Annotated in this window: 50 protein-coding genes and 2 pseudogenes (1 of these 52 cut by a window edge); 34 read left to right on the top strand and 18 right to left on the bottom strand. The window is 70.3% G+C overall.

Annotation, left to right across the window (positions count from 1 at the left end):
• A protein-coding gene (locus tag PKF00_RS31675; protein WP_271221361.1) for a MarR family winged helix-turn-helix transcriptional regulator crosses the window boundary here: on the top strand, positions 1-451 show its 3' portion. 56 nt of this gene lie to the left of the window's left edge; the window shows 451 of its 507 coding nt (coding positions 57-507); its start codon lies beyond the left edge, outside the window; it ends in the stop codon at positions 449-451.
• Between the two features lie 160 nt (positions 452-611).
• On the opposite strand, the gene PKF00_RS31670 is transcribed toward PKF00_RS31675, so the two are convergent.
• Complete coding sequence (locus PKF00_RS31670; RefSeq protein WP_271221360.1) at positions 612-1073, bottom strand: hotdog family protein; 462 nt, start codon at positions 1071-1073, stop codon at positions 612-614.
• A gap of 882 nt (positions 1074-1955) precedes the next feature.
• Between PKF00_RS31670 and PKF00_RS31665 the strand changes: the two genes are divergently transcribed.
• The 5 genes from PKF00_RS31665 (at position 1956) to PKF00_RS31645 (ending at position 6839) form a co-directional block, all read left to right on the top strand.
• Entirely contained in the window at positions 1956-2585 is a 630-nt protein-coding gene (locus PKF00_RS31665) for a TetR family transcriptional regulator (protein WP_271221466.1), read from the top strand.
• A gap of 112 nt (positions 2586-2697) precedes the next feature.
• A complete protein-coding gene (locus PKF00_RS31660; RefSeq protein WP_271221359.1) occupies positions 2698-3855 on the top strand; it encodes a steroid 3-ketoacyl-CoA thiolase in 1158 nt (385 codons plus the stop codon).
• 180 nt (positions 3856-4035) lie between these two features.
• Complete coding sequence (locus PKF00_RS31655) at positions 4036-5055, top strand: MBL fold metallo-hydrolase (protein ID WP_271221465.1); 1020 nt, start codon at positions 4036-4038, stop codon at positions 5053-5055.
• A 37-nt stretch (positions 5056-5092) separates the two neighbouring features.
• Positions 5093-5767, top strand: coding sequence for a FadR/GntR family transcriptional regulator (locus tag PKF00_RS31650; protein WP_271221358.1), 675 nt, complete (start codon positions 5093-5095; stop codon positions 5765-5767).
• Positions 5768-5843: 76 nt separating this feature from the next.
• A complete protein-coding gene (locus PKF00_RS31645) occupies positions 5844-6839 on the top strand; it encodes an Lrp/AsnC family transcriptional regulator (RefSeq protein WP_271221357.1) in 996 nt (331 codons plus the stop codon).
• Positions 6840-6996: 157 nt separating this feature from the next.
• On the opposite strand, the gene PKF00_RS31640 is transcribed toward PKF00_RS31645, so the two are convergent.
• On the bottom strand, positions 6997-7977 hold the full coding sequence (locus tag PKF00_RS31640; RefSeq protein ID WP_271221356.1) for a haloalkane dehalogenase: 981 nt from the start codon (positions 7975-7977) through the stop codon (positions 6997-6999).
• Between the two features lie 92 nt (positions 7978-8069).
• Between PKF00_RS31640 and PKF00_RS31635 the strand changes: the two genes are divergently transcribed.
• Together PKF00_RS31635 and PKF00_RS31630 are read left to right on the top strand one after the other, a co-directional pair.
• Positions 8070-8774: a TetR family transcriptional regulator gene (locus tag PKF00_RS31635; protein ID WP_271221355.1), complete on the top strand. Its 705-nt coding sequence runs from the start codon at positions 8070-8072 to the stop codon at positions 8772-8774.
• Between the two features lie 245 nt (positions 8775-9019).
• Complete coding sequence (locus tag PKF00_RS31630) at positions 9020-10225, top strand: cytochrome P450 (protein ID WP_271221354.1); 1206 nt, start codon at positions 9020-9022, stop codon at positions 10223-10225.
• A gap of 85 nt (positions 10226-10310) precedes the next feature.
• On the opposite strand, the gene recD2 is transcribed toward PKF00_RS31630, so the two are convergent.
• Both recD2 and PKF00_RS31620 read right to left on the bottom strand, forming a co-directional pair.
• On the bottom strand, positions 10311-12473 hold the full coding sequence (recD2, locus tag PKF00_RS31625; protein ID WP_271221353.1) for an SF1B family DNA helicase RecD2: 2163 nt from the start codon (positions 12471-12473) through the stop codon (positions 10311-10313).
• 95 nt (positions 12474-12568) lie between these two features.
• A complete protein-coding gene (locus PKF00_RS31620) occupies positions 12569-13135 on the bottom strand; it encodes a TetR/AcrR family transcriptional regulator (RefSeq protein WP_271221352.1) in 567 nt (188 codons plus the stop codon).
• 76 nt (positions 13136-13211) lie between these two features.
• Between PKF00_RS31620 and PKF00_RS31615 the strand changes: the two genes are divergently transcribed.
• From PKF00_RS31615 to PKF00_RS31600, 4 genes are all read left to right on the top strand, one after another.
• Entirely contained in the window at positions 13212-16325 is a 3114-nt protein-coding gene (locus tag PKF00_RS31615; protein ID WP_271221351.1) for a bifunctional cytochrome P450/NADPH--P450 reductase, read from the top strand.
• A 91-nt stretch (positions 16326-16416) separates the two neighbouring features.
• Positions 16417-16782: a hypothetical protein gene (locus tag PKF00_RS31610; RefSeq protein ID WP_271221350.1), complete on the top strand. Its 366-nt coding sequence runs from the start codon at positions 16417-16419 to the stop codon at positions 16780-16782.
• Positions 16783-16942: 160 nt separating this feature from the next.
• Positions 16943-17305, top strand: coding sequence for a TraR/DksA family transcriptional regulator (locus PKF00_RS31605; RefSeq protein WP_271221349.1), 363 nt, complete (start codon positions 16943-16945; stop codon positions 17303-17305).
• A 220-nt stretch (positions 17306-17525) separates the two neighbouring features.
• Positions 17526-17858, top strand: coding sequence for a TraR/DksA family transcriptional regulator (locus PKF00_RS31600; protein ID WP_271221348.1), 333 nt, complete (start codon positions 17526-17528; stop codon positions 17856-17858).
• A 145-nt stretch (positions 17859-18003) separates the two neighbouring features.
• Here PKF00_RS31600 and PKF00_RS31595 read toward each other — a convergent pair whose 3' ends face one another.
• Together PKF00_RS31595 and PKF00_RS31590 are read right to left on the bottom strand one after the other, a co-directional pair.
• Complete coding sequence (locus PKF00_RS31595) at positions 18004-18357, bottom strand: hypothetical protein (RefSeq protein WP_271221347.1); 354 nt, start codon at positions 18355-18357, stop codon at positions 18004-18006.
• A 196-nt stretch (positions 18358-18553) separates the two neighbouring features.
• A complete protein-coding gene (locus PKF00_RS31590) occupies positions 18554-19582 on the bottom strand; it encodes a GDP-mannose 4,6-dehydratase (RefSeq protein WP_271221346.1) in 1029 nt (342 codons plus the stop codon).
• 288 nt (positions 19583-19870) lie between these two features.
• Here PKF00_RS31590 and PKF00_RS31585 point away from each other — a divergent pair, with 288 nt between their 5' ends.
• From PKF00_RS31585 to PKF00_RS31560, 7 genes and pseudogenes are all read left to right on the top strand, one after another.
• A complete protein-coding gene (locus PKF00_RS31585; protein WP_271221345.1) occupies positions 19871-21115 on the top strand; it encodes a glycosyltransferase family 4 protein in 1245 nt (414 codons plus the stop codon).
• 53 nt (positions 21116-21168) lie between these two features.
• The gene (locus tag PKF00_RS31580; RefSeq protein WP_271221344.1) at positions 21169-21882 is read left to right on the top strand and encodes a class I SAM-dependent methyltransferase; all 714 of its coding nucleotides are present in this window, start codon (positions 21169-21171) and stop codon (positions 21880-21882) included.
• Between the two features lie 141 nt (positions 21883-22023).
• Positions 22024-23064, top strand: a complete 1041-nt coding sequence (locus tag PKF00_RS31575; RefSeq protein WP_271221343.1) for a prenyltransferase — start codon at positions 22024-22026, stop codon at positions 23062-23064.
• Between the two features lie 87 nt (positions 23065-23151).
• Positions 23152-24720 (top strand): DUF1702 family protein, encoded by a 1569-nt coding sequence (locus tag PKF00_RS31570; RefSeq protein WP_271221342.1) that lies wholly within the window; start codon positions 23152-23154, stop codon positions 24718-24720.
• A 39-nt stretch (positions 24721-24759) separates the two neighbouring features.
• Positions 24760-24963: pseudogene (locus PKF00_RS45240) on the top strand (bacteriophage T4 gp5 trimerization domain-containing protein); the annotation flags it as partial.
• Between the two features lie 89 nt (positions 24964-25052).
• Entirely contained in the window at positions 25053-27329 is a 2277-nt protein-coding gene (locus tag PKF00_RS31565; RefSeq protein ID WP_271221341.1) for a CRTAC1 family protein, read from the top strand.
• Positions 27326-28366, top strand: a complete 1041-nt coding sequence (locus PKF00_RS31560; RefSeq protein ID WP_271221340.1) for an enediyne biosynthesis protein UnbU — start codon at positions 27326-27328, stop codon at positions 28364-28366. The genes PKF00_RS31565 and PKF00_RS31560 overlap by 4 nt, the downstream gene beginning before the upstream one ends.
• Here the strand turns inward: PKF00_RS31560 and PKF00_RS31555 are convergent.
• Positions 28273-28920, bottom strand: a complete 648-nt coding sequence (locus PKF00_RS31555) for a class I SAM-dependent methyltransferase (RefSeq protein WP_271221339.1) — start codon at positions 28918-28920, stop codon at positions 28273-28275. The two genes, PKF00_RS31560 and PKF00_RS31555, sit on opposite strands and share 94 nt — an antisense overlap.
• Positions 28921-29021: 101 nt before the next feature.
• Here PKF00_RS31555 and PKF00_RS31550 point away from each other — a divergent pair, with 101 nt between their 5' ends.
• Genes PKF00_RS31550 through PKF00_RS31540 form a run of 3 tightly spaced genes read left to right on the top strand, consistent with a single transcriptional unit; the run spans position 29022 to position 30764 of the window.
• A complete protein-coding gene (locus PKF00_RS31550; protein ID WP_271221464.1) occupies positions 29022-29462 on the top strand; it encodes a pyridoxamine 5'-phosphate oxidase family protein in 441 nt (146 codons plus the stop codon).
• Positions 29463-29471: 9 nt separating this feature from the next.
• Positions 29472-29666 (top strand): ferredoxin, encoded by a 195-nt coding sequence (locus PKF00_RS31545; protein WP_271221338.1) that lies wholly within the window; start codon positions 29472-29474, stop codon positions 29664-29666.
• Positions 29667-29678: 12 nt separating this feature from the next.
• Positions 29679-30764 (top strand): alcohol dehydrogenase catalytic domain-containing protein, encoded by a 1086-nt coding sequence (locus tag PKF00_RS31540; RefSeq protein ID WP_271221337.1) that lies wholly within the window; start codon positions 29679-29681, stop codon positions 30762-30764.
• Between the two features lie 307 nt (positions 30765-31071).
• Here the strand turns inward: PKF00_RS31540 and PKF00_RS31535 are convergent, their stop codons facing one another.
• Positions 31072-32058, bottom strand: a complete 987-nt coding sequence (locus PKF00_RS31535) for an AraC-like ligand-binding domain-containing protein (protein ID WP_271221336.1) — start codon at positions 32056-32058, stop codon at positions 31072-31074.
• Between the two features lie 219 nt (positions 32059-32277).
• On the opposite strand from PKF00_RS31535, the gene PKF00_RS31530 reads away from it, so the two are divergent.
• The gene (locus PKF00_RS31530) at positions 32278-32922 is read left to right on the top strand and encodes a dioxygenase family protein (protein ID WP_271221335.1); all 645 of its coding nucleotides are present in this window, start codon (positions 32278-32280) and stop codon (positions 32920-32922) included.
• 167 nt (positions 32923-33089) lie between these two features.
• Here the strand turns inward: PKF00_RS31530 and PKF00_RS31525 are convergent, their stop codons facing one another.
• Positions 33090-33986 (bottom strand): SDR family oxidoreductase, encoded by an 897-nt coding sequence (locus tag PKF00_RS31525; RefSeq protein ID WP_271221334.1) that lies wholly within the window; start codon positions 33984-33986, stop codon positions 33090-33092.
• Positions 33987-34272: 286 nt separating this feature from the next.
• On the opposite strand from PKF00_RS31525, the gene PKF00_RS31520 reads away from it, so the two are divergent.
• Positions 34273-35331 (top strand): NAD(P)H-dependent amine dehydrogenase family protein, encoded by a 1059-nt coding sequence (locus PKF00_RS31520; protein WP_271221333.1) that lies wholly within the window; start codon positions 34273-34275, stop codon positions 35329-35331.
• Positions 35332-35400: 69 nt separating this feature from the next.
• Here the strand turns inward: PKF00_RS31520 and PKF00_RS31515 are convergent, their stop codons facing one another.
• From PKF00_RS31515 to PKF00_RS31490, 6 genes are all read right to left on the bottom strand, one after another.
• Positions 35401-35907 (bottom strand): flavin reductase family protein, encoded by a 507-nt coding sequence (locus PKF00_RS31515; RefSeq protein WP_271221332.1) that lies wholly within the window; start codon positions 35905-35907, stop codon positions 35401-35403.
• Positions 35908-36093: 186 nt separating this feature from the next.
• Complete coding sequence (locus PKF00_RS31510) at positions 36094-36627, bottom strand: NADPH-dependent FMN reductase (RefSeq protein ID WP_271221331.1); 534 nt, start codon at positions 36625-36627, stop codon at positions 36094-36096.
• The gene (locus tag PKF00_RS31505; RefSeq protein WP_271221330.1) at positions 36624-37961 is read right to left on the bottom strand and encodes an LLM class flavin-dependent oxidoreductase; all 1338 of its coding nucleotides are present in this window, start codon (positions 37959-37961) and stop codon (positions 36624-36626) included. Before PKF00_RS31505 ends, PKF00_RS31510 begins: the two co-directional genes overlap by 4 nt.
• Positions 37961-38887 (bottom strand): ABC transporter permease, encoded by a 927-nt coding sequence (locus PKF00_RS31500; protein ID WP_271221329.1) that lies wholly within the window; start codon positions 38885-38887, stop codon positions 37961-37963. Before PKF00_RS31500 ends, PKF00_RS31505 begins: the two co-directional genes overlap by 1 nt.
• Positions 38880-39674, bottom strand: coding sequence for an ABC transporter ATP-binding protein (locus PKF00_RS31495; protein WP_271221328.1), 795 nt, complete (start codon positions 39672-39674; stop codon positions 38880-38882). Before PKF00_RS31495 ends, PKF00_RS31500 begins: the two co-directional genes overlap by 8 nt.
• The gene (locus PKF00_RS31490; protein ID WP_271221327.1) at positions 39671-40681 is read right to left on the bottom strand and encodes an ABC transporter substrate-binding protein; all 1011 of its coding nucleotides are present in this window, start codon (positions 40679-40681) and stop codon (positions 39671-39673) included. The genes PKF00_RS31495 and PKF00_RS31490 overlap by 4 nt, the downstream gene beginning before the upstream one ends.
• Positions 40682-40980: 299 nt before the next feature.
• Between PKF00_RS31490 and PKF00_RS31485 the strand changes: the two genes are divergently transcribed.
• The 6 genes from PKF00_RS31485 (at position 40981) to PKF00_RS31460 (ending at position 48293) form a co-directional block, all read left to right on the top strand.
• Positions 40981-41874: a glutathione S-transferase family protein gene (locus tag PKF00_RS31485; protein WP_271221326.1), complete on the top strand. Its 894-nt coding sequence runs from the start codon at positions 40981-40983 to the stop codon at positions 41872-41874.
• A 60-nt stretch (positions 41875-41934) separates the two neighbouring features.
• Positions 41935-42600, top strand: a complete 666-nt coding sequence (locus tag PKF00_RS31480) for a B3/B4 domain-containing protein (RefSeq protein ID WP_271221325.1) — start codon at positions 41935-41937, stop codon at positions 42598-42600.
• Positions 42601-42770: 170 nt separating this feature from the next.
• Positions 42771-46445: a multifunctional oxoglutarate decarboxylase/oxoglutarate dehydrogenase thiamine pyrophosphate-binding subunit/dihydrolipoyllysine-residue succinyltransferase subunit gene (locus PKF00_RS31475; protein ID WP_271221324.1), complete on the top strand. Its 3675-nt coding sequence runs from the start codon at positions 42771-42773 to the stop codon at positions 46443-46445.
• Between the two features lie 74 nt (positions 46446-46519).
• A complete protein-coding gene (locus PKF00_RS31470) occupies positions 46520-46696 on the top strand; it encodes a DUF6104 family protein (protein WP_271221323.1) in 177 nt (58 codons plus the stop codon).
• A gap of 68 nt (positions 46697-46764) precedes the next feature.
• Entirely contained in the window at positions 46765-47565 is an 801-nt protein-coding gene (locus PKF00_RS31465) for a DUF4097 family beta strand repeat-containing protein (protein WP_271221322.1), read from the top strand.
• On the top strand, positions 47562-48293 hold the full coding sequence (locus PKF00_RS31460; RefSeq protein WP_271221321.1) for a PadR family transcriptional regulator: 732 nt from the start codon (positions 47562-47564) through the stop codon (positions 48291-48293). The genes PKF00_RS31465 and PKF00_RS31460 overlap by 4 nt, the downstream gene beginning before the upstream one ends.
• Before the next feature lie 110 nt (positions 48294-48403).
• Here the strand turns inward: PKF00_RS31460 and PKF00_RS31455 are convergent, their stop codons facing one another.
• From PKF00_RS31455 to PKF00_RS31445, 3 genes are all read right to left on the bottom strand, one after another.
• On the bottom strand, positions 48404-49366 hold the full coding sequence (locus PKF00_RS31455) for a zinc-binding dehydrogenase (protein WP_271221320.1): 963 nt from the start codon (positions 49364-49366) through the stop codon (positions 48404-48406).
• A gap of 97 nt (positions 49367-49463) precedes the next feature.
• Positions 49464-50378 (bottom strand): hypothetical protein, encoded by a 915-nt coding sequence (locus tag PKF00_RS31450; RefSeq protein ID WP_271221319.1) that lies wholly within the window; start codon positions 50376-50378, stop codon positions 49464-49466.
• 703 nt (positions 50379-51081) lie between these two features.
• A complete protein-coding gene (locus PKF00_RS31445) occupies positions 51082-51606 on the bottom strand; it encodes an SSI family serine proteinase inhibitor (RefSeq protein WP_271221318.1) in 525 nt (174 codons plus the stop codon).
• A gap of 318 nt (positions 51607-51924) precedes the next feature.
• Here PKF00_RS31445 and PKF00_RS31440 point away from each other — a divergent pair, with 318 nt between their 5' ends.
• From PKF00_RS31440 to PKF00_RS31425, 4 genes and pseudogenes are all read left to right on the top strand, one after another.
• Positions 51925-53505, top strand: a complete 1581-nt coding sequence (locus PKF00_RS31440) for a trypsin-like serine peptidase (RefSeq protein ID WP_271221317.1) — start codon at positions 51925-51927, stop codon at positions 53503-53505.
• 237 nt (positions 53506-53742) lie between these two features.
• Positions 53743-54915, top strand: a complete 1173-nt coding sequence (locus tag PKF00_RS31435) for a trypsin-like serine peptidase (protein WP_271221316.1) — start codon at positions 53743-53745, stop codon at positions 54913-54915.
• A 131-nt stretch (positions 54916-55046) separates the two neighbouring features.
• The gene (locus PKF00_RS31430; protein ID WP_271221315.1) at positions 55047-56216 is read left to right on the top strand and encodes a trypsin-like serine peptidase; all 1170 of its coding nucleotides are present in this window, start codon (positions 55047-55049) and stop codon (positions 56214-56216) included.
• Positions 56217-56691: 475 nt separating this feature from the next.
• Positions 56692-57271: pseudogene (locus PKF00_RS31425) on the top strand (trypsin-like serine peptidase); the annotation flags it as partial.

Raw genomic sequence — 57271 nt, 5'->3', positions numbered from 1 at the left:
CGACGTCTCCTCGATGGAGGTGATAGGTCCGCTGAAGCGGGCCCAGGTGCTGCTCAGCCTGGCCGTCGAGCCGCTCTACGACGGTGCGCCGGTGACCTCAGCGGAGTTCGACGTGATGCTGCACCTCCGCCACACGGACCAGCCGACGATCGCCCGGCAGCTGGCCAGGAAGACCGGCCGGTCCCCCGCCGCGCTGAGCAAGACCCTCGCCAAACTGGAACAGCGCGGTCACATCACCCGCCAGGCCAATCCCGCCGACCGCAGGGCCGCCCTGGTGCGCCTCACGGACAGGGGCAAGGAGGTCGTCGACACGCTGTTCCCCCAGCAGCTCGCCATCGAGGTGAGGCTTCTCGACGGCATGACCCCCGAGCGGCGTGCGCAGATCATCGAGGGGCTGACCCAGCTGGTCGAGGTGCTGGAGGCGGGCCTGCGTGACGCCGTGCCCCGCTGAACGGCGCGCCGATCGTCACCGGACGCGGGCGGCGCCGATGCGGTGACCGCGCACCTTCGGGTCTTTGGTGTTCCCCCAGCGCCGGTACGGCGAGTGCCGACACGAACGTGTTCGGCGCCTTCCGACGGCGCGCGCCCGGTGAGCGTTCCCGGTCACAGCACTAGGGAAGGGCGAAGCGGACGGTGCCGGAGGCGTGGTCGCCGAGGCTGACCGCCCCCCTGACCCGCACCGTGAACTCGCCGTCCTCGCAGGCCACGACGGCTCCGGTGAAGGTCAGCGTGTCGCCGGCATAGGCGGGGACGCCGAGCTTGACGTTGATGCCGCGGATCAGCGCCTCCGGGCCCGCCCAGTCGGTGACGTAGCGCTCGACGAGGCCCATCGTGGTCAGGATGTTGAGGAAGACGTCCTTCGACCTCCTCGGCCCGGCCCCCTCGTCGTCGCGGCCGAGCGGCGTCAGGTCCATCGTCGCGGGCGCCGAGGCGATCACCGTGGGAGTCAGCGTGATCGTGAGGTCGGGCAGGACGGCTCCGGTCTCGACCTGCTCTTCGGCAGGTGTCCGCATCACGACTCCCGGGGAGACACACGTCGGCAGGACGATCTCGTCCATCTGGCGGTACGTCACACGCAACGGCATACCGATACCCACTTCTCCGGGTGGGCAGTCCACGACATCGCCCACTGTCCGCACACCTTCCGGCAGTTCCAGCACAGCGTCCCCACAAGGGGTCCCGAGTCCCGGCGTCGGCACGACGAGGTCGTGCGCGTCGCTCCCGCCACCGGCCGCGACGCGTGCGCGACCGGCCGACAGGCACGACGGGGACCAGGCCGGGCGGGTGCCGCGACTCACCGCGATCGGCGTGTTTCCGGATCCGGAACCCGCCCTCGGCGGACACCCTTCCAGAAGAACGCGCTCTCTCCGTCGATCATCTGTCCCAGCGGGTACGGCTCGCGGATCTCGGGCTGTGTTTCCTCTCCCCCGGGCGAAACTTCAGTACCCGAAAAGGGCGTCGGGCCTGCGTACTCGCCTCGCGGACGACATGGGACGCACCATGTGCCCGAACAGCCCTCGCCTGGGACTGTCCCCCCGCTTTCCCATGGTTTTCCATGTTTTCCTACGGCGTTTCCCTGCGGCTTTCCCGGACCTTCCTGTCCGGCCCGCGTCCCACGCCTTGAATCCGGCCCGAATCCGGCCCGAACCCGGCCCGCGCCCTGTCCGCGCCCCGCTCACGCCCGACCCATGCCCACCGCCCCCGAACCGGCACTCCGCCGAAATAGAACGCATTCTACTGAGCCCCCTTCTTCTCCCTGGAACGACGAGGAACGACGTGTCGCCACAATGCTTTTGACATGTGCAGATGAGGCCTGTTTGTGACCTGCGAGTAACCCGCCGGAGCGGCGGGGAATCAGATAACGTGTTCTCATGCGCACCCCGCATGCGACCGCAGGGCCGCCGGTCACCCCGCGCCCGCGCGGCGTCTCCACCCCGAGCGGCGCCGGACCGGCCATGACCAAGGGGGCACCTGGCGTGCAGAGCGAATCGGCGTCGACCAGCCTCCGCACGAGGAGCCAGCACCAGCGACGCAAACGCATCGTCCAGGCCGCCGCCGCCCTCGCCTCACGCGGCGGCGTCGAGGCCATGCAGATGCGCACCGTCGCCGAGCGGGCGGGAGTCGCCCTCGGCACCCTCTACCGCTACTTCCCCTCCAAGATGGATCTGGTCGTGGCGGTCGTCGGCGAGGAGATCGACCTGCTCGAGGGCAGCATCGAGCGCAGACCGCCTACGGCGACCACCCCCTCCGGCCGGGCCGTCGACGTCCTGATGCGCGCCACCCGCGGCCTGATGCGCGAGCCCGAGCTGGCCGACGCCCTCATCCGGTCGCTGATCATCGCCGAGGTCGACACCCCGCTCGGGGACCGCATGACGGGCCTGCTGCTGCGCGCCGCCGGACACGAGCTCAGCACGGAGACGGCCACCGAGGAGCAGTACGCCCTGGCAGGCGCGCTGGCGAGCGTCTGGGTTCACGAGCTGCTGGAGATGCTCAGGGGCCGCAGGACGTACGAGCAGATCCAGCGCCGCATCGAGATCGTCGCCACCCGGCTGCTCGCCGATTTCCCGACCCCGCCTTCCGCCTGAAACCTAGAACCCGTTACTGTCGCAGTCGGAGGCGACCAGATCAACGTTCTGGAGCGACGCGTCAGGAGACCGGCGGTAAAGCCGGCTTCGAGCCGCAGGGCGAGGAGATCGTATGGGTGCAGTGATCGTCGAAGCCGTGAGGACACCGATCGGCCGCCGTAACGGCTGGCTGGCGGGACTGAAGCCCCAGGCACTGCTCGCCGCGGCGCTGAACGGCCTGGTGGAGAAGGCGGGGATCGACCCCGCGATCGTGGGGCAGGTCTTCGCCGGATGCGTCACCCAGGCGGGCGAGCAGGGCGGGCACGTCGGACGGTACGCCTGGCTTTACGCGGGCCTGCCGTACCAGACGGGCGTGACCACGATCGACGCGCAGTGCGGCTCCTCGCAGCAGGCCGTGCACCTGGTCGCCGCCCTCATCCAGTCGGGCGTCATCGACGTGGGCATCGCCTGCGGGGTCGAGGTGATGAGCCGGGTGCCGCTCCGCGCCAACGTGGAGCCCGCCAGGCCCAAGCCCGACGACTGGTCCATCGACATGCCCGACCAGTTCACCGCGGCCGAGCGGATCGCGCAGCGGCGCGGGCTGACCCGCGAGCGGCTCGACCGCTTCGGCGCCAGGTCCCAGCGACTGGCCGCCGAGGCGTGGGCGCAGGGCCGCTTCGACCGGGAGATCGTGAAGGTGACCGCGCCGGTCCTCGGCGAGGCCGGGGAGCCGACCGGCGAGACCCGAACGGTCGACCGGGACCAGGGACTGCGCGAGACGACCGTCGAGGGGCTGTCCGCGCTCAGGCCGGTGCTCGGCGAGAACGGCCTGCACACCGCGGGCACCGCGTCACAGATCTCCGACGGCGCCGCGGCGGTGCTGCTGATGAGCGAGGAGGCCGCCGCCCGGCACGGCCTGCGCCCCCGGGCCCGCGTCCTCGCCCAGGCGCTCGTCGGCTCCGAGCCCTACTACCACCTGGACGGCCCGGTGGAGGCGACCGCCAGGGTCCTGTCGAACTCCGGCATGACCGTCGAGGACGTCGACCTGTTCGAGGTCAACGAGGCGTTCGCCTCCGTCGTCCTGTCCTGGGCGGCGGTGCACAGGCCCGACATGGACCGCGTCAACACCGGCGGCGGCGCCATCGCGCTCGGCCACCCGGTCGGCGCGACCGGCGCCAGGCTGGTCACCACCGCCCTCCACGAGCTGGAGAGGTCGGACTCGTCGACCGCCCTGGTGTCGATGTGCGCGGGCGGCGCGCTGGCCACCGCCACCATCCTCGAACGCATGTGAGACGCCTGTGGACGCGTGCGGGAAGCACGTGCGAGGCACGGATCGCGGCATGAGCCGAGGCACGGGCCGAGACATGACAGCGTCACAGACAGCGACATGGACAGCGACATGGACAGCGAACGCGTGCGAGGCACGCGCAGGAGCAGTGCGGGACACGCACAGGAGCAGGGAGCGTCGCCGTTGAAGTCCCTCCGCAGACCGTACAGTGAGCAGCGCCCGGCCGACATCGGCGGCGGGGTGTGGAGCGTGCCCGTGCCGATCCCCGGCAACCCGCTCGGTTACACGCTGGTCTACGCGATCGAGTCGTCCTCGGGCCCCGTGCTGGTCGACGCGGGCTGGAACCACCCGGACGCCTGGCTGGCCCTCCGTGACGGGCTCGCCTCGGTCGGGATGGACGTCCGCGAGGTCAGGGGGGTGGTGGTCACCCACTTTCACCCGGACCACGCCGGGCTGGCCGGGCAGGTCCGGGAGGAGTCCGGGGCGTGGATCGCGATGCACGAGGCCGACGTCGCGCTGATCAGGACCATGCGGGGCTTCGAGGAGAACGACCGCCGCGAGCGCCAGGCCGGGATGCTCCGCCGGGCCGGGGCGGGCACGATCGAGATCGAGGCCGTGACCGCGACCCGGCAGCAGGTGCCCGCGCTGCCCGACAGGGAGCTCCACGACGGCGACCTGATCGACCTGCCGGGACGCAGGCTCCGCACGGTCTGGACCCCCGGCCACACCCCGGGCCACGTCTGCCTGCACCTGGAGGACGCGGACCGGCTCTTCACCGGCGACCACGTGCTGCCGGCCATCACCCCGCACATCGGCATCTACCCCTACGACCGTGACGACGTGGACCCGCTGGGCGACTTCCTGGCCTCGCTGGAGAAGGTGGCGGACCTGGGCATGCTCGAAGCCCTGCCCGCCCATGAATGGATATTTCAGGACACGGCGGCTCGGGCGAGGGTGATCGGCGCGCACCACGAGGAGAAGCTCGCAGAGCTGGCGGCCCTGCTGGCCGAGGCTGGCGGCCCCCTCACCATCTGGGAGGTCGCCGCCCGGATGACGTGGAACCGCCCCTGGGAGGATCTCCCCGCGATGCTGCGCGGCATGGCCGCGGGAGAGGCCGCCGCCCACCTGCGCACCCTGGAGGCCAGGGGCGCCATCCGCCGTACCGAGGAGGTGGACCCGGTCCGCTTCACCGTAGACTCGTAGACCTCCGATGTCTGAGGACCTTCGAGGAGGGTGAAGCGTGGCGGTCACCGACGCCGCTATCGACAGGATCAAGGAAATGATCCTCACGGGCGAGCTCGCCCCCGGCAGCAGGCTGCCGAAGGAGGCGGATCTGGCCGAGCGGCTCGGACTGTCGCGCAACTCCCTGCGCGAGGCCGTCCGCGCCCTGGCCCTGATCAACGTGCTGGACGTGCGCCAGGGCGACGGCACCTACGTGACGAGCCTGGAGCCTCGGCTGCTGCTGGACGCGATGGCGTTCGTGGTGGACTTCCACCAGGACGACACCGCTCTGCAGTTCTTCCAGATCCGCCGGATCCTGGAACCCGAGGCGACCGCGATGGCCGCGACCCGGATGACCGACGCCGAGATCACCGGACTGCGCGAGATCCTCGCCGGGCTGCCCGAGGATCCGAGCGTCGAGCAGCTCGTCGTCAACGACCTGGAGTTCCACCGGCGCATCGCGGCCGGTTCCGGCAATCCGGTGCTGTGCTCCCTCATCGAGAGCCTCTCCGGACCCACGACCAGGGCGAGGATCTGGCGGGGTCTCAGCCGGGAGAACGCCATGGGCAGGACCCGCGAGCAGCACACCGCCATCTGCGACGCCATCGCCGCCCGCCAGCCCGACGTGGCGCGCGCCTGGGCGACGGTCCACGTCGCCGGAGTCGAGGAGTGGCTCCGCAACGCGCTCGCCTGAGCGGATAACACATCATAAAAGATCACAAAGTCGTACGCTTGGGACGGAACGATTCCCCGACGACGAGGATGACGCCATGCAGCCGCTCGATGGAGCCGACTTACGGGTGGTGGCCGCCCTTCAGGTGAACGGGCGCGCCACCTGGGACCGGATCGGCAGAGTGCTGGACGAGTCGACCCGCAACGTGGCCAGGCGGGCGACCCGGCTGATGGAGGCAGGCATCCTGTCGATCATCGGCCTGGTCGACGACCGCCGGATAGGCTCGGCCGCGCTGCGGCTGCGCTGCCGTCCGGGGACGGTGATCGACGTGGGCACGGCGCTGGCCGAGCTGTCCCAGACCAGGTTCCTCTCACTGGTCTCCGGCTCGGCCGACTGCGTCGCGGAGCTCTCCGTGGCCGACGACGCGCTGGTCGAGCTGCTGTTCAGGGGCATTCCCTCGATCGACGGAGTGGTGGAGAGCACCACCTACCCCGTGCTGCGCTACTTCAAGACGCCCCAGGAGTGGCACGTCGACGTCCTCACCCCGCAGGAGGTCGACGGGCTGCGCGAGCAGTGGACCCCGCTGCCGGAACGCTTCCACCGCACGAGCGAGACGCCCTCCCCCGAGGACGAGCGGATCATCGCGTCGGTGGCCACCAACGGCCGCGCGACCCACGCGGAGATCGCGGCGGCCACCGGGATCAGCGAGTCCACCGCCCGCAGGAGGCTGGACTCCCTGCTCCGCAGGGGGATCCTGCGCATCCGCGCCGAGATCGAGCCCGCCTACCTGGGGCTGCCGGTCGAGGCCGCGCTCTGGCTCCGGGTCGCCGAGCGCGAGGTCGAGTCGGTGGGGCACGCCCTGGCCCGCCTGCCGAGGGTCAGGTGCGTCATGGCGGTGGCCGGTGACCACCAGCTGGTGACGCAGGTCGCCGTGCCGGGACGGTTCGAGCTGTACGAGTTCCTGAGGGAGATCGGCGGGCTGCCCGGGATGCGGGCGATCGAGACGACCGTGATGCTTCTCCCGCTGAAGCGCGGTTTCATGATCAAACGAGACGGCCTCGTCGACCGCTGGGCGGGCCCGACCGGCCAGTAGCGCCGCCGTGGCCCACAGAGCGTCCGCAGCCCCCTGAGACATCGGAGGACGGCCGGGCCGCGCGTCGGCGGGCGCGGCGCACGGCCCGGCCCTGACGCCGTACCCCTCCCAGGAGAGACCGCGCGCCGGCGGACGCGGCCTCTCCTGGACGCGGCGGTCACCGGGAGATGTCCGCGGTCAGGCCGTGCGCCCGCAGCCAGCGGGCGATCGCCCCGCCGATCGCGTCGGGCCGGTCCTCGGGCGCGTGGTGCCCGGCGGGACCGCAGTGCTCGACCTCCAGGGCCGCGACGTTGTCCTCGCACCAGGCGACCATCTCCTTCCCGATCAGCAGGGTGGGCGAGGAGTCGAAGGTCATGAGCAGCTTGGGCACGTCGGCGCTGGCGGCGAGCCAGGCGTCGTAGCCGCTGACGCGGGCGACGACGTCGGCCGGTTCGCCGTCCAGCGGCATCATGCGCGGCCACGCCAGCAGCGGACGGCGGCTCTCACGGGTCGGGTACGGCGCGCGATAGGGCCGTGCCTCCTCCTCGCTCAGCGGCTTCAGCACTCCTCCCGTGAAAGCCGTCTCGATGAGGACGTTCTGGTCGAGCACCAGCGTCTCGCCGACCCCGGGCGTGCGGAACGCCTCGAACCTGGAGCGCGCGGGGGCGGGGAGGTCGCCGGAGGACATCGGCCGCAGGATCGTCTCCATGAAGGCCAGGCCACGGGTGCGTCCGGGGTGGCGAGCCGCCCAGTCGAAGGCCAGCGCGCCGCCCCAGTCGTGGCCCACCAGGACGGCCTCGCGCACCCCCAGCGTCTCGAGGAAGGCGTCCAGGTAGCGGGCGTGGTCGGCGAAGTCGTAGGCGATGTCGGGCTTGCCGGAGGCGCCCATCCCGATCAGGTCGGGGGCTATGCACCTGGCGTGGCCCGCGACGTGCGGGACGACGTCGCGCCACAGGTGCGAGGAGGTCGGGTTGCCGTGCAGGAACACCACCGACGCCCCGCCGTGGTCTGTTCCCGCGCCTGTGTCGGTGTAGGCGATGTGGGAGTCGATGACGTCGACGGTGGGCATGTTCGGGACTTCCTTCCCTGAGAGCCGACGGGTGGCCGCGACGGGGTGGACGGCCGGGTGCGGGCGGCGCGTCGTTCCGTCGACGGCCAAATAATGACACTCAGTCTCGTTTGAGTACAAGCCTTAAAAGAAGCTCAGCTTTTTTCGTCCCCGAGGATCGATGCCTTGGTATGATCCCGGGCATGGCCGTCACACCGACCGCGCCGGGCGCCGCCACGCCGGACGACCGAGCCCTGCCGCTGCGCGAGCGCAAGAGGCTGCGCACCCGCCGGACGCTGGCCGAGACGGCGCTGCGGATGTTCACCGAGAAGGGGTTCGACGCGACCACACTGGAGGAGCTGGTCGAGGAGGCCGAGGTCTCCAAGAGCACCTTCTTCCGCGCCTTCCCCGCCAAGGAGGCCGTCGCGATCGAGGCGGAGACGCAGCTGTGGGCGGCGTACGTGGCCGCGCTCGAGGAGCGCGAGCTGTCCGGGGTCGTCCTGGTCGAGCTGCGCGACGCCCTCACCCGGGCGGCCGTCGCGCTCGACCCCGACTGGGACCGCCGGTATGTCGCGACCCGCCGCCTGATCCTGGCCACTCCCGCCCTGCTGGCCTACGTGGACCATCACCGCACCGGCGTCGAGAGACAGGTGGTCGCCTGCCTGACCGGCAAGCTCGGCCTGGACGACGACGACCTGCGCCCGCAGGTGCTGGCGGAGCTCGCCACCACCGCCTGGAGCGTCGCCGCCCGCCGGTGGGTCCGCGAGGAAGGGCGGGCGGGCAGGGAAGTCCTCATCCGACGCCTGCACGGCGCGTTCGAGGCCGTCCCCGCCAGCCTCGACCTGTCCGCGTCACAGGCGTCCCCGGCGCCCTCGGCGTCCTTGGAGCCCCCGGCGTCTCGGGCCTGATCCGGCCGCGTCGCCGCCGCGAGGCCCCGATCTCACGACGGCGGGATATCGCCCGGAAAACGGCGCATAATAGAACACGTTTCAAAGCATTGTTCGACCAAGCGCTCGATCAGGCGCCTGGCGGTGAAACGCGTCCTCGCGGAAGGCGGGTGTCCCGGTGCGGTCCTCGAGGGCGGCCGGACGACGGCGCCCCGGCCGTCCCCCGCCGCCGAGAGGACGCGCCTACGGTTCGCCCAGGAGGAGCAGTGGACATCAACCTTGTGGACCAGGACCTCTACGCGCGTGACGGCGCGCCCCACGACCAGCTCCGCTGGCTGCGCGCCAACGCGCCGGTCTACCGGCACGAAGGCGACGCCGAACGCGACTGGCCCAGGTTCTGGGCGGTGACCAGGCACGCCGACGTGGTGCACGTCTCACGGCGCTCGGACCTGTTCTCCTCGAGCAGGAGGCTCTCGCTCTTCAACGAGATGCCGGAGGAGCAGCGTGAGCTCCAGCGGCTGATGATGCTCAACCAGGACCCGCCGGAGCACACCCGGCGTCGCTCCCTGGTCAACCGGGGCTTCACCCCACGCATGATGGGCGCACTCGAACAGCACATCCGCGACATCTGCCACGCGCTGGTCGACGAGGCCAAGGGAATGCCGTCGGTGGACTTCGTGCGCGACATCGCGGCCCCGCTGCCGCTGTACGTGATCTGCGAGTTGCTCGGCGCGCCCGTCGAGGACCGGGACAAGATCTTCAACTGGTCCAACCAGATGATCGGGGCCGACGACCCCGACTACGCGGCGGACCCCTCCGCGGGGCAGAACGCGGCGGCCGAGGTGTACGCCTACGCCAACGCGCTGGCCGCGGAACGGCGCGAGCAGCCTCGCGAGGACATCGTCACCAAGCTGCTCATGCCCGACGCCGCGGGCGAGACCCTCGACGAGAACGAGTTCGACCTGTTCGTGCTGCTGCTGGTCGTCGCGGGCAACGAGACCACCCGCAACGCGGCCTCCGGCGGCATGCTGGCGTTCTTCGAGCACCCCGAGCAGTGGCGGCGGCTGGTGGCCGACCCCGCGCTCGCGGGCACGGCCGCCGACGAGATCGTCCGCTGGGTCTCCCCCGTCAACCTCTTCCGCCGTACGGCCACCGCGGACACGGTGATCGGCGAGCAGGAGGTCAAGGAGGACGACAAGATCGTGGTGTTCTACAGCTCGGCCAACCGGGACGAGGACGTGTTCGCCGACCCCTACGTCTTCGACATCGGCCGCACCCCGAACCCACACATCGGCTTCGGCGGGGGCGGAGCCCACTTCTGTCTCGGCAACCACCTCGCCAAGCTGGAGCTCCGGGTGCTCTTCGAGGTCCTCGCGGAGAGGCTCCCCAACCTGGCCCAGGCGGGCCCCGCCCGCCGGCTGCGCTCCAACTTCATCAACGGCATCAAGGACCTGCCGGTCACCCTCGCCTGACGGGCACCGCGGACGCCACGCCCCAAGGCACGCCCCGAGGACGGCGAACCGGCTCCCCCGACCCGGGCGAGCCGGGTTAGGGGGGTCAGCGGTCCAGGTTGAGGGTCAGGCGCAGGGCCAGGCCGGTGTTCCTGCGGTGGCCGAGGCGGTGCACGGCCAACTCGAGGGCCTCCCGCTGGCCGACCAGGACCACCCATGCCTTCGCCCTGGTGACCAGGGTGTACAGCAGCCCGCGGCGCAGCATCACGCCCCCGGCCTCGGCCACGATCGGCGCCACCACGAAGGGGTACTCGCTGCCCTGGGAGCGGTGGACGCTGATGGCGTAGGAGTGGGTCAGCTCGTCGAGCTCGTCGAAGGAGTAGGCGACGGTCTCCCCGTCGCCGGTGCGGATCTCCACCAGCCTGTCCTGCGGGTTCACGGCCGTGACCGTGGCGGTCTCCCCGTTGAACACGCCCTTGTCGTAGTTGTTGCGGATCGGCATGACACGGTCTCCCACCCTGAAGACCGACGGGCCCGACCAGTGCTCGGGCGTGCCCTCGCGGGCGGGGTTCAGCCGCTCCTGCAGCCTGCGGCCGAGCTCGACCGTGCCCGTCGCGCCCTTGCGCATCGGGCACAGCACCTGGACCCTGTCGCTGCCGACGTTCTGCTTGCGGGGGATCGCCTCGGTGGCGAGATGGACCACCCGGTCGGCCACCTGTTCGGGGTCGTCGAGCTCCTCGAACCAGAAACCGCCCCTGCCGGGCAGCGCGGGCAGCTCGCCCGTTCTGATCCGGTGGGCGGCCCTGACGATGCCGCTGTCCTGCGCCTGCCTGAAGACATGGGTCAGCCGGACTCGCGGGACCTCCTCGACGCGCAGCAGGTCGGCGAGCACGCTGCCGGGGCCGATGCTGGGGAGCTGGTCGCTGTCGCCGACCAGCAGCAGGTGGCTGCCCGAGGGGATCGCGGCCGTCAGCCGGGTGGCCAGCTGGAGGTCCAGCATCGACGCCTCGTCCACCACGATCAGGTCCGCCTCCGTCGGCGACTGCTGGAACAGCGTGCCCTCCTCCGGCTCCGGCTGCTGGGCGAGCATCCGGTGCACGGTCATCGCGGGCAGCCCGGTGAGCTCGGACAGGCGCTTGGCCGCCTTGCCCGTCGGCGCGGTCAGGGTGACCGTGCCGCCCATCGCCCGCACGGTCGCCGCGATCACCCTGACCGTGTGGCTCTTGCCGCAGCCCGGCCCTCCGGTCAGGATCGACAGGGTGCTGGTCAGCACGAGGTTCACAGCCATCCGCTGGTCCTCGTGCAGTCCCTCGTCCTCGGCGAACGCGCGCAGCGGCAGCGTCGAACGGGCCCGCCACAGCCTGGTCAGGTGTCCCGCGAGCGCGACCTCGCGGCCGTGGTGCTCCTTGGCGTACACCGCATGTCCCGGGCCCGTCGGGGAGGTCTCGACGACCAGCCCTCGCTCGGCGGCCAGCGCGTCGACCGCCCTGCGGACCGCCTCCTCGTCCTGCTCGACCAGACTCGCCGTCGCGGCCAGGAGGGCGGGCAGCGGCAGGAAGCAGTGCCCGTCGCGGGCGGCGGCCGTCTCCAGCCTGTCCACGACCGCCGCCTTGATCCGCTGTGGACTGTGCTCCGGCACCCCTGAGCGCAGCGCGATCCGGTCGGCCGTGCGGAAGGCGATGCCCCTGACCTGGCCGATCATCCGGTACGGGTCGCGGGTGAGGACCTCGCGCGAGTCGTTGCCGTACACCTGGTAGATCTTGGCCGCGAGCAGCGGGCTGATCCCGAAGCCCTGAAGGACGACCATCAGGTCGGCGACCGCCTTCTGCTCCGCCCAGGCCTGGACGATCTGCGCCTGCCGCGCGGCGCCGATGTTGACGACCTCCCTGAGGCGATCGGGCTCGGTGTCGACGACCGTGAGCGTCCGCTCGCCGAAGTGGCTGACGATGGCGTGGGCGAGCCTCGGCCCGATGCCGCGGATCAGCCCTGAGCCGAGGTACAGCGTGATGGCGCGCACGGTCGAGGGGACGATCCGCTCGCACCGCCTGACCACGAGGCGGCTGCCGTGACGCGGGTGGTCGTCCCACTCCCCCGCCAGCCGCAGGGTCTCGCCCGGCTGCGCCCCGGCCAGCGGGCGCCCCGAGGCGACGAAGGAGGGCAGGGCGTCCGAGCTCATCCGCGCGACGGTGTACTCGTCGTCGCGGACGTAGACCAGCTGCTCGACGGAGGCTTCCACCTCCGCGATGTACGGCGTGGCGAGCACGGTCACCGTACGCTCCCCGAAATCATGTGCGGCACCTCACCGCAGGACACTAGCGGGCGACGGTGACAGTTCGCGACATCCTCGTGACCCGGCGGCGTCGCTCAGGAGTAGCGCGCCTCGAGTCCGGCCACGATCAGGTCGACGGCGCCCTCGAAGGCGGCGTCGAAGTCCTCCGCGCCCCCGAGTTCGCCGAGCAGCCCGTCGGTCTCCGCGCTCAGGAACCCGGAGACGAAGGTGTAGAGCACGGTGCGGACGCGGGGCAGCTCGTCCGCGGGGACCCCCGCGGCGACGAGGATGCGGTTGAACACCTCCCACATCCCGCCCTCGTCCTCGACCAGGGCGGGGTGGCGGTTGACGTAGGACCACAGCGACGGGTGCGACTGCGCGATGGAGCGGTAGGCGCGGGCGAGCGCGCGCGTCTGCTCCTGCCACGGGGCGCCGTCGTCGGGGGGCAGCCGCAGCCGGGAGGCGACCGTCGCACAGGCTCCCCGCACCAGCGCGTCCTTGTTCTCCACGTGGTGGTAGAGGGACATCGGGTTGACGTCCAGCTCGGCCGCCAGCTTGCGCATGGACAGGCCCTCGACCCCTCCGGCGTCGACCAGTCGCAGAACGGCCGCGTATATCTCCTCAGCTGTCAGGGGCTGTCCCCTGCGCGCACTCACTGCCATACACCGTATGGTAGCGTCTGTCATACGGTGTATGGCTGACGGAATCGGGAAATCGTCAGCGAAGGAGGAGTTCCCCATGTCGGTAACCCGTTCCATCCCCGCTCCACAGGGACTGCCCCTGCTCGGCAACACGCTCCAGATCCCGGCGCACTCGCCGAACGCGTTCTTCGAGAAGCTCGCCGCGGAGTACGACAGCGGCCTCTACCAGCTCGAACTGCTCGGCCGTAAGGTCCTGTTCGTCTACGACCCCGACCTGGTCGCCGAGCTCTGCGACGAGACGCGGTTCTACAAGGGCATCGACCCGCCGCTGTCCATCGTCCGCGACTTCGGCGGCGACGGGCTGTTCACCGCCCGCCGCGACGAGCCCGTCTGGGGACACGCGCACCGCATCCTGATGCCCGCCTTCAGCCAGCGGTCCATGAAGGCGTACTTCCCGCAGATGCTGGAGGTGGCGCAGGCGCTCGTCGCCAAGTGGGCGGTCTCGGACGAGGTCAACGTGCCCGACGACATGACCAGGCTCACCCTCGACACGATCTCCCTCACCGGGTTCGACTACCGGTTCAACTCCTTCGACTCGCCGGAGCTGCACCCGTTCCTGCAGGCGATGGGCCGCACGCTGACCGAGGCGATGCTCCGCAACCGGCAGTTCCCCCTGGTCACCAAGCTGAAGAGGAAGCAGGAGGAGGCCTACCGGGCCGACATCCTGGTCATGCAGGACCTGGTCGACGACGTCATCAGGCGGCGCAGGGCCTCGGGCGGGAACGACACCAGGGACCTGCTCGGCCTGATGCTGGAGGCCGCGGACCCGCGCAGCGGCGAACGGCTCTCCGACGAGAACATCCGCAACCAGGTGCTGACCTTCCTCATCGCCGGGCACGAGACCACCAGCGGGCTGCTGTCCTTCGCCCTGTACAACCTGCTGCGCAACCCGCACGTGCTCGCCCAGGCCTACGCCGAGGTCGACCGGCTGCTGCCCGGGGACACCGTCCCCACCTACGACACGGTCATGAGGCTGGATGTGATCCCGCGGATCCTGGAGGAGACGCTGCGGATCTGGTCCCCGATCCCGGCGTTCTCCGTCAAGGCCTTCGCCGACACCTCGATCGGCGGCTACCCGGTGCGCGAGGATCAGACGGCCGTCGTCCTGCTGCCGTCCCTGCACCGGCACCGGAAGGCGTGGGACAGGCCGGAGGAGTTCGACATCGACCGCTGGCTCCCCGAGAACAGGACGGACCACCACCCCGCCGCGTACAAGCCGTTCGGCAACGGCGAGCGGGCCTGCATCGGACGTCAGTTCGCGCTGACCGAGGCGCGGCTGGCCCTCGCCGTCGTGCTGCAGCGGTTCGCGATCTCCGACCCCGACGCCTACCGGATGCGGATCAAGCAGATGCTCACCCTCAAGCCCGACGACTTCACGGTCCGGGTCAGGGAGCGCAAGCCGTACGAGAGGAACACGGCGGCGACGGCGGAGGTCGTGGAGGAGCAGCCGGTCGAGGTGACCGTCACCGGCGTCGAACTCACCGTCGCCTACGGCTCCAACCTCGGCACCGCGGCCGACGTCGCGGAGAGGCTGGCCGAGGTCGCCGGGCGTTCCGGGTTCGCGACCACGCTGACGAGCCTGGACGAGCTCGACCCGCCCACCGAGGGGCTGCTCGTGGTGGTCACCTCCACCTACAACGGCAAGGCCCCCGACAACGCCCAGCGCTTCGACGCCCTCACCGGCCTGCCCGCCATGGACGGCGTGCGGTTCGCGCTGCTCGGCTGCGGCAACACCCAGTGGCCCACCTACCAGGCCTTCCCCCGGCGGGTCTTCGACAAGCTCACCGGGGCGGGAGCGGTGCCGCTCGTCGACCGGGGCGAGGCGGACGCCGACGGCGACTTCGACGGCGACGTCTCGGCGTGGCTCTCCACTCTCTGGGCGGCGCTGGCCGAGGAGTACGGCACGGCGGAGGCCGAGAGCGGCCCCCGCTACGAGATGGACGTCCTGACCGAGGCGGACGTGCGCCCCGCGGTCGTCTCCCCGCAGGCCGTCCCGCTGACCGTGCTCTCCAACGAGGAGCTGACCGGCGACCCCGCGGGCCTGTGGGACTTCTCCCTTGAGGCGCCGCGTCCCGGGGTGCGCTCGATCGTGGCGGAACTGCCCGAGGGGACGACCTACGAGGCGGGCGACCACCTGGCCGTCTTCGCCAAGAACGCCCCCGAGCTGGTCGAGTGGGCGCTGCGCTGCCTGCGCGTCCCCCGCCACCAGGTCGTACGGCTGCGCGCCCGGGGAACGACCCATCTGCCCGTCGACACCCCGGTGACGGCGGGGCTGCTGCTGACCGAGTTCGCCGAGCTCCAGGAGGTGGCCACCCGCTCGGACCTGTCGACGCTGGCCGAGCAGACGCAGTGCCCGTGGACCAGGGGCCAGCTCGCCGAGCTGGAGGCCTCCTACGCCGACGAGATCCTCGCCAAGCGCGTCTCGGTGCTCACGCTGCTGGAGCGCTTCCCCGCGATCACCCTGCCCCTGCCGGTCTTCCTGGAGATGGCGGGGCCGATCAGGCCGCGCTACTACTCCGTCTCCTCCTCGCCGCTGGCGACCCCGGGGCGGGTCAGGATCACCGTCGGCCTGGTCGAGGGCCCCTCCTGGTCGGGGGGCGGCGAGTACCGGGGCATGTGCTCGGCCTACCTGGCGGGACTGGAGCCCGGCGACGTCTTCTATGGATACGTGAGGGTTCCGACCCCGCCGTTCCGCCTGCCCGCCGACCCGGCGACCCCGGTGATCCTCGTCGGCCCCGGCACCGGGTTCGCCCCGCTGCGCGGCTTCCTCGAGGAGCGGGCCCTGACCGGGGCGACCGGTCCCGCCGAGGTCTTCTACGGCTGCCGCCATCCCGAGCACGACTGGCTGTACCGGGCCGAACTCGAAGCCTGGGAGAGGGACGGGGTCGCCCGCGTGCACACGGCGTTCTCCTCGGTCCCCGGTCACCCCTTCCGCTTCGTCCAGGACGCGGTCGCCGCCGAGGCGGACACACTGTGGACGCTGCTCGAGCGGGGCGCCCACGTGTACGTCTGCGGCGACGGGCTGCGCATGGCGCCCGCCGTACGGCGGGCGCTGGCGACGATCCACCGGGACAGGACCGGGGGCGACGGCGAGGAGTGGCTGCGCGGCCTGGAGGCGGAGGGCCGCTACCAGCAGGACGTCTTCGCCTGACCCGCCCTCCGGCCGCCGCGCCGCCTCCCGGGGAAACCCTGGGCAAGCCGTGAAGTGCCCTTTCACGAGACGTGGACTATGGTCGGAGGTGATGAGGGAACCGCGGTGGGGCACACCCAGGCCCGCCGCGGCGACCGTGGTGGGTCTGGTTCTCGTGCTCCTCCTGGCCGCCGTCGCCCCCTCCACGTGGTCCGGCGGGTGGCGACCCGCGGAAACGGGCGCCAGCCTCTGGGTTCCCCAGAGCGACGGCACGCACCGGTCGACCGCGCCGAGACTCCTGGCGGGCGTGGCGGAGCACCTGCCGACGCCGGGACAGCTCCGTTCCCTGCTCGTCGTGGGCGTCACGACCGCGACACCGGTCCTGCTGACCGCCGCCTGGCTCGCCACCGGGCCCTCCGACGTCCCCAGAGGCGACGTCCAGCGGGTCGTCACCTCGCGCGGCCCGCCCCGCGCCTAGACTCCTTCCCTTTTCCCGCCTCCGTCGAGCGGCGAGCTCGACCGGGGCCTCCCAGCCGCGCGGTGCCCGGCACCGCCATGCGCCTGGGTTCCGGCTTTCACGGTGGCCGGCCGCATGCCCGCCTGAGCCGCCGCGAGTCATTCAAGGAGTCGATGTCGTCATGGGTGACATCAGATCGACGAGCAGGCTGCTGGACGATTACCGGCGCCACACCGCGCAACTGGAGGAACTGCGCGCGCTCCTGCACGAGCGGCTCGCCGCCGCGCGCGCCGAGCGTGACTCCCTCGCCGAGGACGAGCACGTTTCCCGCTCCCCGGCCTCGGGCGAGCCGGTCTCCCTGGCCGCCAGACGCGCCGAACGCGCCAGGACCGCCGTCACGGAGATCGAGGCGGCGATCGAGCGGCTGGACTTCGGGGTGTACGGCACCTGCCTGCGCTGCGGGGCCTTCATCGCCCTGCGGCGACTGCGGCGCGTCCCGCACACCCGGCACTGCGCCGACTGCCACGACACGAGGAGGCGGTGACGTGACCGACCGCTTCGGACGCTCCGCTCCCGGAACCGATCACCCCGGGCGTCTCACCCCCGGGACCGGCCGCGGCGGGCGTCTCGCCTCCGGAACGGACCGCGCCGAGCAGCCCGGCCCCGGAGCGGCCGGGACGGCGCCCGTGTCTTCCCCGATCTTCGGAAAGCCCTTCCCGACCTTCGGCAGGTCTTTCCGGACCCTCAGAAAGGACCAGAACACCATGATCTCCGACGTCCACCTCAGCGGTGTCCAACTCGACGTCATCCGCCAGGAGCTGGAGGGCCAGCTGCTGCGCTGGACCAGGCAGCTGGCCGAACTGGAGGCCTCGGTGAGCGACGACAGCGTGGAGGTGTCGGAGAAGGCCGCCCTGCTCGCCGACATCGTCTCCGCCGAGCGGAGCACCTCCGTCGTGCGCACCGCCCTGAAGGACATCTCCGAGCTGACCTACGGCCGCTGTGACGGCTGCGGTCTGGGGATTCCCTTCGAGCGGCTGAAGGCCCGCCCGCTGGCGCGCTTCTGCATGCGCTGCCAGCTCCGCCACGAGAACGGCTGACCGCTCACGCCGTGCCCGCTACTCCCCCGCCCTGTCCGTGTCCATGTCCGGGGACACGGACAGGGCGGGGGCCCGGTCGGCTCACGCCGCGAACGGCGGAGCCCCGCCGGATCGACCGGCGAGGCTCCCTGACGCGGACGGGTGACTAGTCGACGTAGCTGATGAGGAAGGGAAGCCTCTGGTTGCCGTCCTCGACGACACCGATCTTTCCGTTGGGGTGGAGGACGACGTTGCCGTTGTCGTAGTCGTCGCCCTTCCAGGAGTAGATCCAGGCCGGGCCGTCGAGGTACTTGGCGGCGCTGTCTCGCCACACCTCGGAGGGGATGTCGGCCAGTTGGTGCCCCTTTCCCTGTGAGGCGGCGAAGACGCGGGCCTCCTCGCGGGTCTTCTTGAAGTCCTTGCCGTACCAGTACAGGTGGTAGGTGCCCTTGGTCCGCCCGGCGGTGTCGGCCTTGGCGCCGTCGACGGTGATGGGGATCTGTACCAGCTGTTCGGTCATGGCTGTACTGCCTCTCGTCCTGGGGATGCATGCGGGAGCACCACCCCCTCACTGTTACCTAGAGCTACATATCCGTTACGGAAGGTAGCGAAACAGTGGAGAGGACAGCCAGGTCACCCGCGAGGGAGGACGCGGCCCCGGCGCCGAAGTCTCAGGGCCGGGAGCTTCAGGGCCAGGAAGTCTCAGGCCGGGGGCTTCAGGGCCAGGAGGAGTCCTGCTCGGGGTCTCCGCCCTCGGAGAGCAGTTTCACGTCGGACTCGACCATCATCGCGACGAGTTCCTCGAACGGGACGGAGGGCTCCCAGCCGAGCTGGACACGGGCCTTCTTCGGGTCGGCGCAGAGCAGGTCGACCTCGGCGGGGCGGTGCAGGGACTGGTCGGTGACCACGTGACGCTCCCAGTCGAGGCCCGCGGCGGCGAAGGCCGCCTCGACGAGCTCGCGCACCGTGTGCGTGCGCCCCGTGCCGATCACGTAGTCCTCGGGACGCTCGGCCTGGAGCATCAGGTGCATCGCGCGCACGTAGTCGCCCGCGTAGCCCCAGTCGCGGCGGGCCTCCAGGTTGCCGAGCCGGAGCTCGTCCGCCAGGCCGAGCTTGACGCGGGCGACGCCGAGGGAGACCTTGCGGGTGACGAACTCGGCGCCCCTGCGCGGCGACTCGTGGTTGAACAGGATTCCCGAGACCGCGAACATCCCGTAGGACTCCCGGTAGTTCTGAGTGAGGAAGTGCCCGTACGCCTTGGCCACGCCGTACGGCGAGCGGGGGTGGAAGGGGGTCACCTCGGTCTGGGGCGTCTCCCGGACCTGGCCGAACATCTCGGAGGAGGACGCCTGGTAGAACCTGATCTGCCCCGAGCCCGCCGCCGTCCTCGAGGAGGAGATGCCGGAGCAGACGCGGATGGCCTCCAGCATGCGCAGCACGCCCATCCCGGTGACCTCGCCGGTGAGCTCGGCCTGCTCCCAGGACATCGGCACGAACGAGATGGCGCCCAGGTTGTAGACCTCGTCCGGCTGGACCTTCTCGACGGCGGAGATCAGCGACCCCTGGTCGAGGAGGTCGCCGCGGACGAGCCGGACGTCCTGCAGGAGCCTGCGGACCCGGGAGACGCGCGGGTTGGCCTGTCCCCTGACCAGGCCCCAGACCTCATAGCCCCGCTCGAGCAGGCACTCGGCCAGGTAGGAACCGTCCTGCCCGGTGATACCGGTGATCAGTGCGCGCCTGGCCAACGCGTCCTCCTCGCTTGTGGACGGGGCTCCCGCCCGGCTGTGTGCCGTGTGACGGCGAATGTACCGCCACGCCCGGGGATGGGCACGCCACTGACCGCCGCAACACTAGAACAGGTTTCACCGAACACCGCTCGGTTACCCTAATGCCGCAGTTCGCGCACTGTAAGAGTGATTTTAGGAACAATTCCACATCGGGTGGAAGAGACCTACCGAATGGTAGGGTCCGAATACTAAGGTCATCTTTCACGGTACCTGTCCCCTTCCGGACAGGGTGAGGAAGGGGTTGCCGTGTCGGGTGCGGACGCACTGCGGGTGGCTCTGCTGTCCTACCGCAGCAAGCCGACCTGCGGTGGTCAGGGTGTCTACCTGCGCCATCTCAGCCGCGAGCTGGTCGCCCTCGGACACCACGTCGAGGTCTTCTCCGGCCAGCCGTACCCCGAGCTCGACGAGGGCGTCATCCTCAACAAGATCCCCAGCCTGGACCTGTACAGGGACGAGGACCCCTTCCGCACTCCCCGGCTGAGCGAGTACCGCGACTGGATCGACCTGCTGGAAGTCGCGACCATGTGGACGGCCGGGTTCCCCGAGCCGCTGACCTTCACCCTGCGCGCCCGCCGCGAGCTGGCCAAACGCGTCGGCGACTTCGACGTGGTGCAGGACAACCAGACCCTCGGCTACGGCCTGCTCGACATCCAGAAGCTGTTCCCCGTGGTCGGCACCATCCACCATCCGATCAGCGTCGACCGGCGGATCGAGCTGAAGGCCGCGCCGCCGCGCAAGAAGCTCTCGCTCAGAAGGTGGTACGGCTTCGTCAGGATGCAGGCCAAGGTCGCGCCCAGGCTGAACCCGATCCTCACCGTCAGCGAGTCCTCCCTCGCCGACATCCACCGCGACTTCAACGTGCCCCAGGCCAACATGCGGCTCATCCCGCTCGGCGTCGACACGCGCTACTTCCACCCCCGTCCCGAGCTGCCCAAGCGGCCGGGCTCGATCGTCGCCGTCGCCAGCGCCGACTCCCCGATGAAGGGCGTCGCGACGCTGCTGCGGGCGGTCGCCAAACTCGCCACCGAACGCGACGTGAACCTGACCGTGGTCAGCAGGCCGACCCCCGGCGGCCCCACGGAGAAGCTGGTCTCCGAGCTGTCCCTGCACAACCGGGTGAGGTTCGTGCACGGCATCTCCGACACCGAGCTGGGCGAGCTGATCGCCACCTCGGAGATCTCGGTCGTGCCCTCCCTCTACGAGGGTTTCTCGCTGCCCGCCGTCGAGCACATGGCCTGCGGCACCCCGCTCGTCGCGTCGCGGACCGGAGCGCTTCCCGAGGTCGTCGGCGACGCCGCCGTCCAGGTCGCCCCCGGCGACCCCGAGGAGCTGGCCTCGGCGCTGCGCCGCCTGCACGACTCGCCCGAGGAGCGGGCGGCCGTCGGCAGGAGGGGCTACGACCGGGTCATGGAGCGCTACACCTGGCGCGTCGTCGCCCAGCGGACCGTGGACGCCTACCGCGAGGCCATCGCGGCACGCGGCGCCAAGTGACCGATCACCCCTGACAGACCAAGTGACCGATCACCTCTGACAAGGAGCGGCAAGTGCTGACCGTCGACTTCGACCGGCTGCCCGTCGGCCCCGGCACGCGAGTTCTCGACCTGGGCTGCGGCGGTGGACGGCACGCGTTCGAGGTGCTGCGCCGGGGCGCCGACGTGGTGGCCTTCGACATGGACGCCGGCGAGCTGGAAGGCGTGGCGAACATGTTCACCGCGATGGACAAGGCGGGCGAGGTGCCCGCGGGCGCCACAGCCGAGACCGTGACCGGTGACGCGCTGAGGATGCCGTTCGAGGACGCGAGCTTCGACCGGGTGATCGCCGCCGAGGTGCTGGAGCACATCCCGGACGACATGGCCGCGATGCGGGAGATCTTCCGGGTGCTCAAGCCCGGCGGGCAGGCCGCGATCACGGTGCCGAGCTTCCTGCCCGAGCGGATCTGCTGGGCGCTGGACGAGGACTACCACACCGCCCCCGGCGGGCACGTGCGCATCTACACGCTGGCCGAGCTGAGCGCGAAGCTGAAGTCGGTCGGCATGGAGGTCGGCACGCACCACCACGCCCACGGCCTGCACGCGCCGTACTGGTGGATCAAGTGCGCGGTCGGCGTGAACAACGACGACCACCCCGTCGCCAAGGCCTACCACGAGTTGCTGGTCTGGGACATCATGAAGCGCCCCGCCGTCACCCGGATCGCCGAGTCGCTGCTGAACCCGCTCATCGGCAAGAGCGTGGTGCTCTACGTCCGGAAGCCCGCATGACCTTCGCGACACCGGCGGGGCGCGACGCGCGCCCCGTTCCCGGAGAACGTTCTCCGGCCGGGCGTCCGACCTCGCGCGTGGCGGATGGGGAACACGGGAACCAGACCTCCCGTGCGGCGAAACAGGAGCGGTGAGCGACCGGTGAGGTGGGAGCAGGTCGTCCAGACCGCCCAGAGCATCGCGGCCGTTCAGGAAGCCGACGGCGGCGTCCCGTGGCCCGAGGGGCACGTGGACGCGTGGAACCACGTCGAGTGCCTGATGGCCATGAGCGTGGCGGGGCTCACCGGGCCGGTCCGCAGAGGCTACGACTGGCTGGTCCGCACCCAGCGGGCCGACGGGGCATGGCCGATGAAACTGGTCGGCGGCCGGGCCGTCGAGCACAACGGCGAGTCCAACCACGCCGCCTACGTCGCGGTCGGCGTCTGGCACGAGCTGCTCGTCACCGGGGACACCGGCTTCGCCCGCGAGATGTGGCCGGTCGTCAGGTCCGCCCTGGACTTCGTGGTCGAGCTGCAGACCACCCGGGGGGAGATCCTCTGGGAGCGCGCCGCGGACGGCGCCCCCGCCGGGTACGCCCTGCTGACCGGCTGCTCCTCCATCCACCAGGGACTGCGCTGCGGCGTACTGCTCGGCGAGCGCCTCGGCGATCCGCAGCCCGACTGGGAGCTCGCGGCCGACCAGCTCGGCCACGTGCTCGTCGCCCACCCCGAGGCGTTCGCCGACAAGAGCCGTTTCTCGATGGACTGGTACTACCCGATCCTCGGCGGCGCGGTGCGCGGTCCCGCCGCCGGAGCGCGGCTCGCCGAGGAGTGGGACACCTTCGTCGAGCCTGGACTCGGCATCCGCTGCGTCTCCGACCAGCCGTGGGTGACGGGCGCCGAGTCGTGCGAGCTGGTGCTCGCCCTCGACGCCGTCGGCGACCGGGAACGGGCGCTGCGGCTGTTCGCCGACATGCAGCATCTCAGGCACGAGGACGGCTCCTACTGGACCGGCTGGCAGTTCGTGAACGGCAAGCACTTCCCGCACGAGCGCTCCGCCTACACCGCCGCCGCCGTGGTGCTCGCCGCCGACGCGCTGGACGGCCACACCCCGGGCGCGGGCGTCTTCAGGGACGCGGGCGGATACGCCACCGACCGCCCGACGGCGGCCTGCGGCTGCAGCCACGCCGGTTCACGCGCCTGAGCCCCGGCGGGTCCCTGCGGTTTCTTTGCCAGGGACCCGGAGGAAGGTGCTTGAAAGGCCGGAGGACGGCTCACTACGTTCGGGCCTGTGAGCGATGCGGAGGGCAACGGAGGAGTGGCTCGGAGCGACCGCCTCGAGGCGGCGCCCGTCGCGGAGGAAGCTCTCGTCCCCGGCACGGTCAAGGCTCCCCCGCGAACGCCCGGGGACGCCCCTCGGCGGACGCCCGAGGAGGACCGGGAGAAGAGCCCGGAGAAAAGACCGGAGAAGACCTCGGAGAAAGTCCCGGAAGAGTCCCCCGGAACGCCCCGGGGGGAGGACCCGGCACAGGACGTCTCAGGACGTGTCTCCCGAGACCTCTCCGCGCGCCCCCTGGAGAACAGGAACGCGGACGGGACGCCCTCGCGGAGCGCCTCGGGGCATGTCACGCCTGCCGTGGAGAACGGACACCCGGACGGAACTCCCGAACCGGTCATGGGCCGGGCGTCCGGGCCGGTCACGGACGAGACGTCCGAACCGACCGCGAACAGGGCGTCCAGGCCGCTCACGGGCGAGGCATCCGAGGCGGCCACGAGGGCGTCCAGGCCGCTCACGGGCGAGGCGGCCACGAGGGCGTCCGGGCCGGTCACGGGCGAGGCGGCCACGAGGGCGTCCGGGCCGGTCACGGGCGAGGCGCCGGAGCCGGCCGTCCGGCCCCGGTGCGCTCCCGCGGAGCTGGCGCTGACCAGGCCGCGCGGGCTGGCCGGCCTGCTGTGGCAGGATCTCGGCCAGGCCGGGTTCGGGGTGCGGCGCTTCCGCCTCGGCCAGGCCCGTCCCCGCCTCGAAGCCGCGGGACAGGCGTGCCTGGCGGGTTACAACGCGGTGGTCGCGGGTGAGGCCGAGCGGATCGACGACCTCGAGGAGGAGCTGCGCGGCTTCGCGTACGAGGGGGCGGGCATGGCCTGCGCGACCCTCGACGTGCTCACGGTCACCGGCGGCAGGCGGCTCAGGAGCCTGCTCAGCGGGCAGGGCATGCGCCACCCGCACATGATCCACCTGGGCGTCGGCTGGGCGTACGCCCGGCTGCGCATGCGCCCGATGTGGGGCATCCGCTCGGTGCATCCGCTGCTGCGCTGGCTGGCCTTCGACGGCTTCGGCTTCCACCAGGGCTTCTTCGCCTCGGACAGGACCGTCGGACGGCAGCGCACCGCCGGGCTGCTCGACCGGACCCGACGGGCGATCTTCGACCAGGGGGTCGGCCGGATGCTCTGGTTCCACGAGTGCGCGGGCGTCGACGACGTCATCCTGCGCGTCGCGGAGTTCCCCCCCGGCCGCCGCGCCGACCTGTGGAGCGGCGTGGGCCTGGCCGCGGGGTACGCCGGCGGCGCGGACGCCCACGAGCTGGAACGGCTGAGCGTGGCGGCGGCCGAGGACGGCTTCCGTGCCCACCTCGTGCAGGGCACGGCCTTCGCCTGCGCCGCCCGCCTGATCTCGGGGAGCGTGCCCGAGCACACGGCCGTCGCCGCGTCCGCGCTGTGCGAGGTCGACGTGGAGGAGGCGGGCCACTGGACGGACACGGCGCTCATCGCCCTCGGCCACAACGCGCACAGCGGCGACCACTACCAGGCCTGGCGGGCGGGGGTCAGGAAGGCGTGGGCGAGGCGCAACCGCGACTCGTGACCGCGGCCGACGGACCACGGCCAGGATCGGGACCGAGACCGGGACGTGGGTCGGGACCGGGATCGGGAGGTGGGTCGGGACCGGGATCGGGAGGTGGGTCGGGACCGAGACCGGGACGTGGGTCGGGACCGGGATCGGGAGGTGGGTCGGGACCGAGACCGGGACGTGGGTCGGGACCGGGATCGAAGCGGGACTGGGATCAGGACCGGGAGCAAGGTCGACCTGCGGCCGGGCGGCCCATGACGACACGGTTCACGCCACACGGCCCATGCCGCACAGCTCATGCCACACAGCTCATGCCACACAGCCCGTGACCACAGTTCGGGGGAGCATTGGGATCCACACCGGGGGTTCGCAGGCACACGGCGGGAATCCTGGCCCTGGCCGCCGTCACCGCCGGATGGGCGCTGACCGGGGCCCCGACGGGCGCGTACGGCGGGCCTGCGGGCGACGCGGCGGGGGCGTCCACGGCGTGGGCGAAGGCGCGTGACGGAACAGGCGGGAGGCCGGACGGGAAGGCGGAGGCACCCGGCGGGGAGGTGGGGGCGTCCGGCGGGGAGCCGAGGGGGACGGCCACGGGTTTCTCCTTCGTCGCGGCCCCTCTGGGCCCTCCGGACAGGCCGGGCGACCGGCGGCTGCGGCCTGTCGCCCCCGGCTACGAGAACGTCAGGGCCTGGGTGTCCGCGACGGGCGCGGCGGTCGCGCTGTTCGACGTCGACGGGGAGATCGTCTCCGACGACGTCTGCCTGGTCGACCCGCGCCACGACACGGTGACGGTGAGCCCCGCGCCCGGCACGCGCAGGAGCTACCGGCCGTTCACACTGGCCGCGCCCGGGCGCGGGCCGCACGAGGCCCCGATGGGGTGCCTGCCCGCCGATCTCGACCAGGACGGCGCGCAGGACCTGGTCGTCTACTACTGGGGCCGCTCCCCCTCCCTGTTCACACGGGTTCCCGGGACGCCGCCCTCCGGCGCGGCCTTCCGGCACCGCGACCTGACCCGGAAGCCGGAGATCTGGAACACCGCCGCCGCGGCGGCCGGCGACTTCGACGGGGACGGCCGTCTCGACCTGGTCTTCGGGAACTACTTCCCCGACGGCGTCAGGGTGCTGGACGACAGCCGCGACCGCGGCGACGCCGTCATGCCCGGTTCGCTGTCGAACGCCGGGGACGGGGGTCTCGACCGGCTGTACCTCGGCAGGGGGGACGGCGCGTTCGACGCGGCGGCGGAGGCCTTCGACGAGGTCGGCGGCACGGGCTGGACGCTCGCGCTGGGCGTCCAGGACCTGGACGGCGACGGGCGTCCCGAGCTGTACGTGGTCAACGACTTCGGCCCCGACAGGCTGCTGGTCAACGAGTCGGAGCCCGGCGAGATCCGGTTCCGGCAGGCGTCGGGAACCCGCTACCCGACCACACCCAGGTCAGCCGTCCTCGGCGAGGACTCCTTCAGGGGCAGGGGGGTCGCCTTCACCGACCTCAACGCGGACGGCGCGCCGGACGTCCTGGTCGGCAACACCTCGGAGCCCGGCGGGGCGTACGAGCGCGGCCTCGCCTTCGTCTCCCGCCCTGACGAACCCGTCGCCGACGGGCTCCACGACGGCGAGGCGCCGTACGACGACCACGCCGAGGAGTTGGGGCTGAGCCGTGCCGGCTGGTCGTGGGACGTCAAGGCCGCCGACTTCGACAACGACGGCGGCGACGAGGTCATGTACGCGACCGGATTCGTCAGGGGCGGGACCGACCGGCTGGCGCGGCTGCGGGAGGCGGCGATGTCCAACGACCTGGCCGTCTCGGACCCGGCGCTGTGGCCGGGCGTCAGGGCGGGTGACGACCTGGCGGGACACGACGCGAACGGCTTCCTCACCAGGGACGCGCAGGGGCGTTACGTCGACGTGGCGGGCCCCGCCGGGGTCGGCGCGGACACCGTCAGCCGGGCCTTCGCCGTCGGCGACGTGGACGACGACGGACGTCTGGACTTCGCGGTCGCCAACCAGTGGGCGGCGTCCGCGCTGTACCGCAACCACGGCGTCACCGCCCCCTTCGTCGGCCTGCGGCTGCGCCTGCCCGCGGGCCGGTGCGGCGGCGTCACAGGCGGCATCACGGGCACCGCCACAAGCACCACCACGGGCGCTGTCACAGACGGCGTCCCAGGCACCGCCACGAGTGCTGTCACAAACGGCGCCCCAGGCACCGCCACGGGCGCTGTCACAGGCGCTGTCACAGGCGGCGTCCCGAGCACCGCCACAGGCGCTGTCGCGGACGGCTCCTCGGCGTTCCCCGGCTCTTCCTCCACGGGACGCCTCGTCAGGCCCGGCCCCGCTTCCGCCAGGCCGCCCCTGACACGTCCCGCCGTCGGGGCCGCCGCCAGGGTGCGCCTGCCCGGCGGGGTCACGCTCGCACGACAGCTCTACCCCTCCGGCGGGCACAACGGCGTCTCCGCGCCCGAGCTGCTGTTCGGCCTCGGGGACGACGCGGAGGGCGGGCCCGTCCCCGTCGAGCTGTCGTGGCGTGACGCCTGTGGCGTCCCGCGCGCCGCCTCGATCTCCCTGGAGCCCGGCTGGCACCACCTTCTCCTGACCGACGGGGGCGTGGCGGAGATGGAGCGGCCGTGACCGCCACGCCCGGACACGCCACGGCGTTGCGCCGCCTGGCGGCCACCGTCACCGGGACGACCGTCCTCGGGCACTGTCTGCTGGGCTTCGAGCAGCCCTTCCTGGCGCCGTTCGTCGGGGCGCTCACCGGGGTGACCGCCGAGCTCGCGCTGGAGACCGCAGACGCGTGGGCGGTCGGCCGCCCGCCCCGCTACCTGGGCGGGCGGCTCGGCCGGACGGTCGACTTCCTCCTGCCGTCGTACGTCGACGGCCTGCTCTGCGCGATGCTGCTGTACGGCCAGGCCCACCTGACGCCGGTCGCGCTGGCCGTCCTGATCGGGGTCGGCGGCCGGTACGCCCTGCGGGTCAGGCCTTCCGCCCGGACGGGTCCACGGGCACCGCGGGCGTCCCACGGGTCGCGCTCGGGAACCGGCGGCGACGCGCCCGGCGTGCCCTACATGAATCCGGTGGCTCTCGGCGTCGCCGTCGTCCCGCTGCTGTTCCCGTGGGTCGGCGTCGTGCCGCCGCACCAGTTCACCGCGTGGGTCTCCGGCCCGTTCGACGTGATCGTGCCGCTGGCCGTCCTGGCCCTGGGGCTGCGGGCGCACGCGGGGCCGGGCGGGCGGCTGCCGCTGATCCTGGGCTGGGCGGGCGGGTTCGTCCTGCAGGGCCTCGTCAGGGGCGCGCCGGGTGACGTCCCGACGATCGGCGCCCTGCTGCCGATGACCGGCGTGCTCTTCGTCCTGTACACCTGCTTCGTGCTCCCCGACCTGGGGACGACGCCGCTCGCGCCACGTCACCAGGTGGTGTTCGGCCTGACGGCCGCGGCGGTCTACGGGCTGCTGGCGGGCTCTCACGCCGACTTCGCGCTGCCGCTGTGCGTGGTCGTCGTCTGCGCCTGCCGAGGCGCGCTTCTGGCCGTGCGGGGCCGTCTGCGCCCCGGCGACCGGACCGGCCGGGCCGGTCAGCCGATGCCGGGGCCGACCCGTTCCAGAACCCGCAGGGATCCCTCCTGCCTGACCTCCCGGAACGCTCCGGAGGCCAGGACGCGCAGGTAGACGCGGTAGGGCGCCTGCCCGCCCGTCCCGGGGTCGGGGTAGACGTCGTGGAAGACCAGCGCCCCGCCCATGATGACGTGCGGCGCCCATCCCTCGTAGTCCTTGGTCACCGGGTCCTCCGAGTGGCCGCCGTCGATGAAGAGCATCGCCAGCGGGGTGTTCCACAGCCCCGCGACCCGTTCGGAGGCGCCGACGATCGCGATGACCTCCTCCTCGAGGCCCGCGGCCGCGATCGTGCTGCGGAAGGTGGGCAGCGAGTCCATCTTCCCGAAACGGGGGTCCATGAGGGTGGGGTCGTGGTGCGGCCAGCCCGGCTGGATCTCCTCGGAACCCCGGTGGTGGTCGACGGTGAGGACCACGGAGCCCGCCTGCCTGGCTCCCGCGCCGAGGTAGACGGCGGACTTCCCGCAGTAGGTGCCGATCTCGCAGATCGGACCGCGCGGGCCGTACTCGACGGCCGTCTCGAAGAGTGCGAGCCCTTCGGCGTGGGGCATGAAACCCTTGGCTCGTTTGGCGGCGTGCACCAGGTCGGCGGGCATGGTCGCGTTGCTCATCGGAGCAGGCTACCCGTACCGAACAATATTCCGAACGGCCCTTGCCCACCCTGGTGCAACGTGTTCTACTTTTCTCCGTGAACCAGCGCGCCCGCATCTCCATGTCCGAGGATGAGATCACCGCTTTCATCGGTGAGTCACGGAAACTCCAGCTCGGCACTATCAACCCGGACGGAACACCGCATATGGTGACCATGTTTTACGGGCTGACCGAGGGGAGGATTTCGTTCTGGACCTACGGCAAGGCCCAGAAGACACTCAACATCCAGCGGGACTCCCGGGTGAGCTGCCTGATCGAGGCCGGAGACGAGTACTCCGACCTGCGCGGGGTTCTGGTGTACGGCGTCGCCAAGCTGGTCGACGACTCGGAGGGCATCCTGGAGGTCGGGACGAACGTCGCCGAGCGGATGGCCGGAATGCCCGACTCGCCGGAGCTCCTGGCAGAGTATGTCGCCTACACCGGCCGCAAGCGGGTCGCCTTCGTGGTGGAGCCGACCCGAGTGATCTCCTGGGACCACCGCAAGCTCGCGACCCCCGCATAGGAGGCTCACATGAAGGTCAAGGTCGACTACCTGGTGTGCGAGGCGAACGCGGTCTGCACCGGACTCGCCCCCGAGGTCTTCGAGCTCGACGACGACGACCAGCTGCACGTGCTGCTGCCCGAACCGCCGCCGGAGATGCTGGACCGCGTCCGGCACGCCGTGCGCTCCTGCCCGAAAGCCGCCCTCTCCCTTGAGGAGAGCTAGGAAGGGATCCCCATGCGTGGTGCGCTCCTGCACGCCGTCGGTGACGACAGGCTCGACATCCGCGACGACCTCACCCTCGCGCCCGTGGGTCCCGCGGACGTCCGCGTCAGGATCAGGGCGACCGGCGTGTGCCACTCCGACCTCTCGGTGATCAGCGGCGTGCTGCCCATGCCGCTCCCGGTCGTCCCCGGCCACGAGGGGGCGGGCGAGGTCGTCGAGGTCGGCGAGCACGTGACCACGCTCAGCCCCGGCGACCACGTGATCGTCAACTGGACCCCGGCCTGCGGCAGCTGCTCGAACTGCCTGGTCAACCAGCCCTTCCTGTGCATGACGTACATGATGGACAGCTTCGTCAACGCCCGTTTCCGCTACGGCGGCGACGTCCCGGCGTTCGGCATGGCCGGATGCGGCACCTGGGCCGAGGAGATCGTCGTGCCCTGGCAGGGCGCGGTCAAGGTCGATCCCGAGGTGCCCTTCGAGGCGGCGGCGCTGATCGGCTGCGGCGTCACGACCGGCGTCGGCGCGGCGTTGAACACCGCCCGCGTCAGGCCCGGCTCGACCGTCGCGGTCGTCGGCAGCGGCGGCATCGGACTGTCGGTGATCCAGGGCGCCCGGATCTCCGGCGCGACCACGATCCTGGCGGTCGACCCCCTGGAGTCCAAGCACGAGCTGGCCCTGAGGGTGGGCGCCACCCACGCCGTCACGCCGGACGGGCTCCCCGACGCCCTCCGCACGCTGACCGGGGGACGGGGGTTCGACTACGGCTTCGAGGCCGTGGGCAAGTCCGCCGCCATCATGACCGCCTGGCGCGCGACCCGGCGCGGCGGAGACGTCATCGTGGTCGGCGCGGGCGCGGCGGACGACATCGTCCCGCTGAGCGCCTTCAACCTGTTGTTCGAGGGCAAGAACCTGCTCAGCTCGCTGTACGGCGGAGCCGACGTCAGAAGGGACTTCCCGTTCCTCGCCGAGCTCTACAGAGCGGGCAGGCTCGACCTGGAGACCATGATCAGCGCCCGCATCGGGCTCTCCGACCTCAACGAGGCGGTGGCCGCGCTGAAGGGCGGCGAGGTCCTGCGCCAGATCGTGGTCTTCGACTGACCGAGCCGCCGCCCGGCTTCCGGCGACCGCGCTCCCGGCCGGTCGCGGCACCCGGCTCACGCCTCTCGACGGGTCGCCGGCTCCGGGTGACCGCGGTCTCCGGCCGATCCCGGCCCTCGGCCCGGCCGACCGGCCTCTCATCAACCCGGTACGGCCCACGTCCCCGCCACGATCGACGGACGCGGGCCGTACCGGCGCATCCGCCCCCCACCGGGTGGATGCGAGTCCTCAGATCACCGGTCCCCCGCCCCATGCGCGTGGGGCGGGCGGCGATCGGAGCTCTTCCAGGGCGGGCCGCCGTCCTGCGCTAGGCGGGCCGCCGCTGCGGCGTGTCCCCGTCCTCGGCGTCGTCGGCGAGCGCGGCGCGGTAGTCGCTCGGCGCGCAACCGTAGATCCGGCGGAAGGCCCGGCTGAAGGAGGCCGCGTCCGAGAAGCCCCATCGGGCGGCGATCGAGCTGACCCTGTCCGCGCGCAGGTGCGCCGTCGACAGCTCGCGACGGCAGCGGTCCATGCGCCGGGTCCGCACGTGGGCGGCCACGGTCATGCCGGCCGAGTGGAAGATCCGGTGGAGCTGGCGCACCGAGACGTGGTGGGCGTGCGCGATGACCGCCGGCGACAGGTCGGGCCGGTGCAGGTTGCGCTCGATCCAGTCCGTGATGCACTGCAGCAGCTCGGCGCCCGCGCCGGGAACCGGCGAGTCGCCGCTGAGACGCTCGCTCAGCGCGCAGGTCACCATGTTGACGATGGCCTCCCCGAGATACTGGCCGTGCGGGCCGTCCACGGAGTCGCCCTCAGCGGCCAGTGCCGTCAGGAAGGAGACGGTCATCCTTCCCGGCCCCTGCCTGCTGGCGAGCAGCGTGCCCGCGAGATCCGCCACGTGGGCGGCGGGAAGCGGTATGGCCGAGCGCGGCACCGTGAGCGCGAGCAGGTGGTGGGCGTCGAGAACCAGCTCGATCGGGCGGGTGAGGTCGTAGAAGACCAGGTCACCGGCGGTCGCGACGACGCGGCGACCCGCTTGCTCGACCACTCCCGAGCCCCGCAACAGCAGGCAGAACTTGTAGTGCTCCCTGTTCCCCCTGGTGATGTGCCGCGCGGCGCGGCTGACCACGTGCGCGGGGGCGCGTACGTCGCTGACCTGGACGGGGCCGAGGGTACGGCCGACGATGCGGCCGGCGAACCCCCCGGTGTCCCCGGCCCGCAGCTGTAGCGGGCCGAAGGCGTCCGACACGACATTACGCCAGAGGTCGACCTGCTCCCTGGGGGGAACGCCGGCCGTACTGACGAGTGTGGGCATGACGCTCTCCTCGGCGTTAAGAGGCGATGACCCTAGCTTCACCCCCACTCCCCGTCCGGTGGCAATCCCATTCGGATCCAACATCACGTTATGCCCGGCGCGACATGACAAAGGCTTGGCGCAGAGAGTCAACCTTTCCAGTCAGTGAACTCGATATACACATCTGGAACCGTGCGCACCCCCCAGCACGGCCATCACATCTCCGAAGGAGAACTCTCGATGAGCGAGATCCCCCGCACCCCCGAAGAGGAGCTGGAGTCCGGCCTCAGCCGCAAGCAGTTCGTGACGGCGGTCGGCCTGGGCGCGCTCGCCGCCCCCGTGGTCGCGGGCGCCGCCGCGGGGCCCGCCGCCGCCTCGCTGCAGGGGCGCACCGAGCCTCTGGCCTGCACTCCCGGCAGCTCCACCACCATCGCCCAGACGGAGGGGCCGTACTTCAAGCCCAACTCGCCCCTGCGCAGCAACATCGTCCCCGCGGGCGCTCCCGGGACCAAGCTCACGGTGAGCGGCCGCGTCTACAGCCGGTCGTGCAAGCCCCTGGCGCAGGTGCTGCTGGACTTCTGGCAGGCGGACAACGCCGGCACCTACGACAACACCGGCTTCCGGTTCCGCGGCCATCTGTTCACCGACGCCAACGGGGCGTTCACCCTGACCACGCTCGTCCCCGGCCTATACCCGGGCCGGACCCGCCACATCCACGTCAAGCTGCAGGCCCCCAACCGACCGATCCTGACCACGCAGCTCTACTTCCCCGGCGAGCCGCGCAACAACACCGACACGATCTACGACCGGCGTCTGCTCATGAACGTGCAGACCGTGCCGGGCGGCCGCACCGCCACGTACGACTTCGTGCTGAACGTCCCCTGACAGACCGCCTGACCTCCTGAAGGCGCCCTCAGGCCGGCCGGGCCGCCGATCCGCCTCCCCCGTAGCAGGGCGAAGCGGCGGCCCGGCCTCCGCGGCGGGACGCCGTAAGGCGCAGGCCGGCACCCCGCCAGAGCACGTCAGGGCACGTCAGAGCATGTCAGGGCACGTCAGAGCATGGCCCTCAGGGAGGCGCTCGCCTGCTCGCCCAGAGCAGTCGGGGTGAGATAGGGCTGCTCGGCCATGATGGCGTCCCAGTTGTCGCGCACGTCCTCGACGGTGTGGTCGTCCTGCCGCCAGCCGGGCCCCTCCGCGACGAAGACCCGGGCGATCCGGCCGCCGCCGACGGTGAAGACCTCGCCGCTGACCTCGCAGGACTCGTGCGCGAGGAACGCCACCAGGGCGCTCACCCGCTCGGGGGCGAACCTGGTCTCGAACTCGGCGGGGAGCACCGACTCGGTCATGCGGGTCCAGGCGACCGGCGCGATCGCGTTGACTTTGATCCCGGCCCTGGCTCCCTCGATCCCCAGCGTCTTGGTCAGCCCCACCAGGCCCATCTTGGCCGTCGAGTAGTTGGCCTGCCCGAAGTTGCCGAACAGCCCCGAGGGCGAGGACGTGTTGACGACACGGCCGTAGCCCTGCTCCTTGAGGTACGGGAACGCCGCGTGGCTGACCAGGAACGAGCCGCGGACGTGGACGGCGATGACCTGGTCGAACTCCTCGACGGTGATCTTCCCGAATGACCTGTCCCGCAGGATGCCCGCGTTGTTGACGACGATGTCGAGACGTCCGAACGAGTCGATCGCGGCCCGCACGACGGCCCTCGCCCCCTCCGGCGTCGCGATGTCGTCGGTGCTGGCGACCGCCTCTCCGCCGTTCTCGACGATCAGTCCGACCACGTCGGCGGCGGGCCCCGCGGAGGCGCCGCTGCCGTCCAGGGCCCCGCCGAGGTCGTTGACGACCACCTTGGCGCCGCGCTCGGCCAGCGACAAGGCGTGCGAGCGGCCGAGGCCGTTCCCCGCGCCGGTGACGACCGCGACCCTGCCGTCGAACCGCAGCTCTGACATCCGGACCCTCCGTTGAGAACATAGTTCTGTTTGCCTGAACGATAGCTTGCCCGCCCCCGCAGGGGCCATGATGTTCACACCCTGGCGGCCGCGGCGTTCACGCCCTCGACGGCCCGGTGTTCCATGCCACCCAGGGGCGCGGGGGAAACGACAGGATGTCGGACCGTCGCGGATAGTGATCGAGCATGTGAGTTTCTGTTAAAGTTTTTTGCCCCTACCGGGCGAGGGTCGACCTGACACTCCTCCCTGCAAGGCCCTGCCCAAAGATCCGGGCTGGAGGCCCACCATGCCCTCACCGCCGCCCCTCCGCGTGGTCCAGTGGGCCACGGGCGCCGTCGGCAGATACTCCCTGCGCAACCTGATCAACCGGCCCGAGTTCGAGCTCGTCGGGGTGCTCGTCTACGACCCGGACAAGGTGGGCCTGGACGCGGGCCCTCTCGTCGGACTGCCGGAGACCGGCGTCGTCTGCACCGACGACGTCGACAGGATCCTCGCGCTGGAGGCCGACTGCGTGCTGCACATGCCGCTGCCCGCCTCCTACTTCGGCGGGGATCCCTCGACCGACGTGGAGACGATCTGCGCCCTGCTCGCCTCGGGCAAGAACGTCGTCACCACGACCGGCTTCGTCTACCCCCGATGTTACGGTCCCGCCGTGGTGGGACGCCTCGAGGCCGCGTGCCTGGCCGGAGGCGCCTCCCTGCACGGGACCGGCATCAACCCCGGCTTCATGAGCGACATGCTCCCTCTCGCGCTGACCGGCCTGTCCAGCCGGATCGACCACGTCTACGTCCGGGAGTCCTCCGACTTCCGCGGCCACCCGTCCCGCCAGATCGTGGTCGACCTGTTCGGGTTCACCCGTTCCGCCAAGGACTACGCGGCCGCGGTGCGCCCCTTCCGCGCCTTCCAGCGCTCGCTGTTCGCCGAGAGCGTCCAGTTCGTCGCGGGCAACCTCGACGTGGCGCTCGACGAGGTCGAGGAGAGCGACGAGTTCGAGCTCGCCTCCGAGGAGTTCGAGATCGCCGCGGGCCTGGTCAGGGTCGGCACCGTGTGCGCGTCCCGGTGGACCTTCAGCGGACTGGTCAGGGGCCGCCCCTTCATGACCGTCGAGTGCGTCTACAAGGCCGACGCCACCAAAGTCAGCCGCTGGTCCGATCCCGGTTTCACCATCCACATCGAGGGCGTCCCGCAGATGACCGTCACCGTCGACGAGATCTCCCACGGCCTGGCGGGCGCGGCCGCCCACGCCGTCAACGCGGTCGCCGCCCTCTGCGCGGCCCCGCCCGGCATCCGCACCCTTCTCGACCTGCCCCTCGCCACGGGGCGGGGCACCGTACGGCTGGCCTGATCCCGCGGGCCCGCCGACGCCCGGAGTCAGACGGTGGGGACGCCCCGGGGAAGGGGCGTCCCCACGCGGTCAGGCGTGCGGGGTGAAGCGGCCGAAGCGGCCCCGGTGGTAGAGCAGGGGGCGGTCGCCGGAGACGAGGTTGGTCTCGGTGACGAGACCGACGACGAGGACGTGGTCGCCTATGTCGACGGTCGAGTGGGGGGCGCAGACCAGCTGGGCGGAGACGCCGCCCAGCAGCGGGACCCCCAGGGGGCCGGGCCGCCACTGCGTCGGGGCGGCGAAGCGGTCGACGCCCTTGCGGGCGAAGCGGGAGGCCAGTTCCGCCTGGTCGCTGGCCAGGACGTTCACCGCGAAGTGGTCGGCCTGCCTGAGCGAGGGCCAGGTGGTCGAGGACTGGTCCACGTAGAAGGAGACCAGTGGCGGCGAGAGGCTGACCGAGGAGAAGGACGTGGCCGTCAGGCCGACCGGGACTCCCTGTGACTGCGCGGTGATCACCACGACCCCGGCCGCGTGGACGGCCAGGGCCTGCCGGAAGCGCTCCGCGTCGACCGCACGGCCTGGCAGGGTCTCGGTCATGACTCCTCCAGTCGGCGCTCGTCGTTCGGGTGCCGGCGGTCGCGACGCTCGTTCGGGGACTGGCCGGAGACGGCGGGGGTGCCGTGCCCGCCGGTCACCTCGCTCCGCTCGGTCACTTCTCCTCCTCAACGGCGTAAAACGCACTTATGGTCGGCAACCCATTAATAACGCCATCTCTTCCCGATTTCATGCCAGAGCTCCCGTGGTGATCGCCGCGGCGACCTGCGGGCCGACCCGGTCGGCCCATCGGGCGAGGACCGCGTCCAGATCGGGGATCTCCGACTCGACCAGCGCCAGCCCCGGCGTGGGAACCGTGGCGCCCAGCTCGACCAGCAGCGGCCTGAGGTGGACCTCGGCCGCCAGGGCGTGCCTGGCGTCGCCCATCACCAGCAGCGGGAGGGCGACCGTCGAGGCCAGGGCGCCCCCCGGCAGGCGGTCGAGGAAGACCTTCAGCAGACCCGTGTAGGTCCCCTTGTAGGTCGGGCTCGCCACGACCAGCACGCTCGCCTCCGCGACCAGCGCCAGCGCCGCCTCGACCTCGGGTGATCTGTCGGGAGCCAGCAGCAGGGGCGCGAGAACCGACAGGTCCACGACCTCTCCCCGCCCCTCTTCGTGCCCCTCGCGCCCGATCCGCCTGGCCACGGCCTCGGCCGCCTGTACGGCGACCGCGTGGGTGCGCGATCCGGTCCGCGGGTTGCCCACCACTGTCACGATGCTCATGAAGCCACCGATACCTTCTGCTTGAACTGCTCGAAACGGGACGCCGGTCGCGCCAGACCGTAGTTCTGGCGCAGCGTGCGGCCTTCGTACTCGGTGCGGAACAGGCCACGGACCTGCAACTCGGGCACGACGTGGTCGACGAAGTCCGCCAGGCCGCTCGGCAGGACAGGCGGCATGATGTTGAAGCCGTCTGCCGCGCCGCTGGTGAACCATTCCTGGATCTGGTCTGCGATCTGCTCGGGGGTCCCGGTGACCACCCGGTGCCCTCGGCCTCCCGCCAGGCGGCCGACCAGCTGTCGCAGGGTCAGCCGCTCGCGCCTGGCGAGGTCGGTGACGAGCTTGAACCTGCTCTGCTGGCCGTCGGCGGGCTGGGTCACCTCGGGAAGGGGCGCGTCCAGCGGATGGCCGGACAGGTCGACGCCGAGGATGTTCGACAGCTGCTGCACGCCGTACTCGGGGATGATCAGCTCCTCGAGCTCCCGTTCCAGGGCGCGGGCCTCCCGCTCGGTCGAGCCGATGATCGGCGAGATGCCCGGCAGGACCAGCAGGTCGTCGTCGCGCCTGCCGTACCGGCTGAGGCGGGACTTGAGGTCGGCGTAGAACTCCTGGCCCTCCTGGAGGGTCTGCTGGGCGGTGAACACGGCCTCGGCGAAACGGGCGGCGAACTCCTTTCCGTCCTCCGAGGACCCGGCCTGGACCAGCAGGGGATGGCCCTGCGGCGGGCGGGAGGTGTTCAGCGGGCCGCGGACCCGGAAGTGGGCGCCGACGTGGTCGAGGGTGTGGATCCTGCCGGTGTCGGCGTAGGTGCCCGTGTCGCGTTCGTTGAGGATCGCCCCGTCCTCCCAGCTGTCCCAGAGCTTGGTGACGACCTCGAGGAACTCGGCGGCCCTGGCGTAGCGGTCGCCGTGGGCCGGGCGTTCGACGCCGAAGTTGTGCGCCTCCGCCTCACTCGCCGAGGTGACGATGTTCCACCCGGCCCTGCCGCCGCTGATGTGGTCCAGCGAGGCGAACTTGCGCGCCACGTGGAACGGCTCGTTGTAGGTGGTCGAGACGGTCGCGATCAGGCCGATGTGCTCGGTGACCGTGGCCAGCGCAGCCAGCAGGGTGAGGGGTTCGAGGACGCCGAGCGCGTTGTGCCTGACGTTGCCCCACAGGGCCAGCCCGTCGGCGAGGAAGACCGAGTCGAGTCTGCCCCGCTCGGCGATCCTGGCCAGCTCCTGGTAGTGGCGGACGTCGGCGATCGCGGCCGGGTCGGCGCGGGGGTGCCGCCAGGCGGCCTCGTGGTGGCCGACCCCCATGAGGAAGGCGTTCAGGTGAAGCGTGCGCTCGGTCATCAGGAGGTCCTCCACGTCGAGAAGCGGCGCTCCAGACGGACGAGGAGCTGGTTGAAGGCGAGTCCGAGCACCGAGATCGTGATGATCCCGGCGTACATGTCAGGCACCCGGAAGTTGAACTGCGCGTAGTTGATGAGGTAGCCGAGACCGGCCTTCGCCCCGACCATCTCGGCGGCCACCAGCACCAGGATCGAGTAGGCCCCGGCCAGCCTGACGCCGGTGAAGACCGTGGGCACCGCGGCCGGAAGGATCACCTTCTGGAACAGCCTGAGCGGCCTGAGCCCCATCGATCTGGCCGACTTGATCAGCAGCGGGTCCACCCCCTTCACTCCGGCGATCGTGTTGAGCAGGATCGGCCACGCGCAGGCGTACAGGATGATCGAGATCTTGGAGGTCTCGCCGAGCCCGAGGATCAGCACGAACACCGGGAGCAGGGCGAGCGCCGCGGTGTTGCGGAACAGTTCGAGCAGCGGGTTGAGGAGGTCGGCCAGCGGCTTGTACCAGCCGATCAGCAGACCCAGCGGGATGGCGACGACGATGGCGAGGGCGAACCCGGCCAGGGAGCGGACCAGGCTGGCCTGGGTGTGGTCGAGCAACTGGCCGGAGAGCAGCAGGTCCCACCAGGCCACCACGACCTCCGACAGCGGCGGCAGGAAGGTCGGGTCGACCGCCTCCAGCCTCGGGAGGACCTCCCAGAGCGCGGCGAGCGCGGCCACCGCGACCGTGCGCCTGCCCACCGCGACGGCCGCGCGCGCCGAGCCGCGAAGCAGGCGCAGCGCCGTTCCCGGGCCTGCGTCCCCCTGCCGGGAGGCCTCGGCGACGGCCTCCCGCAGGACGTCCGGGACCGGCGCCGAGGGATGGGACGCCCCCTGGGAGGCGGCTGAGGGGGTGCGTGCGGCGGAGGCGCCGGCGGAGACGCTAGCCAACGGAGACCGCCTCCTCGGCCCTGGCCGCCGCGACCTCGTCGCGGAGCAGCGTCCACACCTCGTGGCGGTACTCGCCGAAGCGCGGGTCGGCCCGCAGGTCGCCCTCACGGGAGTCGAACTCGACGTCGAGGATCCGCTTGATCCGGCCCGGCCTGGACGTCATGACCGCGACCCGCTGGCCGAGGTAGACGGCCTCGTCGATGCCGTGGGTGATGAACAGCACGGTCTTGCCGGTCTTCTGCCAGATCCGCAGCAGCTCCTCCTGGAGCGACTCGCGGGTCTGCGCGTCCAGCGCGGCGAACGGCTCGTCCATCAGAAGCACGTCCGGGTCGAAGGCGAGGCTTCTGGCGATGGCCACGCGCTGGCGCATGCCTCCTGACAGCTCGTGCGGGTAGCGGTCCTCGAACCCGCTCAGCCCGACCAGGTCGAGATAGGAGCGGGCCCGCTCCGCGCGCTCCTTCCTCGGCACGGCCTTGGCCTCGAGCCCGAACTCGACGTTGGACAGCGCCGTGCGCCAGGGGAACAGCGCGTACTGCTGGAAGACGATGCCCCTGTCGAGTCCCGGCCCCTCGACGGGGACGCCGTCGAGGAGGATCCTGCCCGTGGTCGGCGCGGCCAGCCCGGCGAGCAGGTCGAGGAGGGTGGACTTGCCGCAGCCGCTCGGGCCCACCAGGGTGAGGAACTCCCCCGCTCGCACGTCGAGGTCGACGTCGTGGAGTGCGGTGAACGGCCGCTCCGCGCCTCGGACGCGGAACTCCTTGCCGACCCCCTGGAACCGGATCTTCACGAGGTGCCTCCGAACGGGTTGTAGGCGTTGGTGAACAGGTCCTGGGCCTTGATCTGGCCCGGCTTGATCTCGCCCTCGCGCTCGAGCCAGTCGATCCAGGTCTGGAACTCCTTGGCGTCGATCACGCCGCCCTTGTTGGCGACCCCGCTGCTCTTCCAGAACTCGATGGCGGTGGCGTCCTCGCTCCGCCCTCGTTTGGCGATGATCTCCTTGGCCTTGGCGACGTACTCCTCCCGCGAGTGGGTCTGCGTCCACTCGACGGCCCTGGCGACGGCGTCGACGAACTTCTTGGCGGTGTTCGGGTTCTGTTTGACGAACCTGTCGGTGAGCACGTAGCTGCCGGCCGTGAAGGGGCCGAACAGGTCGACGTCCTTGAACAGGGGGTGGATGCCGCCGCGCTTCAGCGCCTTGTCGCGGAGGATCCCGCTCAGCGCGGCCACGTCGATCTGGCCCTGGCGGAGCGCCTGCTCGGTGTTGACCGGGGGCACGACGGTCAGCTCGACCTGCTTGATCTCCTCGGGGGTCAGGCCGCCGCGCTTGAGGTACTCCTTGAGCACGGCCTCCAGGTGGGCGCCCAGGGTGTTGACCCCGATCCGCTTGCCGATCAGGTCGCGCGGACCCTTGATCGGCGAGCCGTCGGCGACGAAGTAGCCGATGTAGCTGTCCTCGTCACTGCCGTAGTAACCGACGACCGCCTTGACGGGGGCCTTGGCGGCGGCGAGCTTGATGATGGCGCCGTTGAAGGCGCCGCCGAAGTCGGTCTGACCGGTCGCGGCGGCCTGGATGTCCTGCGGGCCGGAGATCGTGTTGCCGATCCACTTGAGCTTGACGGGAGCGAGGTAGCCGAGGTCCTCCGCGAGTTCCGGGAAGGTGACCGCGCCGACGTTTCCCTGGTAGCGAAGCTCCAGGGTCTCCGGCTCGCCGGGTTTGGCCGCGGCCTGCGCCCCGCAGGCGGTGAGGCCCGCCACGAGCAGCGCGACGAGTGGGACGTTTCTGAACTTGATCACGAGTTGCGTCCTGAAGTATGGAGGAGGGACGGGGAGTCGATTCGTGATCACGGACACTGAGCGCTGAACACACGACAGAAGTCGACATGTGCGCACCGGGTCAGATAAAGGCCCATACCGGAGAAGCTACGCACCCCTCCACCCTAAGTCAATATTTCCTACTTGTTTTACATGAAACAGTGGGGCGAAAATATGTGAGGGCCTCCCACCAGGGGTTACCCGGGAGACCCGGTCGAGCGCCGCCGAGACCGGCCCGGGAACCGAACCATGTTCCGCCCCCGATCCCGTACGGTCGAGACATGAAGCTGGGAAGCGAGATCTCCTCCGCAGGGCGCTTCGTCCGACAGCCGAACCGGTTCACCGCGCGGATCGAGCAGGGCGGCGAGCACCCTCCCGAGCCGGGGCGCTACCACCTCTACGCCTCCTACGCCTGCCCGTGGGCGCACCGCTCGCTCATCGTGCGCGAGCTCCTCGGCCTCCAGGACGTCGTCGGCGTGACGATCGTCGACCCCATCAGGGACGAGAAGGGCTGGCGCGTCCCCGGGGGCGACCCCGTCACCGGCGTGGAGTACCTCTCGGAGCTGTACCTCGCGACCGACCCCGGCTACGAGGGCCGCCACACCGTGCCCTGCGTCTGGGACGTCACGGCGGGACGCCTGGTCACCAACGACTACCCCCAGATCACGCTCACCCTGGAGAGCGCCTTCGCGCCGTGGCACGCGGAGGGCGCGCCCGACCTCTACCCGTCCTCGCTCCGCGAGGAGATCGACGCCCTGAACGAGGTGATCTTCGACGGGCTCAACAACGGCGTCTACCGCGCGGGGTTCGCCACCTCGCAGGGGGCCTACGACGAGGCGGTGACCGCCGTCTTCGCCACACTCGACCTGCTGGAGGAACGGCTGGCCCGGCGCGCCCACCTGCACGGCGACGCGCTCACCGAGAGCGACGTGCGGCTGTACCCGACGCTCGCCAGGTTCGACGCGGTCTACCACTCCCACTTCAAGTGCTCCGTCAGGCGGCTGGTCGACTACCCGGCCCTGTGGGCCTACGCCCGCCGCCTGTACGCCCTGCCCGCCTTCCGTGACACCACCGACTTCGACCAGATCAAGCGGCACTACTTCGTCACCCAGAGGAACGTCAATCCGAGCGGGATCGTCCCCCGGGGACCCGAGATCGACTGGACGGCGCCGTGAGGCCGGGCCCCGTGCGGGCGGGACGCCCCCCGGCCACGCGGACGACCTAAACTGAGGGCCGTGATCGAGGACATCTGGGTGGACCCCGCCGTCAGCGCGCTCAGGCCGGACTTCGCGGTCCTGGCCATGGGCGTGCGCGGCCTGCGCAACGGACCGACCGACGACAGGTCCAGGGCCTGGCTGGCCGAGGCGGCCGAGACGGCGGTGAGGGCCGACGACCCGAAGGTCGAGGCGTGGCGGGAGGCCTACCGGGCGTTCGGGGCCAAGCCCCAGCGGACGAGGCCGTCGGTGGACGCCCTCGTCAGGCGGATGCCGCTGCCGGAGATCAACCTGGTGGTCGACGCCTACAACTCGATCAGCGTCAGGCACGGCCTGCCGATCGGCGGCGAGGACCTGGGCCACTACGAGGGGGCGGCGAGGCTGGTCCGCGCGGAAGGGGACGAGCCCTTCGAGGTGACGGACAAGGGCGAGCCCGCGATCGACCACCCCGAGGTCGGCGAGGTGGTCTGGCGGGACGACAGGGGCGTCACCTGCAGGCGGTGGAACTGGCGGCAGTGCGTACGGACCCGGATCACCGAGGAGACCGTCGACGCGCTGTTCCTGCTCGAGCGGCTCGCGCCCATGTCGCTGGAGGAACTGCGCGCCGCGGGAGAGGAACTGGCCGGGCTGCTGGGGGGCATCAGCCCGGAGGTCAGGATCGAGTCCAGGCTCGTCGGGACCGAATGACCAGGTTCACATCACCCATATGGACCCCCCGGGGGTGACCGTTTTGAACTGTCCTGAGAGGATCAGGCGGGGAGCTGCGGTCAGAGTGGCGCAGGTCCGGGTCCAGGCGAGTAGCCTTGGACAGGTTCTCTATCATCAACGCCGATCTGCGGAAGAGGGCGATTTCCGCCGTGTCGTCTGAGTCGTCGCGGACAAACCCGCTGGCAGCCTTTGGTCAGAACGAATGGCTTGTCGACGAGCTGTACCAGAAGTACCTCCAGGACCCCGAGTCGGTGGACCGTGCCTGGTGGAATTTCTTCGCGGATTACAGCCCTGATTCGGGGGCCGGCCGTGCCGCGCCCCCGGGGGCGGCCACCGCCGCGCCCCCACCCCCGACCTCCGCTGCGGCCCCGGCGACTCCGGCGGCCAAACCGGCAACCCCCGCGCCGAAGCCCAAGGCAGCACCGGCCGAACACCCCAAGCAGGAGACGCAGTTGTCCGCCGGTGCCGAGGAAGTCCGACTCCGTGGCGCGGCCGCCCGTACGGTGGCCAACATGGAGGCCAGCCTCGTGGTGCCGACGGCGACCAGCGTGCGCGCGGTCCCGGCGAAGCTGCTCATCGACAACCGCATCGTGATCAACAACCACCTGTCGCGGGGACGCGGCGGCAAGGTGTCGTTCACGCACCTGATCGGTTACGCGGTCATCAAGGCCCTCAAGGTCCTGCCGGAGATGAACCACTCCTACGCGGAGGTCGACGGCAAGCCCGCGCTGGTCAAGCCCGAGCACGTCAACCTGGGCCTGGCCATCGACGTCGCCAAGAGCGACGGCACCCGGCAGCTGCTGGTGCCCTCGATCAAGGCCTCCGAGGACATGGACTTCCGCCAGTTCTGGGTCGCCTACGAGGACATCGTGCGCAAGGCCAGGGCCGGCAAGCTCACCGTCGAGGACTTCGGCGGCACCACGATCTCGCTGACCAACCCGGGCACCATCGGCACCGTCCACTCGGTGCCGCGCCTGATGCCGGGACAGGGCACGATCATCGGCGTCGGCGCGATGGAGTACCCCGCCGAGTACCAGGGCGCCTCCCCGGAGACGCTCTCCCGCCTGGCGGTGAGCAAGGTCATGACGCTCACCAGCACCTACGACCACCGGATCATCCAGGGCGCCCAGTCGGGCGACTTCCTGCGGCAGATCCACCGGCTGCTCCTGGGCGAGGACGGCTTCTACGACGAGATCTTCGAGGCCCTGCGGATCCCCTACGAGCCGGTCCGCTGGGTCCAGGACATCTCGGCCACGCACGACGACGACGTGGCGAAGTCGGCCAGGGTCATCGAGCTGATCCACGCCTTCCGGGTCCGCGGCCACCTGATGGCCGACACCGACCCGCTGGAGTACAAGCAGCGCAAGCACCCCGACCTCGACATCAAGTCGCACGGGCTGACCCTGTGGGACCTGGAGCGCGAGTTCGCCACCGGCGGCTTCGGCGGCCGTCCCCTGATGAAGCTGCGCGAGATCCTCGGCGTGCTGCGTGACTCCTACTGCCGCACCATCGGCGTGGAGTACATGCACATGCAGAACCCCGAGGAGCGCGCCTGGATCCAGGCGCGCGTCGAGCGGCCCCACGCCAAGCCCGACCGCGAGGAGCAGCTGCGCGTCCTGGAGCGGCTCAACACCGCCGAGGCGTTCGAGACGTTCCTGCAGACCAAGTTCGTCGGCCAGAAGCGCTTCTCGCTCGAGGGCGGCGAGTCCCTGATCCCGCTGCTCGACTCGGTGCTGTCGGCCGCCGCCGAGGACGACCTCGACGAGGCCGTCATCGGCATGGCCCACCGCGGCCGCCTGAACGTGCTGGCCAACATCGTGGGCAAGTCCTACGGCCAGATCTTCGGCGAGTTCGAGGGCAACATCGACCCGCGCAGCGCCCACGGATCCGGCGACGTGAAGTACCACCTGGGCGCCAGCGGCGACTTCGTCTCCCCTGACGGCTCCAAGCTCAAGGCCTCGGTCGTGGCCAACCCCTCCCACCTGGAGACGGTCGACCCGGTCCTCGAGGGCGTGGTCCGCGCCAAGCAGGACCTCCTCGAGCGCGGCGAGGAGGGCTTCACCGTCCTGCCCGTGCTCGTCCACGGCGACGCGGCCTTCGCGGGCCAGGGCGTGGTCGCGGAGACCCTGAACCTGTCGCAGCTGCGCGGCTACCGCACCGGCGGCACCGTGCACATCGTGGTCAACAACCAGGTCGGCTTCACCACGAGCCCGGCGAGCTCCCGCTCCAGCGTGTACGCCACCGACGTGGCCCGGATGATCCAGGCCCCGATCTTCCACGTCAACGGGGACGACCCCGAGGCCGTGGTCCGGGTCGGCCGTCTGGCGTTCGAGTACCGCCAGGCGTTCCGCAAGGACGTCGTGATCGACCTGATCTGCTACCGGCGCCGCGGTCACAACGAGACCGACAACCCGGCCTTCACCCAGCCGCTGATGTACGACCTGATCGACGCCAAGCGCTCGATCCGCAAGCTGTACACCGAGGCTCTGATCGGCCGGGGCGACATCACGGTCGAGGAGGCCGAGAGCGCGCTGCGCGACTACCAGGCCAAGCTGGAGAACGCCTTCGCCGAGACCAGGGTGGCCGCCAAGGAGCCGACCGGCGAGTTCGCCCGGCCGGTCGACATGGAGTCCATCCCCTGGTCCCACGAGGACACCCCGACGGGCATCTCCGAGGAGACCGTCAAGCGGATCGTGGAGACGCAGCTCAACCTGCCGGAGGGCTTCACCGCCCACCCGCGTCTGCTGCCGGTGCTCCAGCGCCGGGGCCAGATGGTGGCCGAAGACAAGATCGACTGGGGCATGGGCGAGACCCTGGCCTTCGGGTCGCTGCTGATCGACGGCCACCCGGTCCGTCTGGTCGGCCAGGACTCCCGGCGAGGCACCTTCACCCAGCGGCACGCCGTCCTGGTCGACCGCGTCACCGGCGCGGAGCACACCCCGCTCAAGACGTTCAACCAGGGCACCACGAAGTTCTACGTCTACGACTCGCTGCTCAGCGAGTACGCCGCGCTCGGCTTCGAGTACGGCTACAGCGTGGAGCGTCCCGACGCCCTGGTCGCCTGGGAGGCGCAGTTCGGCGACTTCGTCAACGGCGCCCAGTCCGTCATCGACGAGTACATCACCGCGGGCGAGCAGAAGTGGGGCCAGCGCTCCGGCGTCACCCTGCTGCTGCCGCACGGCTACGAGGGTCAGGGTCCCGACCACTCCTCGGCCCGCATCGAGCGCTTCCTGCAGATGTGCGCCCAGGACAACATGACCGTGGCCCAGCCCACTCTGCCCGCGAACTACTTCCACCTGCTGCGCTGGCAGACGAAGTCGAACCGGCACCGTCCGCTGGTGGTGTTCACGCCCAAGTCGCTGCTGCGGCACAAGGCGGCCACCTCCGCGGTCAGCGAGTTCACCTCGGGCTCCTTCAGGCCGGTGCTCGGCGACACCACGGTGAACCCGGCCGAGGTCCGCAAGGTCGTGCTCTGCTCCGGCAAGGTCTACTACGACCTCGCCGCCGCCCGTGACAAGCAGGGCAGGACCGATGTGGCGATCGTCCGTCTGGAGCGGCTCTACCCGTTCCCGACGAACCCGCTCGCGGCCGAGCTGGCACGCTACGGCGACAACATCGAGCTGATCTGGGCGCAGGACGAACCGGCCAACATGGGCCCGTGGCCGTTCCTGGCGCTGAAGATGGCCGAGCACCCCGACGTGTTCGGCGGACGCCCGATCAGGAGGGTCTCCCGCAAGGCGAACTCCTCCCCGGCGACCGGTTCGCACTCCGCGCACGAGGTGGAGCTGCAGCAGCAGATCCTGGGCGAGATCTACGGCCGGTAGGAAACACACAGCACGACCGGGAAGTCCCCCGCAGGAACCTCTGTGGGGGACTTCCCCGTTGATGAAGGAGAACGATGTACTTCACCGATCGGGGCATCGAGGAGCTCGTCACGCGTCGCGGCGAGGAAGAGGTCACCGTCACCTGGCTGGCCGAGCGGTTGCGCGAGTTCGTCGACCTCAACCCCGAGTTCGAGATCCCGGTCGAACGGCTGGCGACCTGGCTGGCCCGCCTCGACGACGAGGACGACTGACCAAACGCGATATATCTTGACCGTTCCACCTAACGCGACATATCGTGTTCTCAGAAGGAGGTCACGACATGCGGCAGTGGACGATCGAGAAACCGGAACAGCTCACCTTCGACGCGGTGCGCAAGCTCAACGTGCGGATCGTGGCGGGCAGACTCGCGGTGCTGGCCAGCGAGGGACCGCCCACCCTCGAGGTCACCCAGGTCGGCTCGCCCCCGCTGATCGTCACCCACGACGACGACGGCACGCTCACCATCTCCTACGAGGACCTGTCCTGGGACGGCCTGCTCGACTGGCTTCGGCCCGGCCGCAGGGAGACCACGCTGACACTGACCGTGCCGAAGGAGTGCCCGGTCAGGGCGGGAGTGGTCTCCGCGTCGGCCGTCGTGGCCGGCTTCGAGGGCCGTACCTCGGTCAAGAGCGTCTCCGGCGAGATCGTGCTCGACGGGGTGAGCGGCGAGATCCACGCCAACACCGTCTCCGGCGACGTCGAGAGCCGAGGCCTGGTCGGCGACCTGTCCTTCAAGAGCGTCTCGGGTGAGCTGACCGTGGCCCAGGGCACGCCCCACCGCCTGCAGGCCACCACCGTCTCCGGGCGGATCACCGCCGACCTCGAGCTTCCGCCGACCGGTCACGTGACGCTGAACAGCATCTCCGGCGAGATCGTGCTCCGGCTGCCGCACACGGTCGAAAGCGACGTCACCATCCGTTCCACCTCCGGCAGGCTCGACAGCGCCTTCACCGAGCTGAGCCGTAACAGTCAGGCCGGCGTGCTGAAGACGCTGTCCGGCCGGATCGGCGGAGGGATGGCCTCGTTGTCGGCGACCACCGTCTCGGCGGACGTCACACTACTGAAAGGAGAACAGGCATGAGCCCGGTCTTCGGTCACGGGCGGCTGCGCCTCTACCTCCTCAAGCTGCTCCAGGAGAGCCCCCGCCACGGCTACGAGGTGATCCGGCTGCTCCAGGACCGCTTCCTCGGCGTCTACTCGCCCTCACCCGGAACGATCTACCCGCGTCTGGCCCGCCTCGAGGAGGAGGGCCTGGTCACCCACGAGGTGGTGGACGGCAAGAAGGTCTTCACCCTCACCGACCAGGGCCGCGAGGAGCTTGAGGCCAGGGTCGACGAGCTCGCCGACCTCGAACAGGAGATCTCCGACTCGGTGCGCGACATCGCCCGCGAGGTCAAGGAGGACGTCCGCGACACGGTCAAGTCGCTGCGTGACGAGCTCACCCAGATGGCGCGCGACGTGCGCCAGGGCGCCAAGCAGGAGCAGCAGCAGGCCAGACACGAGCAGCGCGAGGCCTGGCGGGAGCAGAAGGCCGAATGGCACCGCCAGAAGGCCGAGTGGCAACGGCAGAAGCGCGAGTGGCAGCGCCAGACCCAGGAGTGGAAGCACGACTGGAAACGCGTGTGGGCGGAGACCTTCACGGGCCCCGGGTCACGGGCCGGCGACGCCGAACTCGGACAGATGCTGGTCGAGTTCGTCCAGGAGGTCCGTGAGGACGCCGCGGCCCGCCAGGTGACCGAGGAGACACTCGCCACGGCGCAGGACGCGCTCTACGACGCCGCCCGGCGCATCCGCGACGCGCTGCGGTGAAACCCCCTCCCGGACGGGGAGTCCTGAGCCGGCGCGGCCGCCCTGTCGTGGCGGGGCGGACGGCGGACGGCCGGGAACCGTCCGCCGCATGAGCCGGGGACGTGCCCGGCTCAGCCCGTCACGGTGAAGACGATCTTTCCGAAGACGTCGCCCTCGCTCATGGCCGCGAACCCCTCGCGGGCCTCGGCCAGCGGGAGCACCCGGTCGATCACCGGACGAGCACCGGTCTGCTCCAGGAAGCGGGCCAGCCTGGCCAGCTGGTCGCGGGTGCCCATGGTCGACCCGACGACGGACAGCTGCAGGAAGAAGACCCGGTTCAGGTCGGCGGGCGGCACGGCGCCGCTGGTCGCTCCGGATATGACGATCCGGCCTCCGGGACGCAGCGCCTTCAGCGAGTGGTCCCAGGTGGCCTGGCCGACGGTCTCCATCACCGCGTCGACCCGCTCGGGCAGCCGGGCGCCGCTTTCGAAGGCCTGGTCCGCGCCGAGGGCGAGGGCGCGGGCCCGCTTCTCCTCCGAGCGGCTGGTGACCCAGACGCGATAGCCGCCCGCCCTGCCCAGGACGATCAGCGCCGTGGCGACGCCACCGCCCGCCCCCTGGACCAGCACGGTCGAGCCCGGCTCCAGCCCCGCCTTGTCGAACAGCATCCGGTAGGCGGTCAGCCACGCGGTCGGCAGGCAGGCCGCCTCCTCGAAGCTGAGCGCGGCGGGTTTGCGCACCAGGTTCCGCCGAGGCACGGCCACCCGCTCGGCGAGCGTGCCGTCGTGGACCTCCGACAGCAGGGACCGCCCGGGGTCGAGCGTCTCGTCGGCGCCGCTGCCGATCACCGAGTGCACGATGACCTCCTCGCCGTTCTCGTCGAGCCCGGCGGCGTCGCAGCCGAGGACGATCGGCAGCCTTTCCTGACGGATGCCCACGCCCTTCAGGGTCCACAGGTCGTGGTGGTTGAGCGAGGCGGCCCTCACCGTGACGACGGTCCAGTCGTCCGGCGCCTCGGGTTCGGGGCGCTGTCCGAGCGTGAGCCCGGCGAGCGGGGTTTCGGGATCGATCCGCGTGGCGGTTACGGCGAACATGGCCGCACCCTACGCCCTCGGCCGCGACGGATCAGAGGCGGTTCCCGTTCCGGGAGGCCGCGTCCCGTGACCTCCCTCCCCTTCGCGGGGATCTGTCCTACCGCGTCATCCTGACCTTCACATCGGCGATCATCCGCTCTACGCTTCCGCGCTCGCCAGAGGCGGCCATGTACACCCCGTTCTCACAGGTCTCGGTGGAGAAGCCCGGTCCCTGGTCGATCTCCGGGACACCGATCGCCTCGACGTCGCAGCGCGGCGCGGGCGCGAGGACCAGCACCGGCTCCCCGCGTTCGACCGCCCCGCCGAACCAGAGCCGGGGCCCGGCCAGCTCGCCCCTGAAGACCTGGCCCGGCTCCGCCAGCCGTACGGGAGAGGCGGCGTCCAGCACGAGGTAGCCGTTCTTGGTGGTTCTGCCGCGCAGCCTCTCCGCCCACAGGAGCCGCTGCTCATAGGTCATGCCGTCCTTGTGGTCGCGCAGTGTGACGTGCCAGGGGTCGAAGTCGAACATCACGGCCTGCCCCTCCTGCCGGCTCATGGGCTGCCAGAGGGTGGCGCGACCGGCCAGCCGCCTGATCATCGGCCTGCCCTGCGCGACCTCCGCGGCGCCGCCCAGCGGCACGGTCAGCTGGCGGAACAGGCTGAAGTAGCCTTCGAGCCAGCCGCCGAGCGCGGGCCGCACTCCCTGTCCGGCCAGGTCCAGCTCGGCGGGGTAGTCGATCTCGGCCTTCGAGCCGTCGGGGAAGACGACGTCCAGGACGTCCCGGTCCCCCTTACGTCTCGGCTTGGGATGGAGCACGTTGACCGGGGCGTCGACGACGGCCGCGGAGGTCGCCGGAGCGGCGTCAGGCGTGGACGCCGGGGCGGGGAGGCTCGACGGCGGGTCGGGGTCGCGGCCGACCAGCAGACTGACGACCGGGACGGCCACGATCGCGGCCAGCACCGCGACCGCGATCCAACGCCGGGGACCGGGGGGCCCTCCGGCCTCGATGACGTCGTTCGGATCCCCGTGCACGTTCAGCTGCCTTCACGGAATACGGTTTTCGCTCATCTTCGAGCTACTCCACCCTCCGCGCCCAGGGCAAGCCGATCACGAATCAGAACCGATGTGTCACCACATCGCGACGTTCGCCGCCCGCCCCGACGGGACGGGCCCGTCGCCCCCTGGAATCCCCGCCGCGCGGGACGACGCCTTCGGGAAACGCCGGTGATTCTTCGCGACCGGCCGCGTGCGGCGCGGGTCCGACCGGCGGGAGGGTCGCCGGACGCGGTTTCCGGAGTTGTCTTTGTTACGCGAGAAATATCTGGTAACCGATGCTACCCGTGTTGTCCAAGACACCTCAGGGTCGACGTCGCAGACAGCTCCACCTGCGGAAACACTTACTCGATAAATCACGACCGCCGGTTGTTCAAATAACGGGATCGCATCGAATGGAACCGGCCCAGACTTTTCACGTCGTTCGCTCGTCGGCTCCGTGGTCCGTTCAGTAGCGTTCTGAGCGTTTCCCGGCGAGGACCGGAAAGGCAGGAGCAAGGTCTTCTTCTTCGGCTGCCCCGTGAGCTCGCACCCCGACGGGGACAGCCCCCTCACCGGGCACACCATGAAGTGGCGCCGTGTCGCCGACCGCCCGCACAGGCCATTCGGGCGGCCGACGACACGACGAGGGGCCCGGTTCCACGACCGGGCCCCTTCGCCGCGGGACCGTTCCGAAAGCGGGTCAGCTCCGGGGACGGCCCCTGAAGGAGAAGACCGGCCCGGTCGCGACGTACAGCTGGCATCCGTTGCCGTAGGTCTGCTCGAAGCGGATGAACCGGCCGTCCCAGGTGCCGGTCGCGGTCACCGTGACCGGGTCGTACTGCTCGGTGCACCTCACACCGGGCAGCGGTTCCAGCCTGGCCGGATCCCCGTGGGCGAGGATCAACGCCTCGCACGCGGCGACGGGGTCCGGATGGGTGCCGCGCGGCGGGTCGCACTCGAGCAGGGCGTGCCGGGCCACGGGAACCGGGCTCTCACCGTAGGCGAAGGTCAGCACGAGCGCCCTGACCCTGAAAGGAGGCTTGACCCCGATCGGCCTGATCGGGATGGGCGTGATCGGGACGGGCTCCCCCGGGTAGGGAGGCCGCGTCCAGATCGGCTTGTCCACGATCGGGTCGGGATCGCGGGGCGGCGGCGGTGTGGCGGCGGCGGCCGTGCCGGACATGAGCAGGAACCCGGCAGCGGCCAGGCAGAGAAGACGTCGCAAGGAATCCCCCGATTTTCGCGTGACGCCGAGTGCCGCTCAGCCTCCCGCACGCGCCCCGCTCCGGCAACGACCGACTCTCGCGTTTTCGCAGCTCATGGCCGTGTGCGGCCCGCATCCCGAACAGCCGCCGATGACGGGTAGATCAGACGTGGATCTTGGACGTTCGGTTCCGCCCGTTTGGTAACGAAATGATATCGGTCTCAACCTCTGCCCGATTTGTAGAGCTTTAACCGTTCTTTGCCTAGTACGGTCTCCACTTGTCTCTTTACGCATGCGTGGGTTGCGTCCCGAGTGACCCATGACAAAGAAGGAGCTAGATTGAACTCCCGAGCAAAGCGCCTGATCCTCCCCCTCGGCGGTGCCGTCGCGGCCACCTCCATGATCAGCGCAACCCTCGCAACCTCCGCCCAGGCGGCCCCCGACCTCAAGACGGTCACGCTGGCCTCCTCCGGCACCGCGAAGGCCATCGCGGGCTACTGGACCCCCTCCAAGCTGAAGTCGGCCAAGACGTACACCTCTGAGGGCACCGTCTCCGCCAAGCTGAGGACCGGCGCCTCCAGGGCCGCCGCCGACGGCAAGGCCGGCACCGTCGCCCCCACCGGCGAGGAGGGCAAGACCGCGGGCAGGTCCAAGAACCTGAACCTCCCCACCACCGTCGGCAAGGTCTTCTTCCTCGACGACAAGGGCCAGGAGCGCTGGTGCTCCGGCACCTCGGTGCAGTCGAAGTACCGCAACCTGGTCGCCACCGCGGGCCACTGCGTGTACGACACCGACACGAACAAGCCCTACAGCAACTTCGTGTTCATCCCCGGCTACTACCAGGGCAAGGCTCCCTGGGGCATCTACGTCGGCTCGAAGGTCAACGTCCACTACGACTTCGACGTCTACGAGGACTACGACTACGACTACGCGTTCGTCAACGTCTTCAACGGCATCAAGCAGACCGGTGTCAAGGAGGTCACCGTCTCGGAGTACGAGGCCGCGAAGGGCTTCAAGTACACCGAGGACAAGGAGATCTCCAAGGCCGAGTACGAGAAGGGCATCGACCGGTACGGCGAGAAGGGGCCGTACTGGAAGAAGTCGGCCGACCCGGATGTGGCGACGATCGGCAAGCCCGCCGACGCGGAGAAGTACATCGAGGAGTACGTCAAGGACGGCCGCGGCGGCGTCAAGCTGACCGCCGTCGAGGTCACCGAGGGCACCTACAAGGCCGCGCCCAGCGGTCTGGACAACAACGCCAAGTTCGAGCGCTTCAGCGACGACAAGGGCAAGGTCGCCATCAGCCAGGAGCAGTACAGGGAGCTGCTCAAGGACAAGGGCGACGGAAAGTTCCTCGGCAAACTCGAGGCCACCAAGGACGTCAACGGCACCGAGATCGCCTGGTACAAGACCCAGTACTTCGTGAAGAGGTGGGTCAAGACCACGGCGAAGGAGCTGTACTTCTACACGAAGTTCTACGTGGTGCTCCTGGCCGACGCGGGCCGTCTCGGCGACAACGTCGGCGGCCAGGGCTTCACCTGGAACCAGAAGACGGGCAAGAAGGTCTTCGCGTTCGGCTACCCCGCCTCCGCGCACCTGGACGGCGACAAGCCCTACAGTGGCCACACCATGAAGTGGTGCTACGGCACCACGGGCGCCGCTCCCGTCGTCTCGCAGTTCAAGGCCGAGGAGCAGCAGGCCATCAAGTGCGCCTTCACCCCGGGCGCCAGCGGCGGCCCGTTCCTGCTGCAGTACAAGAGCAGCAAGCGGACCGGTTACCTCAACGGTGTCGTGAGCCTCACGCTCGACAGCGACAAGAACAGCCGCTACGACCGGGTCACCACCCCGTACTTCAACGGTGAGACCTACGGCATCTACAAGCACGCCGCCAACCTCTGGACCGGGAAGCTTCCGGCCTAGGGTAAGGGCGTCACGCGCGTGGGAAGGCCTCTCCGCCCCGTCGTCAGGGGGGTCTTCCCACGGCTTGACGGGGTGCTTATGGCCCGGGGTGCATGCTTTTCCGGTAGCAGTGCACAATTTTCCAGTAGCGGCGTCAAAGTAGATCATCCAACTAAGCTGCCCAAAACCAAGTTGATCTGGAAAAATCACCCCTTACGTCCCTCTTCCACCTCTTGACCTGAGAAGGGAACCCCCTTCATGTCCCCCCGCGTACGGCGGTTGACGACCACACTGGGAGCCCTCGTGGCCGCCGGTGTGTTCGCGATGTCCGCGTTCGCCGGGGGCGCGAGCGCCGCCGGCGCCCGCGACGCGGACGCCTGGAGCTCCACGGCCAGCAGCATCACGTCCATCACGCTCACCAAGAACGCGGCGGACATGAAGCAGGTCGCGGAGTACTGGAGCCCCGCCAGGCTCAAGCGGGCCCAGGACAACAACCCCGCCACGCCCGAGGTCAAGCCCAGCGACGGCAGCACCGCCTCCTCCGCTCCGGTCTCCCCGAAGCCCACCGCCACGACCGGCGACGCGACGGCGACAACGGCCGCCTCCTACAGCACCGCCAGACGGACCTCGCCCGTCGTCAAGCCCACCCTGCCGACGAAGAAGCAGGCGTCGGCCGACCCACGGCCCGGCACCGTGGGCAAGGTGTTCTTCAAGATCGGCGACAAGGAGTACTGGTGCTCCGCCTCCGCGGTCGCCTCCAGGAACCACAACCTGGTCGCCACCGCCGGACACTGCGCCTACGACGCCAAACAGGGCAAGCGCGCCGAGTACTGGATCTTCATCCCCGGCTACAACCAGGGCAAGACGCCCTACGGCATCTACGTCGGCCACTCGCTCAACCTGCACGAGAACTTCACGGGCAGGGGCGACTACGACTACGACTACGCGTTCGTCACGGTGCACGACGGGTTCGTCTGGAAGCCGGGCAAGGCTCCGAACACCTACGAGATGGAGTCCGTCGGCAGCCTCGAGGACAACGTCGGCGGGCAGGGCCTGATGGTCAGCCGCGGCTTCGGGCTGTCCGTCTTCGCCTTCGGCTATCCCGCGGCTCCGCACATCGACGGCAGCAGGCCGTACGACGGCCAGAAGATGCTGTGGTGCGACGGGCGGACCTACCGGACGAAGGCGCCCACTCGCCTGGTCGAGGCGGGCGTCTCACTGGGCTGCACGTTCACCGGCGGGGCGAGCGGCGGGCCCTGGCTGATCAACTACGACCCTCAGCACGGTCTCGGCTATCTGAACGGCGTCAACAGCTTCGCCTGGGACACCGACACCGACAAGAAGTACGACCGCATCTCCTCGCCGTACTTCACCCAGTCGACCTACCTCGTCTACGAGTACGCCGAGCGTCAGCGCGCCACTTCACCTTAAGGGCGCCTTATACATGCCTTAAAAGAGGCTTAAGGGCGCCCTATATGAACTTCCATCCCATACATCCTGCATAGGTTCTTTGGCGTCCCGTGATTCCAATGCCTGTACCTGTTGCAGCGCAAGGAGCAGTCTTGAAGCGCATCCTCCTTCCCGTCGTCGGCACCGTCGCCTCCGCCGGTCTGCTGGCCGCCGGTCTGGCCGGTACCGCCCAGGCCGCACCGGACTGGGCGACCGACCCGATGGCGGTCAACAACGCCGCAGCGGTCTCGATCGTCGACTTCTGGACCGAGTCCAACAACGCCGCCCTGAAGAAGGCCACCGCCTACTACCACGACAGCACTCCGCCCAGCTGGAAGTCCGGCGGCGGTTACTCCCCCGACGGCAAGCCCGGCTCCGTGGTGCCGATCGGCGAGGAGAAGGCCACCCCGGCCATCGTCAAGAACATCAACCTCCCCAGGACCATCGGCAAGGTGTTCTGGGTCGACGCCAGCGGCCGGCCCAAGTGGGCCTCGGCCACCTCGGTGCAGTCGAAGTACCGCAACCTGGTCGTCACCGCCGCCCACAACGTCTACGACACCGCGGGCATGGGCGACCCCAAGGTCCTCGACAAGTGGGTCTTCGTCCCGGCCTACTACCAGGGCAAGGCGCCCTACGGCGTCTACGTCGGCAAGGTCGCCTGGACGCACTACGACTTCGACGTCTACGAGGACTACGACCGCGACTACGCGTTCGTGACCGTCTACAACGGCGTTCTCAACAACGGCAAGAAGCAGGTCACCCAGTCGGAGTACAAGAACTTCAGCGGGCCCAAGTGGACCGAGGGCGGCCACTACTTCATCGGCCTGTCGAAGGACGCCGGTCGCCTCGGTGACAACGTCGGCGGCCAGGGCTTCACCTGGAACCAGAGGACCGGCCAGGGCGTGTACGTCTTCGGCTACCCCGAGGCCCCGCACCCCGACGGCGACAAGCCGTACACCGGTGTCACGCCCAAGTGGGTGTACGGCAAGACCTCCGGCAAGGTCTACGTCTCGGCCGCCGAGAAGGTCGAGGAGCACGTGGGCCTCAAGGGCTCCCTCACCCCGGGCGCCGACGGCGGCCCCTGGCTCGTCAGGTACAGCAACGCCAAGCGTCTGGGCTACGTCAACGGTGTCACCAGCCTCTTCGGTGACCAGGACAAGAACGGCCGCTACGACCTGATCACTTCGGCCTACTTCGACGGCGAGACCGCCGACATCTACAAGAAGGCCGCCAACGTCTGGTCCGGCAAGATCGTCGGCCCGAACGGCGAGCTGTACAAGTAGCACCGGCCTCCTCGGAGACCGAAGAGGGGCTTCGCCCCCTGTTTTCACCGCTTCACCCCGTGGGGCCCGGCATCCGCCGGGCCCCACGTCGTTTTTGTCCGGTTTACCGGTAGATCCGAATTCCACTACGGGTTGACAGCAAGCCCGTTAGACGTAGCTCGCGGCGATTTGGTGCCATCGAAAACTGTGATCTGCATCACACGAAAAATTGATGATCTTTGTTGGGCCGTCCCACCGAAGGTTGTCACTTCATCGACCCAAAGCATTGCGATCTGCAAAAACAGGATATACGCCTCACGCAGGCAACAGGAGCACCACCCACAAAGCCTCTCCTGGAGCGGTCCAGGAGAGGTTGACCAGTCGGTTTACCGAACGGAACAGCTTCCGCTTACGAAGATCGCCCCTGTATGTTTCCGTCATCCCTTTACTGACGCCTGGGACGCAAGAGCGTTCCAGGTCAGACCAAGGAGTTCCCTTGAAGCGCATCCTCCTCCCGGCCGGTGGCGCCGTTCTCGCCTCCGGTCTGCTGGCCGCTGGTCTGGCTGGCACCGCCCAGGCCGCCCCCGACTGGGCGACCGACCCGCTGGCCGCCAACAACGCGCAGGCCACCTCGGTCGCGCAGTACTGGAGCGCGTCCAACAACGCCGCTCTGAAGAGCGCCACGGCCTACTACCACGACGCCGCCCCCACCTCCTGGAAGTCCGGTGGCGGTTACTCCCCCGACGGCAAGCCCGGTGTCGTGGCCCCGATCGGCGAGGAGAAGGTCGTCGCCGCCAAGGTCAAGAACATCAACCTGCCGAAGAACATCGGCAAGGTGTTCTGGGTGAACAAGAAGGGCGAGGCCAAGTGGGCCTCGGGTGTTTCGATCCAGTCGAAGTACCGCAACCTGGTGATCACCGCCGCCCACAACGTCTACGACACCGAGGGCGTCGGCGACTCCCACAACGTCCTTGACAAGTGGGTGTTCGTCCCGGGTTACTACCAGGGCAAGACCCCGTACGGCATCTACGTCGGCAAGACCGCGTGGACGCACTACGACTTCGACGTCTACGAGG

The organism is Streptosporangium carneum, assembly GCF_027922005.1.
In the GTDB taxonomy this organism is placed as follows: domain Bacteria; phylum Actinomycetota; class Actinomycetes; order Streptosporangiales; family Streptosporangiaceae; genus Streptosporangium; species Streptosporangium carneum.
This window is presented reverse-complemented; position numbering and strand designations above follow the sequence as displayed.

Coding starts and splice junctions, on each gene's coding strand:
- PKF00_RS31525 (WP_271221334.1), bottom strand. CDS start 33,986: ATGTCAGAGCTGCGGTTCGACGGCAGGGTCGCGGTCGTCACCGGCGCG.
- PKF00_RS31520 (WP_271221333.1), top strand. CDS start 34,273: ATGCCCTCACCGCCGCCCCTCCGCGTGGTCCAGTGGGCCACGGGCGCC.
- PKF00_RS31645 (WP_271221357.1), top strand. CDS start 5,844: ATGCAGCCGCTCGATGGAGCCGACTTACGGGTGGTGGCCGCCCTTCAG.
- PKF00_RS31515 (WP_271221332.1), bottom strand. CDS start 35,907: ATGACCGAGACCCTGCCAGGCCGTGCGGTCGACGCGGAGCGCTTCCGG.
- PKF00_RS31465 (WP_271221322.1), top strand. CDS start 46,765: ATGCGGCAGTGGACGATCGAGAAACCGGAACAGCTCACCTTCGACGCG.
- PKF00_RS31485 (WP_271221326.1), top strand. CDS start 40,981: ATGAAGCTGGGAAGCGAGATCTCCTCCGCAGGGCGCTTCGTCCGACAG.
- PKF00_RS31505 (WP_271221330.1), bottom strand. CDS start 37,961: ATGACCGAGCGCACGCTTCACCTGAACGCCTTCCTCATGGGGGTCGGC.
- PKF00_RS31660 (WP_271221359.1), top strand. CDS start 2,698: ATGGGTGCAGTGATCGTCGAAGCCGTGAGGACACCGATCGGCCGCCGT.
- PKF00_RS31595 (WP_271221347.1), bottom strand. CDS start 18,357: ATGACCGAACAGCTGGTACAGATCCCCATCACCGTCGACGGCGCCAAG.
- PKF00_RS31435 (WP_271221316.1), top strand. CDS start 53,743: ATGTCCCCCCGCGTACGGCGGTTGACGACCACACTGGGAGCCCTCGTG.
- PKF00_RS31600 (WP_271221348.1), top strand. CDS start 17,526: ATGATCTCCGACGTCCACCTCAGCGGTGTCCAACTCGACGTCATCCGC.
- PKF00_RS31550 (WP_271221464.1), top strand. CDS start 29,022: ATGTCCGAGGATGAGATCACCGCTTTCATCGGTGAGTCACGGAAACTC.
- PKF00_RS31535 (WP_271221336.1), bottom strand. CDS start 32,058: ATGCCCACACTCGTCAGTACGGCCGGCGTTCCCCCCAGGGAGCAGGTC.
- PKF00_RS31510 (WP_271221331.1), bottom strand. CDS start 36,627: ATGAGCATCGTGACAGTGGTGGGCAACCCGCGGACCGGATCGCGCACC.
- PKF00_RS31470 (WP_271221323.1), top strand. CDS start 46,520: ATGTACTTCACCGATCGGGGCATCGAGGAGCTCGTCACGCGTCGCGGC.
- PKF00_RS31635 (WP_271221355.1), top strand. CDS start 8,070: ATGGCCGTCACACCGACCGCGCCGGGCGCCGCCACGCCGGACGACCGA.
- PKF00_RS31610 (WP_271221350.1), top strand. CDS start 16,417: ATGAGGGAACCGCGGTGGGGCACACCCAGGCCCGCCGCGGCGACCGTG.
- PKF00_RS31545 (WP_271221338.1), top strand. CDS start 29,472: ATGAAGGTCAAGGTCGACTACCTGGTGTGCGAGGCGAACGCGGTCTGC.
- PKF00_RS31460 (WP_271221321.1), top strand. CDS start 47,562: ATGAGCCCGGTCTTCGGTCACGGGCGGCTGCGCCTCTACCTCCTCAAG.
- PKF00_RS31530 (WP_271221335.1), top strand. CDS start 32,278: ATGAGCGAGATCCCCCGCACCCCCGAAGAGGAGCTGGAGTCCGGCCTC.
- PKF00_RS31620 (WP_271221352.1), bottom strand. CDS start 13,135: ATGGCAGTGAGTGCGCGCAGGGGACAGCCCCTGACAGCTGAGGAGATA.
- PKF00_RS31540 (WP_271221337.1), top strand. CDS start 29,679: ATGCGTGGTGCGCTCCTGCACGCCGTCGGTGACGACAGGCTCGACATC.
- PKF00_RS31555 (WP_271221339.1), bottom strand. CDS start 28,920: ATGAGCAACGCGACCATGCCCGCCGACCTGGTGCACGCCGCCAAACGA.
- PKF00_RS31615 (WP_271221351.1), top strand. CDS start 13,212: ATGTCGGTAACCCGTTCCATCCCCGCTCCACAGGGACTGCCCCTGCTC.
- PKF00_RS31605 (WP_271221349.1), top strand. CDS start 16,943: ATGGGTGACATCAGATCGACGAGCAGGCTGCTGGACGATTACCGGCGC.
- PKF00_RS31455 (WP_271221320.1), bottom strand. CDS start 49,366: ATGTTCGCCGTAACCGCCACGCGGATCGATCCCGAAACCCCGCTCGCC.
- PKF00_RS31665 (WP_271221466.1), top strand. CDS start 1,956: ATGACCAAGGGGGCACCTGGCGTGCAGAGCGAATCGGCGTCGACCAGC.